Source organism: Zwartia lucis (assembly GCF_965234455.1).
GTDB classification, from domain to species: domain Bacteria; phylum Pseudomonadota; class Gammaproteobacteria; order Burkholderiales; family Burkholderiaceae_B; genus Zwartia; species Zwartia lucis.
The window spans coordinates 1-57,671 of the sequence record NZ_OZ248472.1 but is presented as its reverse complement, the minus strand read 5'-3'; the positions used below and the strand labels follow the sequence as shown (position 1 = coordinate 57,671).

48 protein-coding genes, 3 tRNA genes, 3 rRNA genes and 2 pseudogenes (1 of these 56 running past the window's edge) are annotated in these 57,671 nt (G+C 50.9%); 23 read left to right on the top strand and 33 right to left on the bottom strand.

Translation table 11 applies throughout. The features are described from left to right. From AC8GE9_RS00280 to acdA, 5 genes are all read left to right on the top strand, one after another. A protein-coding gene (locus AC8GE9_RS00280) for a TSUP family transporter (protein WP_506675128.1) crosses the window boundary here: on the top strand, positions 1-328 show its 3' portion. 434 nt of this gene lie to the left of the window's left edge; 328 of the gene's 762 nt are visible here — the last part of the coding sequence; its start codon lies beyond the left edge, outside the window; it ends in the stop codon at positions 326-328. 1 nt (position 329) lies between these two features. After that, a complete protein-coding gene (locus tag AC8GE9_RS00275) occupies positions 330-1,817 on the top strand; it encodes a M81 family metallopeptidase (protein ID WP_506675127.1) in 1,488 nt (495 codons plus the stop codon). A gap of 241 nt (positions 1,818-2,058) precedes the next feature. Beyond that, a complete protein-coding gene (locus tag AC8GE9_RS00270) occupies positions 2,059-2,580 on the top strand; it encodes an energy transducer TonB (protein WP_506676277.1) in 522 nt (173 codons plus the stop codon). Between the two features lie 103 nt (positions 2,581-2,683). Beyond that, entirely contained in the window at positions 2,684-3,865 is a 1,182-nt protein-coding gene (locus tag AC8GE9_RS00265) for a CaiB/BaiF CoA transferase family protein (protein WP_506675126.1), read from the top strand. A gap of 22 nt (positions 3,866-3,887) precedes the next feature. Next, positions 3,888-5,090: a 3-sulfinopropanoyl-CoA desulfinase gene (gene acdA / locus AC8GE9_RS00260; RefSeq protein ID WP_506675125.1), complete on the top strand. Its 1,203-nt coding sequence runs from the start codon at positions 3,888-3,890 to the stop codon at positions 5,088-5,090. Positions 5,091-5,150: 60 nt separating this feature from the next. Here the strand turns inward: acdA and AC8GE9_RS00255 are convergent, their stop codons facing one another. Next, entirely contained in the window at positions 5,151-5,573 is a 423-nt protein-coding gene (locus AC8GE9_RS00255; RefSeq protein WP_506675124.1) for a GNAT family N-acetyltransferase, read from the bottom strand. Between the two features lie 220 nt (positions 5,574-5,793). On the opposite strand from AC8GE9_RS00255, the gene AC8GE9_RS00250 reads away from it, so the two are divergent. Continuing rightward, positions 5,794-6,558, top strand: coding sequence for a bestrophin-like domain (locus AC8GE9_RS00250; protein ID WP_506675123.1), 765 nt, complete (start codon positions 5,794-5,796; stop codon positions 6,556-6,558). A 126-nt stretch (positions 6,559-6,684) separates the two neighbouring features. Here AC8GE9_RS00250 and AC8GE9_RS00245 read toward each other — a convergent pair whose 3' ends face one another. The 3 genes from AC8GE9_RS00245 to AC8GE9_RS00235 form a co-directional block, all read right to left on the bottom strand. Next, positions 6,685-7,140 (bottom strand): hypothetical protein, encoded by a 456-nt coding sequence (locus tag AC8GE9_RS00245; RefSeq protein WP_506675122.1) that lies wholly within the window; start codon positions 7,138-7,140, stop codon positions 6,685-6,687. Positions 7,141-7,157: 17 nt separating this feature from the next. Then, complete coding sequence (locus tag AC8GE9_RS00240) at positions 7,158-9,095, bottom strand: S8 family serine peptidase (RefSeq protein WP_506675121.1); 1,938 nt, start codon at positions 9,093-9,095, stop codon at positions 7,158-7,160. Between the two features lie 332 nt (positions 9,096-9,427). After that, positions 9,428-9,504, bottom strand: a tRNA-Met gene (locus tag AC8GE9_RS00235). A gap of 162 nt (positions 9,505-9,666) precedes the next feature. Between AC8GE9_RS00235 and AC8GE9_RS00230 the strand changes: the two genes are divergently transcribed. Then, complete coding sequence (locus tag AC8GE9_RS00230; RefSeq protein WP_506675120.1) at positions 9,667-10,533, top strand: amidohydrolase family protein; 867 nt, start codon at positions 9,667-9,669, stop codon at positions 10,531-10,533. Here the strand turns inward: AC8GE9_RS00230 and AC8GE9_RS00225 are convergent. The 11 genes and pseudogenes from AC8GE9_RS00225 to AC8GE9_RS00175 form a co-directional block, all read right to left on the bottom strand. Beyond that, positions 10,530-11,777 (bottom strand): ArgE/DapE family deacylase, encoded by a 1,248-nt coding sequence (locus tag AC8GE9_RS00225; RefSeq protein WP_506675119.1) that lies wholly within the window; start codon positions 11,775-11,777, stop codon positions 10,530-10,532. The genes AC8GE9_RS00230 and AC8GE9_RS00225 overlap by 4 nt on opposite strands. Before the next feature lie 15 nt (positions 11,778-11,792). Next, positions 11,793-13,028 (bottom strand): annotated as a pseudogene (locus AC8GE9_RS00220) (hydantoinase/carbamoylase family amidase); the annotation flags it as partial. Positions 13,029-13,130: 102 nt separating this feature from the next. Beyond that, positions 13,131-13,574 (bottom strand): cyanase, encoded by a 444-nt coding sequence (gene cynS, locus AC8GE9_RS00215; RefSeq protein WP_506676276.1) that lies wholly within the window; start codon positions 13,572-13,574, stop codon positions 13,131-13,133. 65 nt (positions 13,575-13,639) lie between these two features. After that, positions 13,640-14,440: an ABC transporter ATP-binding protein gene (locus AC8GE9_RS00210; RefSeq protein ID WP_506675118.1), complete on the bottom strand. Its 801-nt coding sequence runs from the start codon at positions 14,438-14,440 to the stop codon at positions 13,640-13,642. Positions 14,441-14,460: 20 nt separating this feature from the next. Continuing rightward, positions 14,461-15,303, bottom strand: a complete 843-nt coding sequence (gene ntrB, locus AC8GE9_RS00205; protein ID WP_506675117.1) for a nitrate ABC transporter permease — start codon at positions 15,301-15,303, stop codon at positions 14,461-14,463. Between the two features lie 2 nt (positions 15,304-15,305). Continuing rightward, on the bottom strand, positions 15,306-16,679 hold the full coding sequence (locus AC8GE9_RS00200) for a CmpA/NrtA family ABC transporter substrate-binding protein (RefSeq protein WP_506675116.1): 1,374 nt from the start codon (positions 16,677-16,679) through the stop codon (positions 15,306-15,308). 219 nt (positions 16,680-16,898) lie between these two features. After that, complete coding sequence (locus AC8GE9_RS00195; protein WP_506675115.1) at positions 16,899-17,753, bottom strand: endonuclease/exonuclease/phosphatase family protein; 855 nt, start codon at positions 17,751-17,753, stop codon at positions 16,899-16,901. Beyond that, positions 17,750-18,610 (bottom strand): carbohydrate ABC transporter permease, encoded by an 861-nt coding sequence (locus tag AC8GE9_RS00190; RefSeq protein ID WP_506675114.1) that lies wholly within the window; start codon positions 18,608-18,610, stop codon positions 17,750-17,752. Before AC8GE9_RS00190 ends, AC8GE9_RS00195 begins: the two co-directional genes overlap by 4 nt. Further along, positions 18,607-19,482: a carbohydrate ABC transporter permease gene (locus AC8GE9_RS00185; RefSeq protein ID WP_506676275.1), complete on the bottom strand. Its 876-nt coding sequence runs from the start codon at positions 19,480-19,482 to the stop codon at positions 18,607-18,609. The genes AC8GE9_RS00190 and AC8GE9_RS00185 overlap by 4 nt, the downstream gene beginning before the upstream one ends. Positions 19,483-19,544: 62 nt before the next feature. Beyond that, positions 19,545-20,825 (bottom strand): ABC transporter substrate-binding protein, encoded by a 1,281-nt coding sequence (locus AC8GE9_RS00180; RefSeq protein WP_506675113.1) that lies wholly within the window; start codon positions 20,823-20,825, stop codon positions 19,545-19,547. A gap of 18 nt (positions 20,826-20,843) precedes the next feature. Then, the gene (locus tag AC8GE9_RS00175; RefSeq protein WP_506675112.1) at positions 20,844-21,866 is read right to left on the bottom strand and encodes an ABC transporter ATP-binding protein; all 1,023 of its coding nucleotides are present in this window, start codon (positions 21,864-21,866) and stop codon (positions 20,844-20,846) included. Positions 21,867-22,064: 198 nt separating this feature from the next. Here AC8GE9_RS00175 and AC8GE9_RS00170 point away from each other — a divergent pair, with 198 nt between their 5' ends. Together AC8GE9_RS00170 and pcaD are read left to right on the top strand one after the other, a co-directional pair. After that, a complete protein-coding gene (locus AC8GE9_RS00170; RefSeq protein ID WP_506675111.1) occupies positions 22,065-22,784 on the top strand; it encodes a cytochrome b/b6 domain-containing protein in 720 nt (239 codons plus the stop codon). An 80-nt stretch (positions 22,785-22,864) separates the two neighbouring features. Continuing rightward, a complete protein-coding gene (gene pcaD / locus AC8GE9_RS00165; RefSeq protein ID WP_506675110.1) occupies positions 22,865-23,638 on the top strand; it encodes a 3-oxoadipate enol-lactonase in 774 nt (257 codons plus the stop codon). Here pcaD and AC8GE9_RS00160 read toward each other — a convergent pair. After that, positions 23,628-24,086: pseudogene (locus AC8GE9_RS00160) on the bottom strand (c-type cytochrome). The gene pcaD and the pseudogene AC8GE9_RS00160 overlap by 11 nt on opposite strands. 31 nt (positions 24,087-24,117) lie before the next feature. After that, on the bottom strand, positions 24,118-25,494 hold the full coding sequence (purB, locus tag AC8GE9_RS00155) for an adenylosuccinate lyase (protein ID WP_506675109.1): 1,377 nt from the start codon (positions 25,492-25,494) through the stop codon (positions 24,118-24,120). 176 nt (positions 25,495-25,670) lie between these two features. Here purB and AC8GE9_RS00150 point away from each other — a divergent pair, with 176 nt between their 5' ends. Next, positions 25,671-26,282 carry a glutathione S-transferase gene (locus AC8GE9_RS00150; RefSeq protein WP_506675108.1) on the top strand — a complete coding sequence of 204 codons (612 nt, stop codon included), beginning with the start codon at positions 25,671-25,673 and terminating at the stop codon, positions 26,280-26,282. 19 nt (positions 26,283-26,301) lie between these two features. Here AC8GE9_RS00150 and mnmA read toward each other — a convergent pair whose 3' ends face one another. After that, positions 26,302-27,399, bottom strand: coding sequence for a tRNA 2-thiouridine(34) synthase MnmA (mnmA, locus tag AC8GE9_RS00145; RefSeq protein ID WP_506676274.1), 1,098 nt, complete (start codon positions 27,397-27,399; stop codon positions 26,302-26,304). A gap of 142 nt (positions 27,400-27,541) precedes the next feature. Here mnmA and AC8GE9_RS00140 point away from each other — a divergent pair, with 142 nt between their 5' ends. Genes AC8GE9_RS00140 through AC8GE9_RS00130 form a run of 3 tightly spaced genes read left to right on the top strand, consistent with a single transcriptional unit; the run spans position 27,542 to position 30,446 of the window. Beyond that, entirely contained in the window at positions 27,542-28,660 is a 1,119-nt protein-coding gene (locus tag AC8GE9_RS00140; RefSeq protein ID WP_506675107.1) for a Re/Si-specific NAD(P)(+) transhydrogenase subunit alpha, read from the top strand. Next, positions 28,660-29,001: an NAD(P) transhydrogenase subunit alpha part 2 gene (locus AC8GE9_RS00135; RefSeq protein WP_506675106.1), complete on the top strand. Its 342-nt coding sequence runs from the start codon at positions 28,660-28,662 to the stop codon at positions 28,999-29,001. The genes AC8GE9_RS00140 and AC8GE9_RS00135 overlap by 1 nt, the downstream gene beginning before the upstream one ends. Further along, entirely contained in the window at positions 28,998-30,446 is a 1,449-nt protein-coding gene (locus tag AC8GE9_RS00130; RefSeq protein WP_506675105.1) for an NAD(P)(+) transhydrogenase (Re/Si-specific) subunit beta, read from the top strand. The genes AC8GE9_RS00135 and AC8GE9_RS00130 overlap by 4 nt, the downstream gene beginning before the upstream one ends. Here the strand turns inward: AC8GE9_RS00130 and glcF are convergent, their stop codons facing one another. The 7 genes from glcF to AC8GE9_RS00095 form a co-directional block, all read right to left on the bottom strand. Continuing rightward, positions 30,447-31,676 (bottom strand): glycolate oxidase subunit GlcF, encoded by a 1,230-nt coding sequence (glcF, locus tag AC8GE9_RS00125; protein ID WP_506675104.1) that lies wholly within the window; start codon positions 31,674-31,676, stop codon positions 30,447-30,449. It lies immediately after the preceding gene. Positions 31,677-31,686: 10 nt separating this feature from the next. Beyond that, the gene (gene glcE, locus AC8GE9_RS00120; protein ID WP_506675103.1) at positions 31,687-32,787 is read right to left on the bottom strand and encodes a glycolate oxidase subunit GlcE; all 1,101 of its coding nucleotides are present in this window, start codon (positions 32,785-32,787) and stop codon (positions 31,687-31,689) included. Positions 32,788-32,790: 3 nt separating this feature from the next. Continuing rightward, the gene (locus tag AC8GE9_RS00115) at positions 32,791-34,251 is read right to left on the bottom strand and encodes an FAD-linked oxidase C-terminal domain-containing protein (protein ID WP_506676273.1); all 1,461 of its coding nucleotides are present in this window, start codon (positions 34,249-34,251) and stop codon (positions 32,791-32,793) included. A gap of 97 nt (positions 34,252-34,348) precedes the next feature. Then, positions 34,349-35,764, bottom strand: a complete 1,416-nt coding sequence (locus AC8GE9_RS00110) for an FAD-binding oxidoreductase (RefSeq protein WP_506675102.1) — start codon at positions 35,762-35,764, stop codon at positions 34,349-34,351. Between the two features lie 48 nt (positions 35,765-35,812). After that, positions 35,813-36,886: a 3-deoxy-7-phosphoheptulonate synthase AroG gene (aroG, locus tag AC8GE9_RS00105; protein WP_506675101.1), complete on the bottom strand. Its 1,074-nt coding sequence runs from the start codon at positions 36,884-36,886 to the stop codon at positions 35,813-35,815. A gap of 47 nt (positions 36,887-36,933) precedes the next feature. Further along, positions 36,934-38,391: a metalloprotease TldD gene (gene tldD / locus AC8GE9_RS00100; protein WP_506675100.1), complete on the bottom strand. Its 1,458-nt coding sequence runs from the start codon at positions 38,389-38,391 to the stop codon at positions 36,934-36,936. Next, complete coding sequence (locus AC8GE9_RS00095) at positions 38,388-39,248, bottom strand: carbon-nitrogen hydrolase family protein (RefSeq protein WP_506675099.1); 861 nt, start codon at positions 39,246-39,248, stop codon at positions 38,388-38,390. The genes tldD and AC8GE9_RS00095 overlap by 4 nt, the downstream gene beginning before the upstream one ends. Positions 39,249-39,510: 262 nt before the next feature. Here AC8GE9_RS00095 and AC8GE9_RS00090 point away from each other — a divergent pair, with 262 nt between their 5' ends. Continuing rightward, positions 39,511-39,873: an H-NS histone family protein gene (locus AC8GE9_RS00090; protein ID WP_506675098.1), complete on the top strand. Its 363-nt coding sequence runs from the start codon at positions 39,511-39,513 to the stop codon at positions 39,871-39,873. A gap of 94 nt (positions 39,874-39,967) precedes the next feature. Here the strand turns inward: AC8GE9_RS00090 and AC8GE9_RS00085 are convergent, their stop codons facing one another. After that, the gene (locus tag AC8GE9_RS00085; RefSeq protein ID WP_506675097.1) at positions 39,968-40,966 is read right to left on the bottom strand and encodes a Bug family tripartite tricarboxylate transporter substrate binding protein; all 999 of its coding nucleotides are present in this window, start codon (positions 40,964-40,966) and stop codon (positions 39,968-39,970) included. Between the two features lie 60 nt (positions 40,967-41,026). Beyond that, positions 41,027-41,863 carry a TauD/TfdA dioxygenase family protein gene (locus AC8GE9_RS00080; protein WP_506675096.1) on the bottom strand — a complete coding sequence of 279 codons (837 nt, stop codon included), beginning with the start codon at positions 41,861-41,863 and terminating at the stop codon, positions 41,027-41,029. A gap of 126 nt (positions 41,864-41,989) precedes the next feature. On the opposite strand from AC8GE9_RS00080, the gene pepN reads away from it, so the two are divergent. Beyond that, positions 41,990-44,698 (top strand): aminopeptidase N, encoded by a 2,709-nt coding sequence (gene pepN / locus AC8GE9_RS00075; RefSeq protein WP_506675095.1) that lies wholly within the window; start codon positions 41,990-41,992, stop codon positions 44,696-44,698. Positions 44,699-44,765: 67 nt separating this feature from the next. Beyond that, positions 44,766-45,782 (top strand): class 1 fructose-bisphosphatase, encoded by a 1,017-nt coding sequence (locus tag AC8GE9_RS00070; RefSeq protein ID WP_506675094.1) that lies wholly within the window; start codon positions 44,766-44,768, stop codon positions 45,780-45,782. A gap of 16 nt (positions 45,783-45,798) precedes the next feature. Here AC8GE9_RS00070 and AC8GE9_RS00065 read toward each other — a convergent pair whose 3' ends face one another. Next, positions 45,799-46,785 carry a quinone oxidoreductase family protein gene (locus AC8GE9_RS00065; RefSeq protein WP_506675093.1) on the bottom strand — a complete coding sequence of 329 codons (987 nt, stop codon included), beginning with the start codon at positions 46,783-46,785 and terminating at the stop codon, positions 45,799-45,801. A gap of 114 nt (positions 46,786-46,899) precedes the next feature. Between AC8GE9_RS00065 and AC8GE9_RS00060 the strand changes: the two genes are divergently transcribed. Genes AC8GE9_RS00060 through AC8GE9_RS00030 form a run of 7 tightly spaced genes read left to right on the top strand, consistent with a single transcriptional unit; the run spans position 46,900 to position 52,124 of the window. Beyond that, positions 46,900-47,631 (top strand): YebC/PmpR family DNA-binding transcriptional regulator, encoded by a 732-nt coding sequence (locus AC8GE9_RS00060; protein ID WP_506675092.1) that lies wholly within the window; start codon positions 46,900-46,902, stop codon positions 47,629-47,631. Between the two features lie 6 nt (positions 47,632-47,637). Then, positions 47,638-48,918 (top strand): phosphoribosylamine--glycine ligase, encoded by a 1,281-nt coding sequence (purD, locus tag AC8GE9_RS00055; RefSeq protein WP_506675091.1) that lies wholly within the window; start codon positions 47,638-47,640, stop codon positions 48,916-48,918. Between the two features lie 3 nt (positions 48,919-48,921). After that, complete coding sequence (gene hemF / locus AC8GE9_RS00050; protein WP_506675090.1) at positions 48,922-49,863, top strand: oxygen-dependent coproporphyrinogen oxidase; 942 nt, start codon at positions 48,922-48,924, stop codon at positions 49,861-49,863. After that, positions 49,863-50,459, top strand: a complete 597-nt coding sequence (gene nadD / locus AC8GE9_RS00045; RefSeq protein ID WP_506675089.1) for a nicotinate (nicotinamide) nucleotide adenylyltransferase — start codon at positions 49,863-49,865, stop codon at positions 50,457-50,459. Before hemF ends, nadD begins: the two co-directional genes overlap by 1 nt. A gap of 10 nt (positions 50,460-50,469) precedes the next feature. Next, on the top strand, positions 50,470-50,940 hold the full coding sequence (gene rsfS, locus AC8GE9_RS00040) for a ribosome silencing factor (protein ID WP_506675088.1): 471 nt from the start codon (positions 50,470-50,472) through the stop codon (positions 50,938-50,940). A 42-nt stretch (positions 50,941-50,982) separates the two neighbouring features. Continuing rightward, positions 50,983-51,453, top strand: coding sequence for a 23S rRNA (pseudouridine(1915)-N(3))-methyltransferase RlmH (rlmH, locus tag AC8GE9_RS00035; RefSeq protein ID WP_506675087.1), 471 nt, complete (start codon positions 50,983-50,985; stop codon positions 51,451-51,453). Positions 51,454-51,458: 5 nt separating this feature from the next. Continuing rightward, complete coding sequence (locus tag AC8GE9_RS00030; protein WP_506675086.1) at positions 51,459-52,124, top strand: Maf family protein; 666 nt, start codon at positions 51,459-51,461, stop codon at positions 52,122-52,124. Positions 52,125-52,198: 74 nt separating this feature from the next. Here AC8GE9_RS00030 and rrf read toward each other — a convergent pair. From rrf to AC8GE9_RS00005, 5 genes are all read right to left on the bottom strand, one after another. Beyond that, positions 52,199-52,311 (bottom strand): 5S ribosomal RNA (rrf, locus tag AC8GE9_RS00025). Between the two features lie 269 nt (positions 52,312-52,580). Continuing rightward, positions 52,581-55,459: ribosomal RNA gene (locus AC8GE9_RS00020) — 23S ribosomal RNA — on the bottom strand. A 398-nt stretch (positions 55,460-55,857) separates the two neighbouring features. Then, positions 55,858-55,933: transfer RNA gene (locus tag AC8GE9_RS00015), tRNA-Ala, on the bottom strand. A gap of 8 nt (positions 55,934-55,941) precedes the next feature. After that, positions 55,942-56,018, bottom strand: a tRNA-Ile gene (locus AC8GE9_RS00010). Positions 56,019-56,144: 126 nt separating this feature from the next. Further along, positions 56,145-57,671: ribosomal RNA gene (locus AC8GE9_RS00005) — 16S ribosomal RNA — on the bottom strand. Together the 16S, 23S and 5S rRNA genes with 2 tRNA genes alongside form the textbook arrangement of a ribosomal RNA operon.

Genomic DNA, 57,671 nt, shown 5'->3' with positions numbered 1-57,671 from the left:
TGGGATGTTTGCTACGCCAGGTCCACCCCTGGTCTATCATCTCTATAGTCAACCTCTCGATACAGAGCTTGTTCGTCAATACCTTTTTATTATTTTTGGCCTGACCTCAGCGGCTAGACTTGTGATCGCTCTTTTCACAGGCGAACTCACACTGAATGCCATCATCCTTTCGGCCATCGCTTTTCCCGCAATTACTATCGCGACGCTGATACAACTCAAGTACCCGATCAATCTAAGCCGAAGAGTTGCACAACTCATCGTGACGGCTTTGCTGCTCGCAACAGGACTGGGACTGATTTACTCATCGCTTAAGACCATACTGGAATAATATGAAAATTCTTGTTGCACGACTCAATCACGAGACCAATACGTTTTCTCCTATTGCCACGCCTTTAAAATCCTTTGGCGATGATGGCCCTCTCTATGGCCAAGAAGCTTACCAAGCCTCTAAAAATACTCGAACGGGTATCGCGGCTTATATCGATGTGCTGGAGCAAGCGGGTCATGAAGTGGTCGTTGCCTGTAGCGCCACCGCAAACCCTAGCGGCACCGTCTGTGCCAAAGCGTATACCCACTTGTGCGACACCATTGTGTCCGCCGCACAGGGCTGTGATGCCGTCGCACTCGATTTACATGGCGCCATGGTCGCAGAAAACTCCGAAGACGGCGAAGGCGATTTGCTAGAACGTATCCGTGCTGTACTTCCTGATGCTCCGATTGCTGTCGCATTCGATCTACACGGAAAAATGACGGACAAGATTATTAACAACAGCGATATCGTCATTAGCTTTAAAACATACCCACATGTGGACATGTATGAGACCGGTGCGCATGCAGGCCGCTTGCTCGTTGATATGATCAATCAACGCATCAAACCCAGACTCGCCTGGCGACGCTTGCCGTTGACGCTCAATACACTCTGTAGCCGAACCGACATCGGGCCCATGCACGAAGCGGTCGAGCTCGCGCGTGCCGCCGAAGCCCAGGGCATGCTTGGCGTTTCCGTGCTTGCTGGCTTTCCACTCGCAGACATTGCAGCACCCTGTATTAGTGTTGTTGTGGTGAGCGACAATGACGCCCAAGCCGCTGATGAAGTTGCGCAACGCATTGCCGAGTTTATTTGGTCCAGACGTAGTGACTTCATTTATAAAAATGAACCTCTCGCAACTTCTATTACACGCGCCAAAGCAATTGCGAATGAACCTGGCACAGGTCCTGTACTGCTGCTCGATCATGGTGATAACTGCATGTCGGGAGGGACTTGCGACGACATGAATGTGCTACACGAAGCCCTCAAACAAGGGCTTGAGGATATTGTTGTAGGACCAATTTGCGATCCAGAGGCGGTCGATCAGCTTATCAAAGCAGGACTTCGTGCCACGGTGACACTACAGGTCGGCGACAAAGTTCCTCTGACGCAACTCGGTGTCACGCACCCGCTACGCCCTCTCACAGGAGTCGTTTCCGCAATCTCTGATGGGCAATATGTCGTCTCAGGCCCCACTTACACGGGGCAACGTATCCATATGGGACGTACCGTTTGTCTAGATTTGCCACAAGCCAAAGTCATGATTACTGAAACGCCACAAGAACACTGGGACCTGGGGATCTTTTCCCATATCGGGATCGATGCTCCAAGTCATCGATTTATTTTGCTCAAGTCACGCATGTACTGTAGACCTGTATTTGTCCCGATCGCCAAAGCACTGGTGGAATGCGATGGCGGTGGTGTCACAGGTGCTGACCATACCCGCTTCCCATATACAAAACTCACGCGCCCCGTATACCCGTTTGATGAGAATACGACGTGGTCTTAGTACACTAAAAAGTAAGCAAATGTAAGAATACATCAAGCTAAATAATAATCATTCTCATTTGTGATAGATTGCGTTGTTTGAATCAACAACAACGCATTCCATGCTCGTCTTAAACCGTAACAGGCAAACTTCCCGCAGTTTTAGTGCGGGAAGTTTTATTGCCGTTACATGTGTTCACATTGCAATCATAATCTCAATGGGTGGATACCCTTCCAAAAAGGGATCGAAAAGTGAGACTGTGATGCTGCTTGAATCATTTCTCATTGAAGTGCAGGACCCCACACCTACTTCCTCACAAAACTCAAACCAAACGATATCGGCACTGACATCAACATCAACATCAACTTCTACATCAGCCGAAGCGATCTCCGCTCCCATCGCCTCGATCGAGCAACAACCTACAACCTCAACATCTCGCAAAACTAACGTCATCACAAAAAGCTCAAGCACAAACAGTCTGGGCACTAAAAACCAAGATGCATTGACACTGCCCATTACCCATGCTGAGCACTTACACAATCCCCCACCGCCCTACCCGAAACTAAGTCGTCGTCGAGGCGAGCAGGGAAAAGTTGTTTTAGCAGTAGAAATCGATATTGAGGGCAGAAGCTCTCAAGCTGTTATTCACCAATCTAGTGGCCATCATCGCTTGGATCGGGCTGCGTTAGAAACCGTACTGAAATGGCGTTTTATCCCGGGGAAAAAAGGTCATCAACATCAAAAAATGTGGGTCAATATTCCTATTAACTTTGTTCTCGAGTAAATCATGCAGAGACTAGGCGGCATCAAGTCCGCGTTGCACGTCGTACTTGAAACCGCGATACTATCGAAATCATAAAAAACAAAATGTTTTAATGGAGTTGGCAATGACCCCCTCTTCACTTTCAGGCATACGCGTGTTGGATCTTTCTCGTATCCTTGCGGGCCCTTCAGCAGCCCAACTTCTGGGTGACCTGGGTGCTGACGTTGTTAAAGTTGAAAAGCCAGGCGAAGGTGATGACACTCGCAAGTGGGGTCCTCCGTTCGTTGAAGATGCTGACGGCAAGCCCACGTCAGAAAGCGCTTATTACTTGTGTGCAAACAGAAACAAACGATCAATCGAAATCGACATTGCAAGCGCTGAAGGCCAAATGCTCATCATGCGCTTGCTGGAAAATGCCGATATCTTGGTTGAAAACTATAAAGTAGGTGGACTGAGCAGCTATGGTCTTGCCTATGATCAAATCAAAGAAAGGTTTCCTCGATTGGTGTATTGCTCAATCACGGGATTTGGTCAAACCGGTCCTTACGCCACGCGCGCTGGTTACGACTTCCTGATTCAAGGCATGGGCGGGATCATGAGCTTGACTGGCGAACCTGAAGGTCAACCTATCAAGGTGGGTGTCGGGATTGCTGACGTCATGACCGGCATGTATGCAACCGTAGGCATCCTAGCAGCCTTGCGCCACCGAGACCAAACAGGAAAAGGCCAACAAATTGACGTATCGCTCCTCGATACACAAGTGTCATGGCTCATTAATGCCGGTACGAGTTATCTCAATTCCAACGAAAATCCGGTCAGACTTGGCAACGGACATCCAAATATCGTGCCTTATCAAGTCTTTCCGACCGCCGATGACCCCATCATTATCGCTGCAGGCAATGACAGCCAATTTAGAAAACTCTGTCAAATTGCGGACATTGCTTCCGTTGCCGAAGACCCTAAATACGCGACGAACGTTTCTCGCGTGATGAATCGACAGGCCGTGGTAGAGATCGTCACGGCTGCTCTTCAAAAGAAATCACGTGCTTTCTGGCTCGCTGCCTGCGAAAAAGTAGGTGTGCCATGCGGGCCCGTCAATAACCTTGAGCAAGTTTTCAATGACCCGCACCTTCAACATCGCGGTGCCGAGGTACGGATGCCCCACCCCCTTGCAGGTTCGGGGGAAGTGAGCCTGATCGCCAACCCCTTGAAACTCTCTGAAACACCTGTACAGTATCGGCATGCACCGCCCGTTCGCAACCAGCACGAACAAGAGATTTTGCATGACTGGCTCGGACAACATTGAACCCATAGACAAACGATCCAAAATGACTATTCTGACGCACGAACAACTCACCATCCAGGCCCAAGCACGTGAATTGGCGGAAACAGTTTTCAAACCTACCGCAGCTCAAACTGATGCCACCGAGGCGTACCCCTGGGACAACATTGCAAAGCTTAATGCAGCAGGCTTTATGGGAATGACTGTACCAAAAGCCTACGGCGGTCGGGGCCTTGGTTACCTTGAAACGACACTCGTGATCGAAGAGATGGCCAAAGCCTGTGCAACCATGGGTCGCATCACGGTTGAGGCCAACATGGGTGCAATCGGCGCCATCATGGCTTACGGCACCGAAGAACAAAAGAAGATTGCCGCAGAGTGTGTGCTGTCGGGCGACAAACCAGCCATCTGTATCTCTGAACCCAATGCCGGAAGTGCTGCGAGTGAAATGACCACACGCGCCGACAAAAAGGGCGATCGATACATTATCACTGGTCAAAAATACTGGATCACTGGTGGCGGCGTCTCACGCTTGCACCTGATTTTTGCGCGCGTATTTGAAGATGGTATTGAGCAAGGCATTGGTGGCTTTATCGTTGTACGTGATGGCAACGAACCCAAAGAGCTCGTGATCGCTAAACGTACCCCCGCAATGGGTGTGCGTGGCATCCCTGAAACCTACGTAGACTTTATCAACCTAGAAGTACATGAATCGATGGCGTTAAAGCCGCTCGGTGATTTACGCAAAGGCTTTGCTGCGCTCATGAACGCATACAACGCGCAACGCGTGGGTGCGGGGACTGTGGCGCTTGGTATCGCTGTGGGTGCATTTGAGGAAGCGGTGCAATACAGCAAAGAGCGCAAACAATTTGGCCGACCGATTGCTGAGTTTCAAGGATTGCAGTGGATGATTGCTGATATGTCTATTGCTCTTGATGCGGCACGGCTCATGCTTCATCGCGCAGCCAATGTGCCGGTGGGTAGCTTCCCAGATTTAAAATTAGCCGCCCAAGCCAAGATCATTGCCGCGGAGACCGCCATTAAAGTCACCAATGATTCACTGCAACTCTTTGGGTCTAGTGGTTACTCGCGTGAGTTCGCTGCTGAACGGCACGTGCGTGATGCGCGAATGTTTACGATTGCTGGTGGAACGGCTCAGATACTGCGAACACAAGTCGCCAGTGCCATCCTAGGTGCAAAACTTCCACAAACGCGTGATGGTTATGTGAAAAACCCCATCGGAAAATAAAACGGGGGGGTTAAAAATGATGTAATCGCGCATCCCTAACTCAAATAGGTGACCAGCAGATTATGATTCGAAACGTTTCATCATAAAGTAACGGGAATGGCCTGGCGGGATGTCGGGGATGGTGCCGAACAGGGTGAAGCCCAGCTTTTCGTAAAAGGGCCGCGCTTGGAAGCTAAACGTATCGAGGTAGATGCCGACGCAGCCACGCGCTCGAGCTTCATCTTCAGCCTGTTGCATCAGCTGCGAACCAAGGCCACCTCGACGCAAGTCCTCAGGCAGGTAAAATAATTTGATATAAAGCCAGGCGGCGAGGTAATGGCCGTGGATGCCGCCGACAGGGACATCCTCGCCGTCCCGAAAGACCATCAGCCGCAGCGGCTTGTAGACATGTGGGCCGATAAAAGGGCCGTTAAAACCCATTAACCCGGCGAACAGAACGGCCTCGAGCGGAGTTTGCTCTGCCTCAGAAAGTTCGATGCGCATCAGAACACCTCCTACTAGTGCAAAAGATAAGGTTCTGCATTCACAAACCCTCAACGACCCTAGATCACTTAAGGTAGCATAGTTTACTTAGAACGTCGGGAATTTCTCACGAGGTATCCCCGTCGTAGACCATCGAAATTTTCATAAAATAGTGGGGCATTGATGGTATTGTTGAATCAATCGGCGGGAATTACCAACTCAAATAAACGGTACTGTCAAAATGCCAAACATAAATGCTGACGACGAAATCACGTTAGTTCTGCTCATTATTTTTGTATTTATCGCTATTGCGGTCATCATTACTCGCATTTTTCTATCGCCAAAAACTCGGCCATTGATGCTGCAGTACGAGGGCGTTGTGGCTCCTTTCTTTGGCTTACCAGCTGTATTATTTTCCTTATCCACTGCCTTGATGGGCACCTCAATTTGGGAAAACTACAACATCGCTTCACAATCCATCAAGATTGAAAGTCAGGGACTTATTCAAATCATTAGCCTTGCCAGTACGATTCCGGAGCTAAAAGATAACAATCTAGTCAATGCGACTCGAATATACGCAAAATCTGTTGTTGATGAAGAGTGGCAAACACTAACGTCAGACAAAAAAGACGCCCCAGAGACGATAGAAAAATTTGTAGTGATGCGTTCTGATTTATTCAAGGCTGCTAATCAATTGAACAATAATGCCGAAGCGAAGGTGCTAATGAATGCCTTTCAGACCGTCAATAACGCTCGCAGTATCCGTTTGGCCTATGCATCGTTTGATGTTCATCCATTACGGATAAGCGGAATTTTATTACTCGCTTTACTTGTTCTACTCACAGTTGCATTTATTCACGCAGCAAAACCAAAGTCTTTAGTGGTGGCAATGTTCATTGCAACCGCTACAGTTCTTATTCCAACTTGCCTGGTTTTTTTAACATTTAGTAGCCCATATATTGGGGTGATTTCTATATCCAATAAAGCCTATCTTCTGATCCAATAATCAGCTTTCATTCATTGACTGGCACTGCTGACTTTTGAAGAACTAGCCTACCCATACCAACCTGGGAGTTCGCTGTAAAAACGACATTACTCTAGTTTTGAATACCCAAAGTTTTTTGGGACAAGGTCATCTCACTTTAGGTAGGTTAAAGGTAATAGGTAAGGTTACCGTAGCTCCAACTAGGGTCGTCGCTAATTCATTGCGGGCATTGGCAGCCTCCTGCAGACTACTAAATTTAGCTGACACCATTTTAAGGCTGTCGTAGACTGTTGTCGTAACAATCGAAGATTGATATGCGCTCAGTGCGTTCTTTGCCTGATCTGTAGATACTCCTGAAATGAGAACTTCTCCATTGCATATGCCTAGCTTTCCTTGATCGTTAATGACAAAGGTGCTTACCCCCTGTCCACCAGGTAGGATACGATAGGTCATCTTGCCAACAGTAAAAGATTTGAGTGTGCCTAACTCACTAATCTGCGCTGGCGTCAGCGTTGTACCCAATACATAATTGCTTTGTGCATGAGCCAACCCCGAAAGTCCTAATCCAATTGATGCCGCGATAACAATTAATTTTTTGTACATGATATGCAATCCTTTAATCATTCTGCGTTAAAGATGCGATAAGTCACATCGAGCTTGGGGTTTACCGTACATTCGGAGGTAATCAGTGGCGTCCCGCTCACAGCATAAACTGTCCATTCACCCTTAGAACTCTCTCCATAAAAGGCATACGAACCCAAGACATAAGTTGAATCTGGACCAATCTTGCCGCCATCGCGTGTATCTGCAGGATGTCTAGTTTTGCCGTAAAAAACATTGTAGGGTGTGCTTAATACAGAGACGCTGCCCTGTGGGGATTTTAGAAAAACACCGACACTGCCCATACAAACATTATTTTCAATATTGTTGACGCTTTGGCTGGCGGCAAGACTCAATTGAATCATGTCTACTGCCTTCTCGCTATCAACGCTAAACTTTCCAAGCTCTTTCACCTTGCCATACATAACCTCGCTACCTGAAATGCCTTCTGACCATGTTGGTACAACGAGCTGAGTGGGCTTATAGGCGGTATAGACTTTAGCCATACTCACTGCAGCTGTCGCATCAACCAAACCAAAACCGTACCACGTTGAATATTTATTCCCTGCTTTATTAGTTTGCCAACCGTAATCAATTCTTGCTGCCGAAGACCCATCAGATAATTCTGTGCTCGTGCTGTCTGATAGCGTAGGATTTAACGTGAGATTGACCTGGTAATTGCGGTAATCCTGGTTACCATAATCAGGGTTTATCTGGCGGGCTGTTCTGCGCAGAATGTCACGAATGTCACGCCAGCCAAGCTTGGGATTAGCGCTTAACATTAATGCTACAACTCCCGTCACAGTGGGCGCTGAAGATGAGGTGCCATTCATTTGGTTGAAATCACAGCTTGGATTTTTTTCTTTATTGATGGCTGTACCGCCGATCACAAATTGTGATTTGGAATCTGGAGATTCGTCATTCTTGCTATAACCACGATCACAACCCATTAAGTCGGTTGAGTAGATTTGCGGGCCTAGATCATCTATAGCACTACCCGCCTCACCATAATCACCAAGCGCGCCAAGTTGGCCTCCAAGACCCGTTAACCAGACGACAGAGCCCGCAGAAGAGTAGCTAGACTTGTATCCCATGGCATTTGCCGCCGCGGTGACAATAACCGGTAGTTCCAGATTTGCTGTATCAGATGATGGATTATCACAACTAACTAGACTATGCGAAGCACCCAGGTAATCGAATTTTGGACAAGAAGCAATGTAGGCACTACCGTTCTCCTCCTCCCTGACACCATTGTAATCATTGCCAGCGCTCTTGACCATCACGGCACCTTGACCATGACGCAGATTGGGAAAACTCTGAAGCGCCGCGTTTCCTGAAGAGGTCTGATTGTAATCAGGGGGTGTAGTTGGGGCTATGCCATATGACGCATTAAATACATCTGTATTTTTGGACCAAAGGGCGCCACCATAGGCCTCAACCACATTTGCTACTTTACCTTTTGAAAGTCCAATTAATTTCGCACCACCAAGCGTCACCCTAGGGGCGACGCCCATCACACCAATACCATTTTGAACGGCCGCAATCATCCCAGCAACATTAGTGCCATGAGCATCATCTGAATCGGTTGGCGTCGGATCAGGCGTATTGGTTTGAAAATTCCATGTCATTGCAGGATTGATATTGGCTTTAAGATCAATGTGATTGATCTCGAGACCATCGTCCAAGACCATCACATTAACGCCCTGCCCTTTAATACCTTGGGCATGAACAGCCTCCACATTTAAGTCTGTCGAGCCATTGGCAACCAGGGGATAGCCCGCAAAGAAACTTTGCGCAGCATTTAATGCCCATTGATAGGTATACAAAGGTTCAGTGGCACCCGTTTTACAAGCATAAGGCCCAGTTTCATTACAGGAAGAAGTGCTATCGCCTCCTCCACACGCACTTATCAGAGCAGCTGTCAAGATTGCAAGCGCTAAACCAGGAATGCTTCTCATTCTTTTATCCTTAAGAATTGTATTGTGTTCGAAATCTGAGGCAATAGGCTCAGCAAGATACTAAGACAGCTGGGAGATGTTGCAATTATTTGTCAAGACAGTAGAGTAAATCTATATTGAAAACAGTAGTGGTTTACCCTCGCAACAATAGTCACTTGTACTCTGATAATTTCGAACACCCTTTAGGTATGATTTGGTACGACATACCCATGAATACATAGAAGATGAAAGAGTCAGGCAAACAAAAACCCACAGAGAATTCTCATGTGGGTTTTGTCTATTTTTGATCCTGGGGTAGAGCCGGTAGAGCCGGGTAGAGCCCTTGATTTTACTGGTGGCGCATCCCTGATTCGAACAGGGGACCTGCGGATTATGATTCCGTCGCTCTAACCGGCTGAGCTAATGCGCCCCAAACAGTCAGAAATCTGATTGACTTCTAACTGAGAGGCGAAAGTCTAGCATTTTTTTAAAGACTCTGCTTTTTTTAGCCAATGCGCGAAACAATCTCGGGCTGTGTAAAAATAGCCTTGAAACATATCCCAAACAATCATTCTCATATCAGAGACACAAGATGTCAGAAATCATCAAGACTTACTTGGACAACCCCAGCCCCGCTACTTTTAAGCTACCTCGCGGCGCCACGGACTCGCACGTTCATGTCTTCGGTCCAAATGATAAGTTCCCCTATGCGGAGAGCCGTGGTTTTACCCCTGCAGATGCCCCCAAGGAAACCCTGTTTGACCTACATAAGAAACTAGGTATCGAACGCTGTGTCATCGTCAACACACTTTTGCATGGTTTTGACAATAGCGTTGTCGAGGATGCCATGCGGGCTGCCGAGGGGCGATATCTAGGCGTCGCCCTCACACCTGTCGATCCGAGTGACACAGAACTCAAGCGTCTGGCCTCTGTGGGCTTTCGCGGACTGAGATTTCACTTTATGCCAGGCTACAAGATTGACTACACGCCCGAACAAGTCATCGCCCTGACCCGCCGCCTTGAACCTTTGGGCATGCACCTCCAGCTCCAACTACACGCGATGCATGCCAAAGAAATGATGCCGTTGCTCAAGCAATCCGCCGTGCCTGTCGTCATGGATCACATGGGTCGCGTTGATGCCACGCTTGGCTTGGAGCATGCGCACTTTCAAGCATTTTGTCGACTCTTGGAACTACCCGGCTTTATGGTCAAGGTCAGCGGCATCGATCGCATCGATGCAACCCCCCCCTACAAACAAGGTATTCCCTTTGCCCGACACCTTGTGACGACCTACCCAGATCGTTGCGTGTGGGGCTCGGACTGGCCGCACCCCAACCATACGCATATTCCAGACGATGGTGTCTTGGTCAATGCGCTGGCACAGATCGCACCTGAGCCAGCGCTACTGCAGCAACTGATGGTGGATAACCCACAAAAGCTTTACCGCTTTTCAGCCTAAGTTGTCATCATATCGAGGCAGGTTCGGGCGATGACTTTCGTCGCCCGACGCAAATCCTCGAGCTCTAAACGCTCATCGGGCTGTTTAGCGCGACTTTCCTCGACAGTGCGTGGACCCGCACCATACAACACGACGGGAATACCCGCCTCGCAATACAAGCGCGCATCTGCGTAAAGCGGTGTACCGCAAGCAGGCACTTTTTCACCAAACTGTTGTTCCGCATGGGTTTGTAATGCCTCGACTAGTTCGGTGCTGCCTGGCAGAGGCTTGAGCGCACGCGCCAACAAAATACGCTTGGTTTCAGCAGTAATGCCCGGGATTTTCTTCCAAACTGCGTCGATCGTCGCGCGAATGCTTTCCTCGACTTGGGCGGGATCCTCTTCGGGAATCATCCGGCGATCAAGCTTGAGGACGACTTTTCCAGGAATCACATTGGTATTGGTACCACCCTGAATCAAACCGATGTTCAGATAGGGATGATTAATGCCTGGAACCTGACTCTTGACGGACTTGTAGGTTTCATTCAGGCCGTACAAAGCGTTCATGATCTTGACTGCAGCCTGCAAGGCATCGACCCCTGAGGTGGGGACGGCTGCGTGACCCATTTTTCCGTTGACGGTTACTTCGAACTGCAAACAGCCGTTATGCGCTGTAATGATCTGATAGCTAAAGCCCGCAGCAATCGCTAAATCGGGCTTGGTGAGATTGTTTTTAAGCAACCAGCCAGGGCCCAACTCGCCGCCAAATTCTTCGTCATACGTGAACTGAAGCTCAATGCGACCTTTTAAAGGAACACCGAGAGACTCTAGCGCACGCACAGCAAAGATGTATGTCGAAAAATCACACTTGCTTACAGCTGCGGCACGACCATAAATACGTCCCTCATGAATCTCGCCAGCATAGGGTGGATGTGTCCAACCATCGCCCGGAGGCACGACATCGCCATGTGCATTGAGTGCCAAGACTTTGCCACCGTCCGCATACTGCCTTTTGACGATCAGGTTGGTAATCGACTCTAATCCGGCCTCGCGAACCACAGCCTCCGGCACAACATGCTGTTCAGCCTGCATTCCAAAGGTCTCAATGAGCTTGGCAACATGCAACGCATGCGGCGTGTTATTGCCTGGCGGCGTATCGGTTGGGACTTGGATCACCGATTGCAAAAACTTCACTTGTTCGTCAAAGTGCGCATCGATCCATTGGTCGAGCTTGGCATAGAGTTCGGCGTGATTGTTGTTCTTCATGTTGTTGGATTGTGATTAGTTGATTTGATCTAATAAGGCTTCAAAAGCCTGCGTCGCGAGCGTTGCGTCTTCGGCCGTGATGATCTCAAGAGGATTGTGGCTGATGCCACGATTACCACCGCGCACAAACAACATCGCCTGAGGCATGATGGTGTGCATTTTCATAGCATCGTGACCGGCACCACTGTTCAGTTTGAACACAGGCTGACCGATGGAAGCGACCGCCCTCTCCCAGCGGGCCTGCCAAGCAGGGTCCGAAGGCGCAGCACTCGCGCGCATGACCTCAGAGTATTCGAACTGGACTTGTCTGCGCGCAGCAATCGCGTGCGCCTCCTTGACGATATCAGCCACCAACGCATCACGCTGAGGGTCTGTGGGCGCGCGCATATCCAAGGTAAAGACGCACTCACCCGGGATCACATTAATCGAACCACCAGGCACTTGAATCTGTCCGACAGTCGCCACTGAACCCTCGTCAGCACGCGCACGCTGCTCAGCCATCAGACTGATCTCAGCCGCCGCCAACATCGCATCCTGGCGCATCGACATCGGTGTTGTACCGGCATGTCCCGCCAGACCAATTGTTTTACAGCTTGCACGGACACCTGCATTAATCGAAGTCACCACACCCAGTGGGAGAGCTTTTTCGCAGAGCACCGGACCTTGCTCGATATGTACCTCGACAAAGCCGAGATATTTGTGCGGGTCACGTTTAATCGTCTGGATGGATGCCAGAGTACCAGGCAAGCCCGCCACCTTCATCGCCTCAGCCATTGAAATGCCGTCGGCGTCACGCTGAGTCAACCACTCGGGATCGAAACTCCCTGTTAACGCCCCAGCGGCTAAAAAGGTTGCGCGGAACCGCTGACCTTCTTCTTCGGAAAAGCCGACGACTTCGATCCCGTAGGGCAAGCGTCGCTTTTGGCTAGAAAGGGATTTCACAACTGCGATGGGTATCAGAATGCCCAGACGTCCATCATACTTGCCGCCATTACGCACAGTGTCGTAGTGTGAACCTGTCAGCAGCGACGCAGAGTTCTTCGTGTCTCCATGATAAACGCCTATAACATTACCGACGGCATCAACCGAAATCTCATCGAACCCGGCTTCTTGCATCAGCGCCTTGAGTTCTGATGCCACAGCCAGATGGGCTGGAGTCAGATACGTCACCGTCAACTGACCCTTTTCTGCCCAAGCTGGCTCACTGTGCTGAGCCAAGCGCTCAGACCACTGCATAATTTCCTGACCGACTTTTTGTAAAACCGCCATGTCCAGTTCCTGTAAGAAACACTGTGCCCGTTAGCTACAGGCAAGTTTTACAGTTTAATCTGGACTGGGTCGGTTTTTCAGCAGTTAGTAAGACTTATAGGGTAAAAACTTTCCCGATAAAACCACATTGACACGGTCGCCTTTGGGGTCAGGCTCGCGCTTGATATCCATGGAAAAGTCGATCGCGCTCATAATCCCATCACCGAACTCCTCATGGATCAATTCCTTGATTGTGGTGCCATAGACGCTCACGATTTCATACCAACGATAGATCAGCGGATCGGTCGGAACTGAGCTACGCAAGGAACCCTTATAAGGAACAACCTGCAACAAGGCAATGGCCTCAGTGGGTAGATCAAAGGTCTTGCCGATCACAAGTGCTTGGGCTTTTGTGAGGGTCATCTGACCCATGCAGGCGGCAGTCGTCCACTCTTTTGAAAGCTTGAGCTTCTTGGCAACATCCGCCCATTTGAGTCCCTTTTGCACCTTTGCCGAATAAATCAAATCCGTCACATCCTCGCGTGTCATCGGTTTTGCCATTGTTTTTGAAACCATTTATTTCTCCTAATGAATGAACAGAACGTTTAAATAAATCATGCGGCGGTTGCATAGGTCTTGGACCGATGCACCAGAAAGTCAATGAGATGGTTGCGCACTTCGTAAAACTTGGGATCATGGTGCATCGTTGCGCGCGTACGATCCTTAGGCAAAGGATTGGTGACTATCTCAGCCAAGACAGCACGAGGACCATTACTCATCAGGAAAATTTTGTCAGAAAGCAATATCGCTTCGTCAACATCGTGCGTAATCATGAATACTGTCTGTTGTGTTCCGCGAACGATCGTGACAAGCTCATCCTGAATATTTCCACGCGTCAACGCATCGAGCGCACCAAAGGGTTCGTCAAGCAACAACATTTTCGGTTGAATCGAAAATGCACGAGCAATACCGACACGCTGTTTCATCCCACCTGACAGTTGAGAGGGCTTTTTTTCCTCTGAGCCTGTCAAGTGAACCATATCGATATACTGCTGGACATGCGCATCGACTTTCTCACGCGACCAGTCCGGCCATTTAGAGCGCACCGCAAAAGCGATGTTGCCGCGCACTGTCATCCACGGCATCAAGGCATGAGACTGAAAGACCACCCCGCGATCTAAGCTCGGACCACTGATCTCACGACCATCGATAAAAGAGTGCCCATCAGAAGGTGACTCGAGCCCAGCCAGCACATTTAAAATCGTCGTTTTGCCACAACCTGAATGGCCAATAATACAAACAAACTCGCCACGATCAATCGTGAAGTTCACATCATCAAATACGACCAGCTCACCTGCCCCACTCACGTCAGGAAAAGCCTTACGTAGTCCTTGTACTTGCAGAAAATTTTGCATTGTGTTTACTCTCCTAATACTTAATCTTTGTACGTCACAGCGCGTTGTAATCGTGCAAAGCAGAGATCAAGCAACATGCCAATTAGGCCAATCATCAAGACCGCCACCAAAATATTCGCGATCGACAAGTTGTTCCATTCATTCCAGACGAAATATCCAATCCCGGTCCCGCCTACCAACATCTCGGCGGCCACGATCACAAGCCATGCAATGCCGATGGAAATTCGCATCCCTGTCATAATCGTGGGCGCCGCAGCTGGGAGAATCACAAAAAAAGCTTTCCGCAGCGGACTCACCTCAAGTGTGCGTGAGACTTCCATCCACTCCTTACGCACTGAGGCCACGCCGAAAGCAGTGTTGATCAACATCGGCCAAATTGAGCAAATGAAGATGACGAATACAGCTGAAACGTTAGAGTCTTTGAGCGTGAATAGGGCAAGTGGCATCCAGGCAAGCGGAGAGATCGGCTTGAGCACTTGGATAAACGGATCAAGCGCCTGAAAAAACAATCGAGACATCCCAATCAAAAATCCAAGTGGAATGGCAACGAGTGCGGCCAACCCAAAACCAAGCGCTACGCGCGAAACAGACCACGCTAACTGAATACCAATGCCTTTGTCGTTTGCTCCACGATCATAAAAAGGATCCGACAAGTGCTCTAACAGTTTGGCCCCGACATCAAGGGGGCCCGGAAAGGTAGATTTTTGACCAGTCGCCGCAGCTGCACCAACTAGCTTGGCGTACTCCTCATCGACCACTTGAACGCCTTGAGTCGGCATTGTCGCGATTTGCCAAAACATCACGAAAATCGCCAAGATTAATGCCGACAAGACAAAGGCTCTCGAACGCTCATGACCCATCATCGTCAAACCCTCTTGATCGCAAAGCTATTGAGGTACTCCCGGGGTTTGCTTGCGTCAAACACTTTGCCCATCACGATGATTTTCTTGCTGCCAGGAGCAGCTACAGCCAGACCAGCTTGCTCCATCGCTCGACGAGCATCAGTTGCTAAAAATACATCCTGTGCGATTTTTTGATAATCCACCTCGCCTTTGACCTGCCCCCAGCGTTGCATCTGCGTCATGATCCAGACTGCAAAAGACTCCCAAGGCATTGGGTCAAATCCAATACGATCTGGGACTTTTTTGACGTTACCCAAACCATCGGCGTACGTGCCGGTCAAGACTTGCTCGACTACCGTCAATGGTTGGTTTAGATAATTAGGAGTATGAATGGCAGCGGCAATTTCCTTTCTGTTTTCAGCTTTTTGTGCGTAAGCCGTTGCTTCGACAATCGCACGCAATAACGCACTATAGGTATTAGGATTCGCAGTCATAAATTCTTTACTGGCCGCAAACGCACAACATGGATGTCCGTCCCAAAGCTCTTTGGACAAAATATGGATAAAGCCCACACCATCAAAAACTGCGCGCTGATTCACAGGGTCCGGAGCTAAAAATCCATCAATGTTATCGGCACGCAAATTCGCGACCATCTCTGGCGGCGGCACCACACGAATTTGGACATCACGATCTGGATCGATGCCATTTTCAGCAAGGTAGTAACGAAGTAGATAGTTATGCATTGAATAGTCAAAGGGCACCGCAAACTTAAAGCCTTTCCAATCTTTAGGGTTGCGCTTGCCCTTATGTTTGACGGCCAGCGTAATCGCCTGTCCGTTGATATTTTCAATCGCAGGTACTGTGTAGGGTGTCGGAGATGCACCTGCTCCCATTGAAATGGCAAGTGGCATCGGCGAGAGCATGTGCGCAGCATCGTATTCTTTGTTGAGCGCCTTATCACGCACCACCGCCCAGCCTGCTGTTTTAACGACCTCGACATTGAGCCCCTGCTTTTTATAAAAGCCCATGGGATCGGCCATGATGATGGGAGTCGCGCACGTAATCGGAATAAAGCCAACTTTCAGATTGATCTTTTCTAACTTCCCACCTTGTGCAAAAGCTTCTTTAGCAAAAGCCATTGGAAAGACCGAAGAAATCGCCGCTATGGCTGTAGGAGCACCGACCGCCTGCAAAAATCTTCGGCGCATATCGTCTTGCGGAAACATTGCCCGCATCACAGCTTGTTCGACCACGCGATCACCCGGCCCCGCGGAGGATCGATCACGCATTTCAGTCAATGCTGAATGACTCGTCTCATGCTCTGCCTCAGAAGCATGCTGACCACACGAACAACGCAAACGAAGCTTGGAATCAAACGGATTGGAGAATATCGACATGATGAGCACCCCTGTGTAGAAACTCGTTACAGGGACTCAAGCAAAATACGTGCCAGCATCTAAGTCACGCGGATAAACGCTTATGGGTCATGTTATTCAATGCATGATGAGCTTAGGGGCACCATAGTAGTGCAGCCCATGCTAATGCTCAAAAATTAGGCACTGTGATGAAGCTCAAACACCATTGTTGTGCTCGAACGCACGAGAAAGATGCCCAAACTAGTTTTGCAGCGTTAATAACACTGGTTGATGATCGGACACCTGCGTCTGCTCATCAACAGACAAGGCTTGCACGCGAGGCGCGAGGGAGGGACTGACAAAGAAAAAATCACACCCCACCGGCTCAGGCCCGTAAGTGCGATCAAAAATACGGAAGGTGGCGGGATAGCTCTGACCTGGTGCCACGGCGCTCCATGCATTCATCAATGCCCCACTCTCGCCGGGGCTGATCATATTTGAATGCTCGACACTTTCAGTTTCAAAATTAAAGTCACCACACAGAAGAGCATCCATCGTATAAGGCTTGGCCTGATAAGGACTGTCAGGAAGTGCCTCTGGCGGACGGGAAGCCAGAGCGCATGACTGAAGGTGGATGTCGCGCAAGGCAGCCACTTGAGCCAATCGCGCTGTGGCGTTGTAATACTCTAGGTGAGAGGTCATTACACGCACAGGTCCCCAGGGGGCTTGCACTGTGCAAACTAGACACACGCGTCGCATACTTGGTGTATTTTTTTCACCTGAGGGACTGGGATCAGGCAATAACACTTGCTCTACTAAACGAACAGGCAGCCTGGAGGCAATGACATTACCAAATTGTTGGCGATAGGTTCCACAGGCAGATAACTCATCGATAGCGGGGCTAAAAACAACCTCATACTCAGGCATCAAGACGCGCAGGCGTGCCACTTGGTCGGCTGCCGTTTGACCCGTCAGGGCGTTGTAATTAACGCTAATTTCCTGCATACAAAGCACATCGAAGTCTGCGATTTCCCGGGCTTTATGTAAGACCCGCTCGATATCCACGACTCCGTCGAGCCCTTTGAACCACTGGACATTCCATGTCAGAATTTTCATTTGATACCCGCCCGCATAAAAGACTGCACGAACTGACGTTGAAAAATCAAAAATCCCAATAATAATGGCCCAGAGGTCAGCAATGTAGCCGCCGTAATAATGGACCAGTCAATGCCCTGATCGCTAGAGGAGAATACTTGCAAGCCTACTGTCAAGGGTCTTGATTTAACAGAGTTGGTCACGACCAGAGGCCAGAGGAAATTATTCCAGTGATAGCTGACCGAGACCAATGCAAAAGCGAGATAGGTTGGTTTAGCTAAAGGAATATAGACGTGGCGCAGGACCTGCAGAGCGGTCGCACCCTCCATCATCGCGGCTTCAACGAGTTCTTTTGGAATAGTCTTAAATGTCTGTCGCAATAAAAAAATCGCAAAGGCCGAGGCAAAATAAGGCAGACCAATACCAAATAACGTATCCACCAAGCCTAGCTGAGATAGGGTTTGATAGTTTCTGACAATTAAAATCTCAGGCATCACCATCAGCTGAACAAGCATCATTGAAAACAATATGTTTTTGCCACAAAATTCATAGCGCGCAAACGCATACGCTGCAAGTGTACATAACACGAGCTGGATCAGCAGAATCATCGTCACCAGCATGGTCGTATTGAGAAAATAACGTGCAAATGGTGCGGCCTCCCAAGCGGCGACAAAATTATCAAACGTGAGTGGAGCATTCCAAATGAGCTTGGTGGCAAACTCGGAGGGATGGATCGCGGCCCAAAATGCATATAGCAACGGCGAAATCCAACATAGGGCGAGAACCCAGGCGCCAAGCGTCGACAGCAGTCCGGCTGGCTGCCCCAAGGCAGTGGATGATCGACGCGTGAGTATCGGATTAATGGAGACTGCGCTCATCTGTAATGCGTCCTACGATCAAGCAAAAAGAACTGCAACAAGCCTACAACAGCCAAGATCAACAGCAAGACTGCCGTCAATGCAGAGGCATACCCACGATCCCAAAAACTAAAGCCTACTTCGTAAAGGTAGAACAACAATAAAGACGTCGCATTGTCAGGTCCGCCTTTTGTCATCACAATAATGTGATCGACCATTCTAAAAGCATTGATCAAGGCGTTGACCAGTACAAAAATCGTGGTGGGCATCAACAAGGGCCACTGTATACGACGAAAGAAATACCAGCGACTCGCCCCCTCGATTTGTGCCGCTTCCTGATAGCTCGGGCTCAGAGTCTGCAAAGCCGCAAGATAAAAAATCATAAAGAAACCTGCCTCTTTCCAGATCGCAACAACGATGACGGATCCGAGGGCTAACTGAGGATCACCGAGCCAATTCTGGCTGGCAAACCCGAACACACCAAGCACCTGGTTGATCAAACCATAGCCGGGTGTGTAGAAAAAGATCCAGATGTTGGCCACGGCGATCATGGGCAACACTGTTGGCAAAAAAAACGATAGTCGTAAAAACTGACGACCCGCAATTTTTTCATTCACCCAAAGCGCCATCGCAATCGACAGTCCAATTGAAATGGGAATGGTTGCGAGCGCGAACCATAGATTGTTTAACAAGGATTTCCAAAAATTGGGGTCCTCGTTCATCACTTGATAATTTTCAAGCCCTACAAAAACAGCCGAGCGACCGGCACGGGGCGTTGACATCAAACTATCGATCAAGGTACCCAGCGCCGGATAATGCGTAAAACCAACCAGAAACACAAAGGCTGGTAAGAGCAACAAATAGGCGTGGATGTGACGCGAAGAAACTGTCATATTTGAGGAAGCGGCCAACACAACCATGTCATGACATAGGTGATGGCCGCGCCCGATCCTAATTACTTATATTTACGTAAGAGACGATCTGCCTCGGCCTGGGCATCCTTAAGCGCCTGGGCAGGTGTTTTGGCACCCGTCAACGCCGCCTGCAGAGCATCGTTCAGAGCCTTGGTGACTCGTTGATTGTCGTGCGTCGACAGCTCGGCCACGGCAAAAGGCAACTGGTCCCGTGCGACCAAGGCTGGGGGAAACTCAGCTGCGTATTTTTTTAACGCCGGGGTATCGTATGACGCAGGAGAGACGGCAACATAACCTGTGTCAATGCTCCACTGCGCAGCACGCTCAGGCTGGGTCAACCATTTCGCGAACTTATAGGCACCCTCTTGCTCTGCAGCTGAAGCCTTATCGAAGATAAAGAAGTTACCGCCGCCAGTCGGTGAGCCACGACGCTTGCCCTCTGGCAACATCGCAACGCCGAAATCAAACTTGGCATTGCTACGAATGTTGGTCAAGTTGCCAGTGGTCGTCCAGATCATAGCGGCTTTCTTTTCCATGAAGTCGCGTGGCGTGGTGCCCCACTGCACGACACCTGGAGGATGGATGTTGTACTTTCTCGACAAATCGACCCAATACTGCAATGCTTCGACTACTTTGGGATCATCGTACCGAACCTGATTACCCGCTGCATTGGCAAGAATCGCGTCATTTTGAGTGGTAAAGCCTTGGAATAACCAGTAAGGGAAGCCACTTGAGGGTACCTGAATCCCCCACTGTGTTACGTTGTCACTGGCATCTTTTTTGGTGAGCTTTTGTCCCATACTGATAGTTTCAGCCCAATTTTTGGGTGGCGTATTGGGATCTAAGCCGGCTTCTTTAAACAACGCCTTGTTCCAATACAGCACAACTGTAGAGCGCTGAAAGGGAATACCCCAGGTTTTGTTATCAAACTGACCATTCAAGAGAAATGCTGGGAAAAAGCTCTTGAGCCAAGCACGGTCTTCATCCGTTTTTACAAACTTGTCGATCGGTGTAATGGCGCCCTCGTCGGCTAAGGTAAACGTATCCGTCGACAACAAAATTGCTGCAGTAGGAGGTTTACCTGCCTTGTGCGCAGTCAACGCTTTGACGATTGTTTCCTGATAAGTTCCTGAATAAACAGGTGTGATTTTGTACTCGGGATGTGCCTTGCTGAAATCAGTGGCGTACTGGTCAATGATCTTTGGAATCGGTCCGCCTACTGCGATCGGAAAATAAAAAGACACCTCTGTTTGACTAAACGCGGACGCGCTCAGACAAACACCCGCAGCAACGAGCGCCGCACGACTTAAGAGTTTATTCACAAACTTCTCCTTAACGGTTTATACGTTTATACGAAGACCACTTTCATCAAACCAATGCAAGCTTGATGACTCCCAACCTAAGGCAATCTCGCCTTGCACATCGCGCGCATGCTTACCATCCGCGCGAACGACCAACACCTGAGTACCCATCCCCACATGCAACATCAAATCCGCACCTGTGAAGTCCGTTCGCAGCAACGGCACGCGATACGGTCCACCCAGGCGCAGATCCTCTGGACGTATACCTACTTTTGTCGCACCAACCGGCGCTTGCAACACGATGTCGGTGCCTGCGATACGTGAGCCGTCCAACTCAAGCACATTCATTCTGGCGCTGCCGATAAACTGTGCCACAAACAAGGTGCGAGGTTGTTGGTAAATTTCGGTTGGTGTCGCAACCTGCTCAACGCGCCCACTCTTGAGCAAAATCACACGATCGGCCATGCTCATCGCCTCAGTCTGATCGTGTGTTACGTACACAACTGACAGACCAAGTTTGCGCTGCAAGGCACGCAACTCGTGACGCATTTCCTGACGCAACTGTGCATCCAAATTCGACAGTGGCTCATCCATCAAACACAACTGACTGTCAGCCACCAACGCACGCGCTAAAGCCACGCGCTGTTGTTGACCACCTGAGAGCTCGCCTGGCTTACGCGCGGCGAGCTGCGAGAGACTCAGGAGATCGAGTGTTTTACGTAGGCGTTCTGCAATTTCGACTTTCGGCACGCGCCTGACTTTCAAACCGAACACAACATTTTCAGCGACAGAAAGATGGGGAAATAAGGCATAGTTTTGAAACACCATCGATACGCCACGCTGCGCGGGCTGCACTTCAGTGACGTCTTGTCCAAAAATATGTATTCGACCCGATGTGGGCATCTCGAGCCCAGCAATTAATCGTAAAGTCGTCGTCTTGCCACAGCCCGAAGGACCGAGCAAGACCGAGAACTGTCCTTGTTCGAGTTGCAGATCCGTTGGATGAAGCGCTGCGGTCGCGCCCCAATTTTTTCCGGCTTGGTCGAATTGCACTGCAATCATGTTCAGCTTGATTCTCTTTGTTGAGTATTGTTATTTGTCTCTAACGTTAACTTTACTTTATTTAAATACGATGACAATAGGCCTCGCTTAAGTATTTGCGAAACAAAATTATAAAAATATTACCTATTGGTCAATCTTTACTGATGTCATAATTAAACAATGATAAATTTCATCATGGATAACCCTAGGCCACACGACATGCCTCCTACACAAGCACAGCGCACGCCCAAATCAATACCTCGACTACGCATCTGGGATCTTCCAACACGTCTGTTTCACTGGCTACTCGCGATAAGCATCACGGGTGCTCTGATTACCACCAATATAGGCGGCGCCTGGATGGACTGGCATGTCAGATTTGGGATTGCGAGTTTTGTGTTGCTGCTCTTTCGTGTGATTTGGGGGCTGATTGGGCCGCGCTATGCACGCTTTAGTCAGTTTCTGTGCTCTCCTGCCAAGACGCTGGCCTATTTGCGAGACAGCAAAGGTACTCGTCAAGCAGGTCACAACCCCTTAGGCGCATGGTCCGTCATTGCGATGCTGGGTCTATTTTTGTATCAGAGTTCAACGGGACTTTTCGCCAATGATGATGTCATGACACAAGGTCCCCTGGCCCAGTTTGTCAGCAACGATACCGTCGCCTTATTGACTCGCTTGCATGGTCTGAGCGAGTATGCGCTGTATGCCCTCATTGCCCTCCACCTCGGGGCCATTGCGCTCTACAGCTTTAGAGGCGAGGGACTGGTCAAACCCATGGTCACGGGTGATGTACCAAAACACACCCTAGCCGAGGGTACGCAAAGCGCTCGGGACGATTGGCGCGTGAGGCTCGGTGCATTCATTCTTTCTGCACTGCTTGTGGCACTTGCTTGGTGGCTGATCAAGCTGGCATTTAATGCCCCTGCAAGCTTCACCTGAGAAAAACTCGTTCATTTCCCGCTTTTAGGGAATAATGTTGGGTCAATCAATTAAATATAAAAACGACCCGGGAAACAAACATGCCGATTTTAAATAACGGTGACTGCAAGATTTATTGGCGAGGAGATGGGGATACTCAGCTTCCTGGCCTTGTGCTGGGCAATTCACTCGGGACCGACCTCACCCTTTGGGATCCAATGCTAGAGGCGCTCATGCGCCATTTCTACGTTGTGCGCTTCGATACCCGTGGACACGGCGGCTCTGATATCCCTACGGGTCCATACTCGATCGAACAACTCGCCGACGATGCGCAAGCCGTAATCGCTGCGGCACGTTTGAGTCACTATTCTTACTGGGGCATTTCTTTAGGCGGCATGATCGGGATGGAAGTCGCAGCGCGTAGACCCACAGGTCTGAAAAAACTTGTGCTCAGTCATACTGCAGCAGAGTTTGATGCGGGCATCTGGGATCAACGGATCACGTCGTTGAAAACGGGCGGAATGGCGGCAATTATCGATGGCGTGATCAGCCGTTTCTTTACACCAGACTTTGTGACAAAAAATACGGTCAATCTAAAACGAATACGTAATATTGCGCTATTGCAAGCGCCAAGTGGCTATGCAGCTTGTTGTGGTGCCATTCGTGACATGAATCTATATCCGCGTCTTGAGCGCATCCAAGTCCCGACACTCGTGGTCGTAGGTGAGATGGACTTGTCGACACCCGAGGCCCGTGGACAAGCCTTGGTGGAACGCATCAATGGCTCTCACATGATCAAAGTGAAAAGCGCGCACATCGCGCCACCAGAAATTCCAAATGAATATCTGGCAGCGGTGCTACCTTTTATCTCTTGACGCGATAAGCGTCGTGACAGGCTTTGCAACTGGCGCCTACATCGCCAAATGCTGCGCGTAGCTTGTCTAAATCGCCGGAGTCAGCCGCAGCGGAAAGTTTGACAACCGCGCCTTCGAATTTAGTTTGAGCCGCTTTGAAACCTGCGGCATCAGACCAAACCTCTGGCTTAGCGGCGCTCTTACCCTAAGTGCCTGGACCAAAAGCGCCCCACGGCAAGGTTGACAGGGTTTTTACTAGAGCGACATTTGCTTTGATCGCAGCAGCGTCATAAGGGACTTGCCCTTTAACAGTGGACTGCATGCGGCCAAACTGAGACGCCATCACGACAAAAGCCGATTGACGATATTTGATTGCATCCTCAGGTTTAGCAAACTGGGCGCTGGCCGAGGACATCCACAGCGGGGACAACAATGCACCAGAAACCAACAAAATCGATAGCTTTTTCATGGGTGTAATCCTTTGGGTTGTCATGATTCCACTATACCGTCTTTGCAAGGGATTGGGCTAGGCCAATATAGCTGCGCGGCGTCATTGCCAACATCCGCGCACGGACTGCGGAGGGCAAAGCCAAACCGCCAATAAATTCGCGTAACACTTGCTCAGTGATGCCTTTGCCACGCGTCAACGCTTTGAGTTGCTCGTAAGGCTGTGGCAAACCATAGCGGCGCATCACCGTCTGGATGGGCTCGGCAAGCACCTCCCAGCAATTGTCAATATCAGCGTCGATCGCAGCGGCATTCACCTCGAGCTTGCCCAGACCACGCAAACAAGCATCGTAGGCCACCAAACAATAACCAAGCGCTACACCCAAATTACGTAGCACGGTCGAATCCGTGAGGTCGCGTTGCCAACGTGAAATCGGTAATTTCTCTGACAAATGCCGCAAAACGGCATTAGCGAGTCCGAGATTTCCCTCCGCATTTTCAAAGTCGATGGGGTTGACCTTGTGGGGCATGGTTGAGGACCCAACCTCACCGTCCTTGAGGTGTTGTTTGAAATAACCCAAAGCGATGTAGCCCCAAATGTCACGGTTCAAGTCGATCAAAATGGTGTTGGCACGTGCAATCGCATCAAATAAACCGGCCATCCAATCATGCGGCTCAATCTGAATGGTGTGAGGATTTTGCTTAAGGCCAAGTTCCTGAAGCACACCGGCACTAAAGGTAGGCCAATCCAACTCGGGGTATGCGGACAGATGTGCGTTGTAATTACCTGTCGCACCATTCATTTTCGCCAAAGGAACGACAGACTGAATATGCCCAATGGCATCACGCAAGCGTGCCGCCACGTTGGCGAACTCTTTGCCAAGCGTCGTTGGTGTTGCGGGCTGGCCATGCGTGCGCGCAAGCATGGGCTGTGCGGCCTGAGAATGCGCCATATGCTGAAGCGAAGCCAGCACTTTTTTCAACTGAGGCACCACAACCTGCTCACGTGCACGGCCCAACATCAGTGCATGCGAAGTGTTGTTGATATCCTCAGAGGTACAGGCAAAGTGAATAAACTCACCCGCCTTTTCCAACTCGGGGTGACCTGCGACTTTTTCCTTAAGCCAATATTCCACTGCCTTAACATCGTGGTTGGTGGTGCGCTCAATCTGCTTGATCCGGTCTGCATCCGCTTCTGAAAAATCGGCGACTAAACTTCGCAAGACCTGAGTGGCCGTCTCAGAAAAAGGAGGTAGCTCAGGCAGGCCCGCCTGGGACAAACCGATCAACCAAGCAATTTCAACCTCAACTCGGTGCGCCATAAAACCCGCTTCGGACAGTAACGGCCTCAACGCATCACAACGGGAGGCATACCGACCATCAAGGGGTGAAACCGCATTTAAAACAGTTAAAGCAGGATTTGTTTGCATAGGTGAGAAAGCTGACAAAAAAACGACAAAAAGGGTTGGTTTTAGTTTATCACCCCTACTTGCAAGACAATATCTACCTTTTAGAGGCTACTCAGGGTAAGGTATGGACGTACAAAAAATACGCTATTTAGCTCGTATCTTCTAAATAGATCTTAATTAGTAAACTCGAACAGCTTATGAAACTTATCGCATCACTCACCAGCCCTTACGTCCGTAAAGTGCGTATCGTCATGGCAGAGAAAAAACTCGATTACCAGATGCAAATCGAGAATGTCTGGGCGCCAGACACGTTGATGCATGAATTTAATCCCTTAGGTAAGGTACCCTGCCTCATCACAGAGGACGACAATCGACTTTTTGATTCGCGTGTGATTGCGGAATATCTTGATACCCTTTCCCCGGTCAGCCAACTTATTCCCAAAACCGGTCGCGACCGTGCCGCTGCAAAGTGCTGGGAAGCCTTAGCGGATGGCACTCTCGACGCTGCGATTATGATTGTCAAGGAACAGCAACGTCCTGCTGTTCAGCAAAGTCCAGAATGGATTGAGCGTCAGTACGGCAAAATCCACGCCACGATCAAAGCCATGGAAGCCGATCTTGGGACTAAGAGCTTCTGCATGGGTGTCAATTTTAGTTTGGCAGATGTTGCCGTAGGATGTGTCTTGGGATATCTGGATTTCCGATTTCCACACATCGATTGGCGTGCAGAGTCCCCGAATCTTGAGCGACTGTACGCAAAGCTGAGTCAGCGTCAGAGTTTTCTCGACACTGCGCCTCCGAAGCAATAGTGCGCTCAGCAACAGTGCGCTAAGCAATCATTCCGCCACCCAAGCAGACTTCACCATCGTATAAAACAGCGGACTGGCCTGGTGTCACAGCCCACTGCGGCTGATCAAATGTCAAACCAAACGCATTTTCTTGGGGGCTATCAACGAGCTCGCATAGGGCGTCGTTTTGGCGGTATCTTGTCTTCGCTGTATATCGACCCGCAATGGGCACAACACCACTCACCCAACTCTGCTGATCTGCGACGAGTGTCTGAGCCAACAGCCAAGGGTGCTCATGTCCTTCGACTACATAGAGCGTATTTCGGGCCATATCTTTGCGTGCCACATACCAGACAGGTCCCGTCCCATCTGCGTGCTGATGCCCCTTGACACCCCCGATCCCCAAGCCCTTGCGCTGCCCAAGTGTATAAAACGAAAGCCCTTGGTGCACACCAATCTGCAGACCCTTTTCTGTCAAAATCGGACCTGGTTGAGTCGGCAAATAGCGGTTGAGAAACTCTCTGAAAGGTCTTTCACCGATAAAGCAAATCCCCGTCGAGTCCTTTTTCGTTGCATTAGGCAAGCCAAGCTCAAGTGCGATGCGCCTGACCTCAGTTTTATTGATTTCACCTAGGGGGAAAAGCGTGCGGGCGAGCTGTACTTGATTTAGCCTGTGTAAAAAATAACTCTGGTCCTTGGTATGGTCGACCGCTTTGAGTAACTCGAAGCGCTCACCCCTCTGCCGAACGCGAGCATAATGGCCGGTCGCAATATGATCGGCGCCGAGGGTCATCGCATGATCAAGAAATGCTTTAAATTTGATTTCAGCATTGCACAGCACATCAGGATTGGGGGTGCGGCCCGCAGAGTACTCTCTCAAAAAATCGGCAAAAACACGATCTTTGTATTCGGCAGCAAAATTCACTGCCTCGATATCGACGCCCACCACATCGGCCACGCTCGCAGCGTCAAGCCAGTCTTGTCTGGTCGAACAGTACTCGGAATCGTCATCGTCCTCCCAGTTCTTCATGAACAAACCAATGACCTCATAGCCCTGCTGTTTCAAGAGCCAAGCGGTCACAGAAGAATCAACTCCGCCGGACATTCCGACGACGACACGTTTTTTTGAGGTTTGCATATTGTTTAAATTGTAGTCGCTCTTAAAGTAGAGCCACACCCAGACCCGAATACACAGCAGGTAAATAAGCTTTAAACCAGGGGTAAACAGCCCTTGCTTGGTGTATAAAGCAAGGCTAATCATCTTTTTAATGGAGATCTCGATGCGCATCGGAATCCCGCGCGAGACCCGCGATAGCGAAACACGTGTGGCGGCCACACCGGAAACGGTTAAAAAGTATGTTGCCGCAGGACACGAAGTCTTGGTTGAACAGGCCGCAGGCTTGGCTGCACACTTTACAGATCAGGCTTATGAACAGGCTGGAGCAAAAATCGTTGATGCTTCGCAAGCATTGACCGCAGCGCTTATCCTAAAAGTACGTGCACCGAGTGAATCAGAACTCACTACCATTTCCGCTGGAAGCACCTTGGTCGGCATGCTCGATCCCTTTGACGAAGCAGGACTCGATGCCATGGCGCAAGCAGGTATCACCGCGTTTGCGCTTGAGGCCGCGCCTCGTACGACGCGCGCGCAGAGCCTGGACGTTTTGTCCTCTCAGGCTAACCTAGCCGGTTACAAAGCCGTCTTGCTAGGCGCACACTACTACGGTCGCATGTTCCCCATGATGATGACAGCAGCAGGCACCATCAAAGCTGCACGCGTTGTCATTTTGGGCACAGGCGTCGCAGGCTTGCAAGCAATCGCGACAGCCAAGAGGCTGGGCGCTGTGGTGGAGGCGTCCGACGTGCGTCCTGCCGCCAAGGAACAAGTCGAATCTCTCGGTGCCAAATTCATTGATGTCCCGTTCGAAACAGACGAGGAGCGTGAAATCGCCAAAGGCGTAGGTGGCTATGCACGCCCCATGCCCGCTAGTTGGATGCAACGCCAGGCCGTCCTGGTCTCTGAACGATGCAAACAAGCCGACATCGTGATTTCTACGGCACTCATTCCAGGACGTCCGGCCCCGACGTTGATCTCAGCAGATACCGTGCGGGCAATGAAGCCCGGTTCCGTGATCGTCGACCTTGCAGTTGAACGTGGCGGCAACTGCCCTCTTTCACAAAAGGGTCTTGTCGTCTATGAAAACGGTGTCGCACTTGTTGGCCTGACCAACCTGCCTGGCATGCTCCCCACCGATGCCTCTGCACTCTACGCACGCAACGTGCTGGACTTCCTCAAACTCATCATCGACAAAGAGGCCAATCTTGCCATCGCGCGTGATGACGATATCGTTGCAGCTTGCCTCGTCTGCGAAGGCGGCAAAAACTTAAGGAAGAAATAATGGAAGCCATTAGCCCCACCCTTGTGAATCTCATCATTTTTGTGTTGGCGATCTACGTCGGCTACCACGTCGTCTGGAACGTCACACCCGCACTGCATACGCCCTTGATGGCCGTCACGAATGCGATCTCGGCCATCGTCATTGTTGGTGCGATGTTAGCCGCAGCACTCACCGAGGGTGGACTGGCTCGCGGCATGGGTGTTTTTGCGGTTGCACTCGCTGCGGTCAACGTCTTTGGTGGTTTTCTGGTCACACGACGCATGCTCGAGATGTTTAAAAAGAAAGCCCCTAAAGACAAAACAGCCAAAGACAAGGCGTCAGATCATGGGAGCCACGCATGATTTCCATTAACGTCGTCACCCTTTTCTATCTGATTGCGTCGGTTTGCTTCATTCAGGCGCTCAAAGGTTTGTCTCACCCCACGACGTCGCGTCTGGGTAACGCCTTTGGCATGGCAGGCATGGTCATCGCAGTGTTGACTACTGCAGCACTGATTGTCAGCCTCTCTCGCGAGGCACAGGCGGGTATTGGTTTGGCTTGGGTACTTGTGGGGCTGCTCATCGGTGGCACGGTTGGCACGCTCATGGCCAAGCGCGTGGAAATGACCAAAATGCCTGAGCTAGTCGCGTTTATGCACAGCATGATTGGTTTGGCTGCCGTCGCGATCGCCATCGCCATTGTGGCCGAACCGCATGCCTTTAGCATTGTTGCGGCCAAAGGCGTGCCCATCCCTTTTGGTAACCGCCTTGAACTGTTTATTGGCACTTTTGTGGGTGCCATTACCTTCTCCGGGTCAGTGATCGCGTTTGGCAAGCTCTCTGGCAAATACAAGTTTCGTCTTTTCCAGGGTGCACCTGTCGTTTTTGCCGGGCAGCACATGGTCAATCTGGCCTTAGCACTGATCATGCTTGGCTGCGGCATCTGGTTCATGCTGACGCAAGACTGGACACCCTTTGTCATCATGACGGTCATCGCTTTTATCCTGGGTGTGCTGATCATCATCCCGATTGGTGGCGCGGATATGCCCGTGGTGGTGTCGATGCTCAACAGTTACTCTGGCTGGGCCGCTGCAGGGATTGGCTTTTCGCTCAACAACCCGATGCTGATTATCGCGGGCTCCTTGGTAGGCTCCTCTGGCGCGATTTTGTCCTACATCATGTGCAAGGCCATGAACCGGTCCTTCTTTAACGTGATCTTGGGTGGCTTTGGTGGCGCAACAGATGCTGGCCCCGCCGCCGGAGATGGCGTCCAACGCACCGTGCGTTCAGGTAGCTCCGATGACGTCGCATTTTTGTTGACGAATGCAGAAACCGTCACCATCGTGCCAGGCTATGGTTTGGCTGTCGCGCGCGCACAGCATGCACTCAAAGAGCTGGCTGAAAAACTCACCGAGCGAGGCGTGACCGTCAAATATGCTATCCACCCTGTCGCCGGACGTATGCCAGGCCACATGAACGTTTTGCTCGCTGAGGCCGAAGTCCCTTACGATCAGGTGTTCGAAATGGAAGACATCAACAGCGAATTTGCGCAAACGGATGTTGTGTTGGTGTTGGGCGCCAATGATGTGGTGAACCCCGCCGCTAAAACAGACCCTAAGTCACCCATCGCAGGTATGCCGATCCTCGAAGCCTACAAAGCAAAAACGATTATCGTGAACAAGCGCTCCATGGCCTCTGGCTACGCAGGTCTGGATAACGAACTGTTCTATATGGACAAAACCATGATGGTCTTTGGCGATGCAAAAAAGGTCATTGAAGACCTAGTCAAAGCGGTCGGTCACTCTTAATTATTTCAACGCGGCATCGACCGCTTCAATCCAGTGACGGACCGGGGTGTCCGTCCCGCTCTGCAAATGACCAATGCAGCCAATATTAGATGACAACATCATGTCTGGTTTGGCTGCATTCAGGTGGCCCAGCTTACGATCGCGCAGCTCGGTCGAAATCTCAGGTTGCAACACAGAATAAGCACCCGCAGAGCCGCAACAGAGATGCGTTTCTGTAAACGGTTGCAAAGTCAGTCCGAGTGCGGCGAGAAGCTGCTCACTCGCGGGACGCAAGCCTTGCCAGTGCTGCAGGGTGCATGGCGGATGAAAGACAGGTCTCTGCGGGAGTTTCGAGGTATCAATGTGTTGAGCAAGCGCCTGCGCATGGGGTCCGACGACCTGTGCAATATCTCGCACAAAAGAAACAATTTTTTCAGCCTTGGGTAAATAAACAGGATCATCCCTCAGGTGATGCGCATACTCAACCACCATCGCGCCACAGCCCGAGGCATTCATGACGATCGCCTCGATCTTGCCAGACTCGACGTAAGGTAACCACGCATCAATGTTTTGACGCATCTGCGCACGCGCGCGCTCCTGATCGTCCAGATGAAAACTCAGTGCACCGCAACAGCCCGCTCCCGCCACGACTTGCGATCCAATCCCCAGACGGTTGAGCACACGAATTGTTGCGGCATCAATCGAGGGCATCATCGTTGGTTGAACACAACCCGATAGCAAAAGAATCTGACGGGCAAGGCCAGAGGTCACAGGACGATCGCCAACCGGCCTAGGCGCAATGATCTTACGTTGCAAGGATTCTGGTAGCCAATCGCGAAGTGACTGCCCTAGCTTATAAGCAGGTGCAAAGAACCGCGACGTCAGCCCCTCGCGCAATAGCGTACGTTGAAGTCGTTGACCTAAAGGTCGTTTCACTTTTTCTTCGACAATCTGACGTCCAATATCGACAAGATGGCCGTACTCGACTCCAGAGGGACACGTTGTTTCGCAATTACGGCAAGTCAGACAACGATCCAAATGCTGTTGCGTGGCCTGTGTGGGCTCTTTTCCCTCCAGAACCTCTTTAATCAGATAGATACGCCCCCTCGGGCTGTCCAGCTCATCGCCAAGCACCTGGTAGGTTGGACATGTCGCGGTACAGAAACCACAATGCACGCAACGACGCAAAATGTCGTCGGCTTCTTGTCCGAGCTTGGAGTCACGTGCCCACTGCGCCAAATTGGTCTGCATGATTGTCTCGTTATAGACCTGCGATCAAACGACCGGGGTTGAAAACCGACTTAGGATCAAACTCTTCCTTTAGTCTTCGCACAATGGTGGCTGCACCTTGGCTTAATGGATGGAATACACCCTGAGGTGGTAACGCTCTACCTTGAGCAGGTCTGAACAGCGTCGCATGCCCACCCGCCTGCTCAGCCAAACTGCGAAATGACTGGGGATCCGCATCGGCAGCAATCCAACGTTGACCGCCACCCCATTCAATTAAAGTCGGCCCAGCATTCAACGCTGCCATACCAGGCGCGCAGGCGATACGCCACAAAACGGATGTGGAGAAAAACGCAAGAGTCTGTTCTCTCAACGCAATCCAATACCGAGCAGCATCTTCCGAATCCATGATATCCCCGCCTAGCACTTGCCTCGCAGAAAACAGCGCTGCGGCAGCACCTGCTAAACGGACTCGCAAACGCCCTGACCCACCGATTGACTCCCATGACGTTGCCGAAATAGGGAGGGGTTTGGCACGCCAGCTCAGACATTTCGCCAAAGCGGCGGATTCGTCCATATCCCACTCAAGCGTACAAACCTCGAAGGGCTTAGGCGCCACCTTGATGGAAACCTGCGTCAAAGCACCAAACATCCCCAAGGCACCTGTCAGCAAACGCGAGACGTCATAGCCTGCCACGTTTTTCATGACCTCGCCGCCAAACTTTAATACTCGCCCTTGCGCATCCAACAAGTGCGCACCCAACACATAATCCTTGACCGGACCTGCCGCATAGCGTCCAGGCCCAGCAAGGCCCGCGGATACGCAGCCACCAATCGTCGCACCTGCGCCGAAGGCGGGTGGTTCAAAGGCCAGCATCTGACCTGAAGCATCCAATGTATCGACAATCTCCTGCAGTGGCGTACCCGCTAAGGCTGTGATCACCAACTCCGAGGGATGGTAGTTGACGATCCCGCGCGCGCTTCGCATATCCAAGATCACTGGAGCTTCTCCAGCACGATCAAAGGTATTTCCATAAAAAGATTTAGTCCCACCACCACGAATCTGGATAGGTTTAAAGCTCGCGCGCGCAGACAATACTTGCTCGATCAACTGAGAAATTTGGTAGTTTGTCATACGTCAAAATCTCGGCAAATCTGGAAAAGCAAGTGCTCCACCATGCACGTGCATCTTGCCGTACTCAGCGCAACGCGCCAACGTCGGGATCACCTTTTCAGGATTAAGCAAACAAGCTGGATCAAAAGCACGTTTGACGGCCATGAACATATCGAGCTCATCGCGACTGAACTGCACGCACATCTGATTGATCTTTTCCATGCCGACGCCATGCTCACCGGTGATGGTACCCCCGACTTCAACACAAAGCTCCAGAATCGCAGCCCCGAAATCCTCGGCACGCTGCACTTCGTCTGCGATGTTTGAATTAAACAAAATCAGGGGATGTAGATTGCCGTCCCCAGCATGAAACACATTGGCGCAACGCAGTCCAAACTGCGTCTCCATGCCTTGAATTGCCTTTAAAACATCGCCCAAACGGCGTCGTGGAATCGTGCCATCCATACAGTAGTAATCAGGAGAAACGCGCCCTGCGGCCGGAAAGGCATTTTTACGACCTGCCCAAAACCTTAATCTCTCGGCTTCGCTGGTTGAAACCTGAAGCCGAGTGGCCCCAGCACGCTGAAACACCTGCTCCATGCGCTGCAATTCTTCGGCGACTTCTTCGACTGTGCCGTCCGATTCGCACAACAAAATCGCTTCGGCATCCATGTCATAGCCGGCTTTCACAAAAGGCTCCACCATCTGCGTAGCCTGTTTGTCCATCATTTCGAGCCCAGCAGGAATGATGCCAGCGCCGATGATCTTGCCCACAGCGTCACTGGCCTTTTCCACGTCATCAAAACTTGCCATGATGACGCTTGCCAAAGCAGGCTTTGGCGTCAAGCGCAAGGTGACCTCGGTCACTACACCCAGCATGCCCTCTGAACCAACGAAGACAGACAATAAATCTGGGCCGGGACTATCTGGAGCCAGAGAGCCGAGTTCGACAATCTCTCCCTCCATCGTCACCATGCGGACTTTGAGAACATTATGAATCGTCAGACCATACTTCAGGCAATGTACGCCCCCAGAGTTTTCTGCGACATTACCTCCAATCGTGCAAGCGATCTGACTAGAGGGATCCGGCGCATAATACAAACCATAAGGTGCAGCTGCCTCTGAAACAGCCAAATTACGCACCCCTGGCTGGACCACAGCGAGGGCAGCTTCAGCATCGATATGTTTAATCTTGTTGAATTTAGCGAGCCCCAGCAAGACGCCTTGGGCATGCGGCATCGCGCCACCCGACAGACCAGTGCCAGCGCCTCGCGCCACGACAGGCACATTCAGACGCTTACAGACTTTTAAGACATTTTGAACTTGCGCCTCGGTCTCAGGCAACACCACAGCCATCGGAAGCGACCGGTACAAAGACAAGCCATCACATTCGTAAGGACGCGTTTCCTCCTCGCGACTCAGCACACAATGCGGGGGAACCGCAGCGCGCAGTGCAAGGACCACCTCTTCTTTGGGTGGCACCATTAAGGGGGATAAACCAGTATCGATGATCGCATTCATAGGACTCAACAATAGCGCGTAAGACAAGTTTACGCAGGACAGGACTTACCCGATGTATGCCTTAAATGCGGGGGTCAATGACCTTTCCAGGATTGAGGATATTATTGGGATCAAAGGATTGTTTGAGCGTGCGCATTAGATCAAGGGCGTCCTCACCATGCTCACGCGCCATGAACTGTTTTTTATGTAAGCCAATGCCGTGCTCACCCGTACACGTACCATCCGCATCAATCGCCTGCGTCACCAACTGATAATTCAAGCGCTCGGACTCCTGCCACTCGCTCTCGTTGTTGGGATCCAACAACATCAGTACATGAAAATTTCCATCACCGACGTGTCCCACAATCGTGCTTGGGAAACTGACCTTTGACAAGGCCTCTGTGGCGGCATCAATACACTCCGCAAGTCTGGAAATAGGCACACAGACATCGGTCGTACTAGCCTTACAACCCGGACGTAACTGCAAGCCTGCAAAATACGCATTGTGGCGCGCAGTCCAAAGTCGATTGCGATCCTCGGGACGCTCAGCCCACTCAAAGTCCATGCCACCACAATCCTTGGCCAACTCTTGCACAGTCTGAGCCTGCTCTTTAACACTGGCGTCGCTACCGTGAAACTCAAATAGTAAAAGTGGTGTTTCGCGCAAGGTCAGTTTGCTGTAGAGATTGCTCGCGCGCACGGCATCCGCATTCATCAACTCAACACGTGCAACAGGGACGCCAAGCTGAATCGTCTGGATTACGCAGGCAACGGCCTCATGCACGCTAGGAAAATTACATACCGCTGCGCTGACAGCCTCGGGCTGAGGATACAGTTTCACGGTGACTTCTGTGATCACACCGAGCGTACCCTCGCTGCCTACAAACAGGCGCGTCAAATCGTAGCCTGCCGATGATTTTCTCGCTCGGCGCGCAGTCCGAATCACATTGCCTTGAGCCGTCACAACCGTAAGATTCACAACGTTTTCACGCATCGTGCCATAACGCACAGCATTCGTTCCCGACGCACGCGTGGCCGACATTCCACCCAGCGAAGCATCGGCTCCCGGGTCAATGGGGAAAAACAAACCTGTATCTCGAATCTGTTCATTGAGCTGTTTGCGCGTCAAGCCTGCCTGCACGGTGACCGTTTGATCCTCCGCATGCAGGGCGACAATCCTGTTCATCCTGGTCAGATCCAAGCTGATGCCACCTTGTACCGCCAAGATATGGCCTTCTAGGGATGAGCCAGAACCATAGGGAATCAGCGGCACACCATGTTTATCACACAGCTTTACAACCGCAACTACCTCCTCGGTACTCTCAGCAAAGACCACCCCATCGGGCAACATCGAAGGATACGGTGACTCATCGCGGCCATGATGATCCCTGACAGCATTAGCCATAGAAAAACGATCACCAAACCGAGCTTTCAACTCGGTGATCATTTCCTCAGGAAGCGGACAGCGCAAAGATTGAATATCGTGAGGTGCGTTCATATCAAAAAAACCCTTTAGTTCACTCAGTCGATTGGTTAAACAACCGCTCTACTGCTCGTTTTTAAGCAAGGTGCGACGACGCTCACGAACGGATTCGGCCAGCGCCTCAAGTACCTTGACCGAGCTATCCCAGTCGATGCAACCGTCCGTCACACTCTGCCCGTAAACAAGAGGCTGGCCTGAGATCAAGTCTTGACGACCCGCCACGAGATGACTCTCGATCATCAGACCCATCACTCTCGTCTCACCTTGTGCAATCTGTGAACCCACATCTGCACACACCGCAGGTTGATTTTCTGGTTTTTTATTACTGTTAGCGTGGCTGGCATCAATCATGACGCGTTGCGCCAGTCCAGACTTAGCCATTTCGTCGCACGCGGCCTGCACACTCGCCGCATCAAAGTTAGGTGCTTTGCCACCTCTCAAAATGACGTGACAGTCTTCATTACCGAGCGTCGACACAATGGCCGAGTGACCTGCTTTTGTGACAGACAAAAAGTGATGTGGCTGCGAGGCAGCCTTCATGGCATCGACCGCGATGCGGACATTTCCATCTGTACCATTTTTAAAACCCACGGGACAAGACAAACCGGATGCTAGCTCGCGATGCACTTGACTCTCAGTTGTGCGAGCACCAATAGCGCCCCAAGACACAAGATCAGCGATGTATTGAGGCGTAATCATGTCTAAAAACTCGCAACCCGCGGGCAAACCCATCGCATTGATCTCGAGCAACAAGCTTCGCGCCGTACGAAGACCTTTGTTGATGTTGAAACTGCCATCGAGTTCAGGGTCATTAATGAGCCCTTTCCAGCCAACTGTTGTGCGGGGTTTTTCAAAATACACACGCATCACAATTTCAAGCTCACCGCTTAAGCGCTCACGCTGGGCTTTGAGTTTATTGGCATACTCGATGGCTGCTTTGGTGTCATGAATCGAACACGGCCCGATCACGACAACCAAACGGTCATCCATGCCATGCAAAATACGATGTAACGACTGACGCGTCTCGAACACGAGCGAGGAGACTTCGGTCGTGCAGGGATTTTCACTCATTGCATGCGAAGGTGGAGCAAGCTCTTTAATCTCGCGGATACGCAGGTCATCGGTATTGTGTGGCACAACTGACTCCTAAAACAGATAACAAATCGATTAAAAAAAAAGAATAATCAGGCGGTACCGCCAACGGTCAAGCCTTCCATTTTGATCGTGGGCATACCGACACCTACGGGCACACTTTGACCCTCTTTACCGCATGTCCCTACACCGCTATCAAGCTTCATATTGTTGCCGATCATGCTCACGCGATTCATCGACTCTGGGCCACTACCAATCAATGTGGCACCTTTGATTGGATAAGTGATACGCCCATTTTCGATCATATAGGCTTCGGATGCTGAAAAGACAAATTTGCCGCTTGTGATGTCCACCTGCCCGCCACCAAAGTTAGCCGCGTAAATACCCTTTTTGACCGAGCTGATCATTTCCTCTGGCTCTTCTCGGCCAGACAACATAAAAGTATTGGTCATGCGTGGCATGGGCAAATGCGCAAACGATTCGCGGCGTCCATTGCCTGTTACACCTGTTTTCATCAGACGCGCATTCAAGGTGTCTTGTAGATAGCCGCGCAAAATACCGTCTTCGATCAACACATTGCGCTGCGTGGCGTTGCCTTCGTCATCAACGTTTAAAGAGCCTCGTCGGCCTTCGATCGTGCCATCATCAACGACGGTCACCCCTTTGGATGCAACGCGTTGGCCCACTTTGCCAGAAAAAACACTCGAACCTTTACGGTTGAAATCGCCCTCTAAACCATGGCCGACAGCCTCGTGCAGCAAGATACCGGGCCAACCCGCCGCAAGCACCACGGTCATCTCTCCTGCGGGAGCGGGACGCGCATCTAGATTGATCATCGCCTCGTTTACCGCTGAATCAACGTACTGGCGTAAAGTCTCGTCGGAAAAGTACTCAAGTCCAGAACGACCGCCTCCACCCGCATTGCCGGTTTCTCTGCGGCCCTCACGCTCGACTACGACAGAAAGCGACAAACGCACTAAAGGACGAACATCCGCGGTCAAACGGCCATCGCTACCCGCAATCATGACAACGTCATACTCCATCCCAAGACTCGCCATCACTTGCTTGACATGAGGATCCTTGGCCCGAGCCATTTTCTCTACGCGCTCGAGCAAGCCCACTTTGTCCGGAGCCGTCATTGTGACCAAGGGATCCACAGGCGGATAAAGGCTTACGCCACGATCACTTTTAGCGCCAGGTACGCGCGCCTTGCCAGCACCTTGGCGAGCGATGCTGCGCACAGCATGGGCAGAAGACATCAGTGCATCAGCAGACAAAGTATCAGAGTAAGCAAATGCCGTTTTTTCACCCGCCACAGCACGCACACCCACGCCTTGGCTAATCGAAAAACTTCCGGTCTTGACGATGCCTTCTTCGAGGCTCCAACCTTCGCTGCGTGTGTATTGAAAATACAAATCTGCGTAATCGACCTTGTGCGTAAAAATATCCCCTAGCGCGCGGTTTAAATCCGACTCACTTAAACCCCAAGGGTCTAGTAGCAGTGATTTGGCGGTGGAGAGTGAAGCGATGGCGGGATCAATCAGTTTCATTTATCAGCAAATAATGTTCGATGCGAAAGTGCCGGCAGGGATTGTCGGACTTCTATTAAACGATTAGGCTCTATCGTACCGCTTACGATACCCTCTTGCTCGGGTAACACCTCTAGGATATCTCCCCAAGGGTCAATCAACATAGAATGACCCCAGGTGCGACGTCCATTCTCGTGCTGCCCACCTTGAGCAGGCGCTAAAACGTAACACTGGTTTTCGATGGCGCGGGCACGAAGCAAAATCTCCCAATGGGCTTTTCCCGTCGTATAGGTAAACGCCGAGGGCACCACAATCAAGTCCACTTGCCCCATGGCTCGGTATAGCTCAGGAAATCTGAGGTCATAGCAAATAGATAAGCCTAAAGTAATGTCCGGCGTCTGTAGTCGAGAAACTTTCCCCCCCGCCAAAATAGCCCGAGATTCATCGTAGCTCTCCTCTCCCCGGGAAAAACTAAATAAATGTATTTTGTCGTATCGTGCGATTTGTTCGCCAATTGGGTTATAGACAAGCTGCGTATTAAATACCCGACCCGCATCGGGTGAGACCAACGGTAAACTACCTGCAGACAAATATATATGATATTTTTTTGCAGTATTTGATAAAAAATCTTGAATCGGACCTGCACCTTCAGTTTCAGCCACAGAAAGTTTATCGGTCTCTTTTCGACCCATTAAACAAAAATATTCTGGCAAAACGACGAACTGCGCCCCTTGCTCGGCCGCTTTTGCAATCCACCGCCCAGCAATCTCTATATTGCGATCGACGCTGGAAGCAGACACCATTTGAATCGCAGCCACCTTGAAAGGGGCACGTAGACAGACAGAGGGCAAATCAATTGAAGGCGTACTCAATGGCATAGTAGTTCCCAAATTTATAATTGACTCAATTAAATTCAACTCAATTAAACCATTGCCTTAATCATCATAAATTTGACGATCAACTTTCAAAGAGCTTTGCAAAAATCTTTGCAAAAATACAACTTATTCAATGTTTTATATGCGTATTTACCTTGATGATATTTCCCATTTTTTTTATTAAGGCGTATATTGTGTAATATATGGACCCATTTGAATAAGTTTAATCATTGGTATTTTATATTTTTCTTTAAAAGGCAGGGACATGACAGATCAAAACTACGCTAGTCAGCAAGCAAAAATTAATAAAGAAATTGAACGCCTGCGCAAACAGTCCGAACTCTTGCAAACTAAACAACGCAAGCCGGTTCTTTCAAGCATTGTGCGCTCCATGAAAGAGTATGGCATCACTCCTGATGAAATCGCAGCTGCTTTTGGCAAAACAGGCACTAAAGTAAAGAAAATAGTGGCTAAAAAGACTGTAAAAGCCTCCGGAACCAAAAAGCCTGTGGCACCTAAATACCGCCATCCTGCAACCTCAGCAACCTGGACAGGTCGAGGCAAAGCCCCTCTTTGGATCGTCGAAGCAGAAAAAAATGGTCAGCCACGTCAACAGTTTCTAATCTAAACCATTCTCTTCGATGTACTAAAGAATGTATTGTAAAAAAGGCCGAGAGATCTCGGCTTTTTTATTAGGACAACTGTCAAGCTACTGCGAATGATTAGTCAATCGTCGCGCCAGAGGCACGTACCGCTTTACCCCACTGCTCTAAATCATTGTTAATAATTTTTTGAAATTCTGGCAACGTTGTGACCAAGGTTTCAGCGCCACGTTTACGCAATTGCTCAACCACTTTTGGATCAGCCAAGACCTTATTGAGTTCCGCGTGTATCTTTTCACGCAAAGCAAGTGGCGTCGAGCTATTTACAAAAAACGCAAACCAAGAGTCCAGGGCTAATGCAGGATAGCCAGCCTCGCCAAAGGTTGGCAGATCAGGCAATGCCGCGGATCTACGGGATGCAGAGGCCGCCAAAGGACGCACCGCACCGCTGGTAATCTGTCCCATCACAGAGGGAGCACTCGCATACACGCCTTGCACTTGACCACCAATCACGTCCGTCAGCGCTGGCGCCACTCCTTTATAAGGCACATGGGTGGTTTTAATATCCGCTGCTAAACCAAGCATTTCATTGAGCAAATGATTCACTGAGCCATTGCCCGAGGAGGCGATATTAATTTTGCCAGGGTTGGCCTTGGCATAAGCGACATATTCAGCAATATTTTTCACTGGCAGGGCCGGATTCACGACCAAGACAAAAGGTAGCGTCGCGAGCGACCCAATCGGTGCTAAATCCTTCACCATATCAAAAGACATCTTTTTGTACAAAGAAGGATTAATGGCGTGAGTACCAGAGTAGCTCATTAACCATGTCGTTCCATCTGCAGGGGACTTGGCGACAGCTTCACTGCCAATATTGCCACCTGCCCCAGGACGATTTTCTACCACAACCGTGGTGTTCCAACGCTGACTCAGCTCTGCCGCCATCAAACGAGAAATCGCATCCGAAGCCCCTCCAGCGGCCTGAGGAACAATAATCTTGATGGACTTGCCCGTTAATTCCGAAGGTATTTGAGCTGAAGCATTTAAAGACAAAGAGGCGGAAACCAGACCAAAGACAGCCGCCATCGACATTGCGATATTGCGTAATGTTATTTTCATTATTTTCTCAGTGGGTGGTGATAATCAATTAAAAACTGACCGGATTGAACAAAATTGCGTTTATTGAGGTTTGTCGCCTTTCAGCGTGATGCGATGCAACAAACGTTTATGTCCGTGATAATCATTGATGGGGTTATGTAATACACAGCGGTTATCCCATAAGGCGATCGAGCCGACTTGCCAAGCAAAACGACACGTAAATTCAGGCCTCACCTGATGCGCGAACAAATATTTCAGTAAAGGCTCGCTTTCCTCTTCGGTCCAGCCCACAAAACGGGTGGTATGTCCCGGATTAATGTAGAGCGCCCGACGGCCTGTTTCAGGATGTACACGTACGACAGGATGCTCGGCACTCAGGTCTTCCCGCTCTGAGGCTTTGGCAGAGTCAGCCAGACGATCCTCGCGCGTTTTCGTCACCGCGGCTTTTGCCGAGGAATTGACAGCGTACATACCTGTCAGGGTCTCTTGCAGAGCCGGCGAAAGAGACTCAAAGGCGGCATAATTACTCGAAAACAAAGTGTCTCCACCGTAGGGCGGAATCTCTCGCGCGATCAACATCGTCGCCATGGGAGGCTCTTTCAAATACGTTGTATCCGTATGCCAGACACCACCAAAATTGTGCTTTTCGTGAGGTAGTTTTAAAACGGGAATAATCATGGGGAAATCGGGCAACCCCTTTACAAAGGGGTATTCGACAACTTCTCCAAAGCGCATCGCGAACTGCTGAAACGTCGCAAGCTCTAGCGGCTGATTGCGAAAGAAGATCACGCCGTACTTAAGCCAAACCTCACGAATCTGGGCGATTTGACTATCGCTCAGCGCACCCTGCAAATCAATACCATGTATTTCTGCGCCTACGGAACCTGAAAGTGGACGGACTTCTAGTGTTGAGTTCATAGCAATGTCATGGTTAGAAAGAAACGAATCCCAATCATAGGACAGATTTGGGCTTCAAAAGAAGTGATTTAACCAGTTTTAGGCGGCTGACTTATACAATAAAGCAGAATCTCTTTGGATGAACGCATGCGCACAGAAACTGGTACAACTATAAGACGCGAGGACTACCGCCCCTTCGCTTTTCGTATACCTAGTGTCAAACTCGAGTTTGAACTAGAGGCTGAACTCACTTGGGTTCGGACTCAGCTCAGCGTTGCGCGTCGTCATGATTTACCCAGAGTCTCAAACCTTGTCTTGGACGGGGAGGATCTCGCGCTGATTTCTGTTCATATCAATGGCCATTTGCTCACCAGTCCACAATACTTGATATCAGAAACCACGCTGACGCTCATGGATGTCCCCGATGAGGCTGACATTATCATTGTCAGTACGTGTCAACCCGCTCAAAATACCAGCCTCTCCGGTCTGTATGTTTCTGGCAAAAGTCTCTTTACACAATGCGAAGCACAGGGTTTTAGAAAAATCACCTGGTTTGCTGACCGACCAGACGTCATGTCCGTCTATCACGTGACGTTGCGCGCAGACCGTACCCTATACCCGCTCCTTTTATCAAACGGTAATCTGACTGGAAAAAGAGACCTCGAAGACCATCGTCACGAAGTTCAATGGCATGATCCGTTTGCAAAACCCAGCTATTTGTTTGCCTTAGTCGCCGGAGACTTTGCCTGTCGAGAGCACCAAAGCATGACGGCAAGCGGTCGCAATGTTTTGTTGCAGGTTTACAGCGATCCCGGTTCAGAAAGCCAAACAGAATGGGCAATGGAGTCCTTAGAGCGCTCGCTTCGGTGGGATGAACAACGCTTCGGACTCGAACTGGATCTTGATCGTTTCATGATCGTGGCCGCGCGTGACTTCAACATGGGAGCCATGGAAAACAAAGGCCTCAATATTTTTAATGCCGCCTACGTGCTTGCCGATCCCAATACGGCTACCGATGCCAATTATCAAGCGATTGAAGCCGTGATCGGACACGAGTACTTTCACAACTGGACGGGCAACCGTGTCACGTGCCGTGACTGGTTTGAGTTAAGCCTCAAAGAAGGCCTCACTGTATTTAGAGACCAAGAATTTACCGCCGATATGATGGCGCAAGGCCTTGATCAAACCGGGGCGGCGAGTGCACGTGCCATCAAGCGCATCGATGATGTCATCACCTTGCGTGCGGCGCAGTTTCCCGAGGATAGCGGACCGATGGCTCACCCGATTCGTCCCGAAAGTTACCAAGAAATCGGTAACTTTTACACGGCCACCGTTTACGAAAAAGGCGCAGAAGTCATCCGCATGATGCACACACTCTTGGGCGAACGCGTGTTTCGCTCTGGGATGGATGAGTATTTCAGACGACATGATGGTCAAGCGGTCACCTGCGATGATTTTGTTGAGGCAATGCGTTGGGCCCTACAACGCGTAAACCCCGGTAAAAACCTAGAACAATTCAAACGTTGGTACAGCCAGGCTGGGACACCTCGGGTCACCGCGTCGCTAGCCTATGACGATCAAGCGCAACGTTGTTCGCTCACGCTCACCCAACAGTGCCCACCTGTCGGTGTTGAAAAACAAGCGAACGCGCCCAAGCTCCCTTTTCATATCCCCATCATCATCGGACTGCTTGACGCCGAGGGCGCACCCTTTTTGCTGGGCAAAGATCCAAAAACCGGTGCTCCTCTGACTGAACTGATGCTCGAACTGACCCAAGAAACACAAACCTGGGTCTTCGAACATCTCTCAAGCAAACCAACTCCCTCGTTACTGCGACATTTTTCTGCCCCCGTCAATCTCATCTATCCCTACTCCAACCAAGAGCTCGCCCTACTCTCGTCGCACGACCAGGATGCCTTCGCGCGTTGGGAATCAGGCCAAGAGCTCGCGAGCCAACAAATTCTCAGCATGGCAGCGGCCTGGAGACAAACCGGTCAAACGTGCGATCCCGATCCCGTGATGCTCAAAGCATGGGGCGCCATGCTGGCAAACAAAGCACTCGATGCGGGATATTTGACACGCGCGTTGAGCCTCCCTCTGGAAAAAACTGTGCTCGAGCGCATGGAGGAGATGGACCCGGTTGCAGTTTCTCAGGCGCGTTCGTCACTCAAGCGCCTGTTGGGCAAGCACTTTCGCGCTGAACTCATCGAAGCCTATCATTCAAACGCAACACCTGGCAGTTACTCGCCAGCACCTATTGCGTCCGGCAGGCGGGCACTTAAAAATCTGGCACTGTCTTATCTCGTTTCTGCGCAAGACGGCGAGTCCATTGATTTCGCGTTTCAACAATTCAACCATGCCACCAATATGACAGATAGGATGGCTGCATTGGGTGCTCTCGTACACGAAACGCATGAAGCACGAACCAGCGACGCCCTCTTTGCTTTTTATGAAAACTGGCAGCACGAACCGCTTGTCATCGACAAGTGGTTTGCGGTGCAGGCCTCCTCTCCACAAACAACAGTCGAGGACATGCTCGGCCTCATGGCTCACCCTGCCTTTACACTGCGCAATCCCAACCGCGCGCGCTCAGTGATTTTCCAATTTTGTGTCGCGAATGTGCGCGGACTTCACGCTTCCGACGGCGGTGGCTACCGGTATTGGGCTGACCAAGTGCTTGCACTCGATGCGCTCAACCCTGAAATCGCCGCGCGACTCGCACGCGCTTTTGATCATTGGGCAAGATTTATCCCAGCCGTGCGTGATCCGATGCAGCGAGAACTCAAGCGCGTCGCCGCTCAACCCAATCTTTCACGCAACACCTTAGAAATCATCTCCAAGGCACTTGCACTTTGAGCACGTTGAGTTTACTGACTGAATCAACCTAGCCTACACTCTCATCTTCACACTTTGACATCTCATTATGAAACGCAAAACACTCACGCAGTACCTCGTTGAGCAACAGCGTGCTGCGCACGCCCTGAGCTCAGAAGTCCGCTTGTTGATTGAAATCGTCTCAAGAGCCTGTAAAACCATCAGCCATGCGGTCAGCAAAGGTGCCCTAGGCGGTGTGCTGGGTAGTCTAGAGAGTGAAAATGTCCAGGGTGAAGTTCAAAAAAAGCTCGATGTCATCTCCAATGAGGTTCTGCTCGAGGCTAATGAATGGGGTGGACACCTCGCGGCAATGGCCTCTGAGGAAATGGAAACCATCCATCTGATTCCTAATCGCTACCCCAAAGGCGAGTTTCTCTTGCTCTTTGATCCTTTGGATGGCTCCTCAAACATCGATGTGAACGTGTCGATCGGCACCATTTTCTCAGTGCTGCGCGCACCCGCGAATGCCTCCGGTCGCGAAGTCACCGAGGAGGACTTTCTCCAGCCAGGTAGCACTCAGATCGTAGCCGGCTATGCCATCTATGGCCCACAGACGATGCTGGTACTGACCATTGGACAGGGCGTTGTTGGCTTTACCCTTGACCGTGAAATGGGCTCGTGGATTCTGACCCACGAAAACATGACGATTCCGGCCGACACCAAAGAGTTTTCGATCAATATGTCCAACATGCGCCACTGGGCACCGCCAGTGCGACGCTACATTGATGAGTGCCTGGCCGGTAAAGCAGGCATCCGCGGCAAAGACTTTAATATGCGCTGGATCGCAGCGATGGTGGCCGATGTGCATCGCCTGATTACCCGCGGCGGTATCTTTATGTACCCTTGGGACGCGCGCGAACCCGGCAAACCAGGCAAATTGCGCTTGATGTACGAAGCCAACCCAATGAGTATGTTGGTCGAACAAGCTGGAGGCGCCTCAACGGACGGCAACCAGCGCATTCTCGACATTCAGCCTACTAGCCTGCACCAACGCGTTGGCGTGGTGCTAGGCTCAAAAAATGAGGTTGAACTCGTGACGCGTTACCATCACGAGGCCAACAAGTAACAACCAAAACCCGAGCTTATTTCAGGGTAAAGATCGTCGCGCCTGTTGTTTTACGGGCAGCCAAGGCTGTTTGAGCCTCGCCTGCCTGCTCCAGCGGGTAACGCTGGTCGATACGGATTTTAATCTTCTTGGCCAACACCATTTCAAACAGCTCATCCGCTGCGGCTTGCATTTTTTCTGGTGTGTTGACGTGAATGGCCAGGGTTGGACGCGTCACATACAACGAGCCCTTAGCAGCCAAAACCCCCAACGCCACGCCTTCGACAGGACCTGAAGCGTTGCCGTAGCTGACCATCAAACCACGTGGCTGCAAGCAGTCCAGCGAAGTCATCCAGGTGTCCTTGCCCACGCCGTCATACACCACGGGCACTTTCTTACCACCGGTCAACTCAAGCACGCGCTCAGCAACATTTTCCTTTGAATAGTCAATGACTTCCCAAGCGCCATGGGCTTTGGCAAGGGCCGCTTTTTCAGGGCTGGATGCGGTACCAATGACATTTACGCCAAGAGCCTTAGCCCACTGGCAAGCGATTAGGCCGACACCACCTGCAGCGGCGTGAAACAAAATAGTTTCGCCTTCTTTAATACGGTATGTCTGGCGCAACAGATATTGAACAGTTAGGCCTTTGAGCATCATCGCGGCGGCTTCTTCGAAGCTAATGCCTTCTGGCAACATGACAACCTGAGCGGCGGGCACGTTGCGTGCTTGTGCATAGGCGCCAATCGGGCTCTGACCATAGGCGACTCGGTCACCTTCTTTGAAGCGCGTCACGGCCTTGCCGACCGCAGTCACAATACCTGCGCCCTCGAAACCCAGACCGTGAGGGAGCGGACTCTTGTAAAGACCGTCACGGAAATAGATGTCGATAAAGTTCAAGCCAGCGGCATGCTGCTGAATCGTGATTTCGTTATCAGCCGGAGCTGGCACCTCTACCTGAACAAGTTGCAAGACCTCAGGTCCGCCGTTTTTTTCAATACGAATGGCTTTAACTAGATTGCTCATACATGCTCCAGGCAAAAATAGGGAAATGCAAAAAATTGAAGATTTCACAACGCATGAGTTTATATCGTGCGCAAGGTAAAATGCGGTTTTACCTCGATAAATTGCAGGAAAACTATGGCCGGACACAGCAAATGGGCCAATATCCAGCACCGTAAAGGTCGCCAGGATGCCAAACGCGGAAAACTTTGGACCAAAATTATTCGTGAAGTCACCGTCGCCGCCCGTGCGGGTGGTGCCGACCCTGATGCCAACCCCAGGTTGCGCCTGGCTTGGGACAAGGCCACCGCGGCCAACATGCCCAAAGACAACATTCAGCGCGCCATCACGCGCGGTGCCGGTGGAGCCGATGGCGCCAACTACGACGAGATTCGTTACGAAGGTTATGGCGTGGGCGGTGCAGCGGTCGTGGTCGACTGCATGACGGATAACCGCACCAGAACAGTCGCCGACGTGCGTCATGCTCTTTCCAAAAATGGAGGCAACCTCGGTCAGGAGGGTTCGGTCGCCTTTATGTTCACGCACTGTGGACAGTTTGTCTTTGCGCCAGGCACTTCAGAAGACGTTGTGATGGAGGCCGCACTTGATGCCGGCGCAGACGATGTCGTCACCGACGAAGAAGGCGTGATCGAAGTCACCTGTGCCACGACAGCCTTTGCTGCGGTTCGTGATGCCTTTCAAGCTAAAGGCCTGGTGCCAGAGATGGCTGATATCGTAATGAAACCCAACAACGAAGTCGAGCTCACGGGTGATGACACCATCAAAATGCAAAAACTACTCGATGCGCTGGAGTCACTCGATGACGTCCAAGAGGTCTATACCAACGCCGTGATGGATGAGCAGGATTAAATTCGCATGAAACTACTTGTTATTGGCTCAGGTGGCCGTGAGCACGCATTGGCCTGGCGTTTATTGCAATCCAAGCGTGTCGAGCACGTATATGTTGCCCCCGGTAACGGCGGTACCGCGCTGATGAAAGGCGCCTCCAATGTCGCCTTGTCCGACCCTCTGGCGTTAGCTGACTTTGTGCGTGCGCAAGATATCGCTATGACGGTGGTGGGGCCCGAAGCACCTTTGGCACAAGGCGTCGTTGATACATTTCGTGCTCAAGGGCTCAAAATTTTTGGGCCCACGCGCGCCGCTGCGCAGCTCGAAAGCTCCAAAGATTTTGCCAAGGCCTTCATGGTGCGTCACCGCATTCCAACCGCCGCCTACCAAACCTTTACTGACCCTGCTGCCGCCCATGCTTATATAGACGCGCAGGGCGCACCTATCGTCATCAAAGCCGATGGTTTAGCCGCGGGCAAAGGGGTAGTAGTCGCGACAACCTTGGACGAAGCACACGCAGCGGTCGACGCAATGCTGGGTGACGGCTCTCTCGGTGCCGCCGGTGCACGCGTTGTGATTGAGGAGTGCCTGCTCGGCGAAGAAGCCAGCTTTATCGTTTTGTGTGATGGTAAAAATATTTTCCCACTCGCAACCAGCCAGGATCACAAACGCCTCAAAGATGCCGACCAGGGACCCAACACGGGCGGCATGGGTGCCTACTCCCCCGCTCCGGTTGTTACCCCCGTCATTTTTGATCGCGTCATGAAAGAGGTCATCCAACCGACAATCGCAGGCATGGACGCAGACGGCATTCCTTTTACGGGTTTTTTATATGCGGGCTTGATGATCGGCGAGGGCAATGCAGCGAGCTGCCCAATTAAAGTACTTGAATTCAACTGCAGAATGGGTGACCCGGAAACCCAACCCATCATGATGCGTATCCGCAGCGATCTCTTGTCAGTTTTTGAGCATGCCGTCAATGGCACGCTCGATCAGGCAACAATCGACTGGGACCCAAGAACGGCTCTTGGTGTTGTGATGGCAAGTGACAACTACCCTGGCACACCTCGTCTCGGCGATACGATCACAGGTATTCCTCCCGAAGCCTCAGATTGCATGGTGTTTCATGCGGGCACGACACTCAACAATAAAATTCTCCAGACAAGCGGAGGTCGTGTGCTGTGTGTCACCGCGCTTGATGATACGGTACGCGCCACACAAAAAAGAGCCTACGACGTCGTCCATCAAATCCAGTTCAATGGGGCGCAATACAGAAACGATATTGGCTGGCGAGCTCTGGAGCCCTGACACATGCGTCATCATGCATTGGAGCCAAACATCGACTCAATCGTAGATTTGCCAGCCGTTCGCCACTATCTTCTTGGACTGCAGCAATCCATCGTGACCGCCCTTGAAAAAGCGGGCGACGAATCGTTTCAACGCGATGAATGGACGCGTGCCGAAGGAGGCGGGGGCATCTCCCGTCTCATCGAAGGCGGTTCGCTGTTTGAGCGTGCCGGCGTGTTGTTTAGCCATGTCAAAGGGATGACCTTGCCACCTTCTGCCACACTCCATCGCCCCGAAGTCGCGGGCCGACCATGGGAAGCGATGGGTGTTTCGATGGTGTTACATCCACGCAACCCCTACATTCCAACATCGCACATGAACGTGCGTATGTTTGTAGCAAAGGCGGCAGAGGACTCGAATCAACAAGATATCTTTTGGTTTGGTGGCGGCATGGACTTGACGCCCTATTATCCCTTTGAGGAGGATGCTGAACATTTCCATCGCGTGAATCGTGATGCACTCGCTCCACACAGCGACACTGCCTATACTGAATATAAAAAATGGTGTGATGAGTATTTCTATTTGAAACACCGTAATGAAACACGCGGCGTGGGTGGTATTTTTTTTGATGATCTTAGCGCTAAAGGCTTCGATGCATCTTTCGCCCTGCTTCGCTCTGTTGGGGATGCATTTTTATCGGCCTATATGCCGATCGTGGAAAAACGTCGCGGCCTTGAGTATGGTGAACGCGAAAGAGATTTCCAAGCATATCGCAGAGGTCGCTACGTAGAGTTCAATCTCGTTTTTGACCGAGGCACGCTCTTTGGGTTGCAATCTGGTGGTCGAACCGAATCGATTTTGCTATCAATGCCCCCAATGGCAGCCTGGCGTTATAACTGGCAACCTCAGCCTGGAACACCCGAAGCGCGACTCGCTGACTTTCTCAAACCAAGGCAGTGGGTCTAATGCGCATCGGACTTCTTGGCGGAAGCTTCGACCCCGTTCACAATGCGCACCTGTCGTTGGCGCACGCAGCCCTCGCCGCGCTCAAGCTGGACCAAGTACAACTCATCCCCGCAGGCCAACCCTGGCAAAGAGCTCCTCTTGGTGCAGGTCCTGAGCAGCGGCTCGAGATGCTCAAGCTCGCCACACGCGATATCAATGCCTTTGAAGTCAACCCTATTGAAATACACAGAATTGGCCCAACCTATACAATTGAAACATTACAAGCACTTGACCCTGCACATGAATATTTCTGGATCTTGGGTGCTGACCAATTAACAAATTTTTGTACTTGGCACCGATGGAAGGACATTATTGAGCGCGTGCATCTCGCTGTGGCACAACGACCTGGGTCAACGCTCGTGACGCCAGATGCGCTGCAGCAATGGCTCAGCACACATCAACGCAAGCTTTTAGATATTCCCTTTCCACCACTGGATGTTTCAGCCACAGCAATCCGTCAGCGGATTGCACTCAAGCAGTCCGCACAGGACCTCCTTCCTGAGGTTGTTGAGCAATACATTCACGAGCACGGACTCTACCGTCCGCTCAAAGCCTAATAGGATATTTATGGACATCACTAAACTACAACGTACCGTTGTCGACGCCCTCGAGGATGTCAAAGCGCAAGATATTCGTGTGTTTAGCACAACACATATGACGAGTCTTTTTGATCGCGTCATCATTGCTTCGGCGACATCCAATCGACAAACACGTGCCTTGGCTTCAAGCGTGGCGGAAAAAGTCAAAGCCAGCGGCGGTGAAGTCATTGCGACCGAAGGCGAAGAAACAGGCGAATGGGTACTCGTGGATGTGGGCGACATCATCGTTCACATTATGCAACCTGCAATTCGCGCCTACTACAATCTCGAAGAGGTATGGGGCGAAAAACCTGTCAGAATGAAACTGGCACCCGAATCCACACGCCCGGCCGTCGCAGCAAGCGATGTCGCCTTTGACCCCATGATCACAACAGACGAACCAACTGGACGTCGTGCCGCAAGCCGGGCCTCGTCTCGACCAACACGCTCTAACCGCTAAGCTCCATAAAAGGCCTGTAGCAAAGTTGCACGCCATCTAAACATGAAAATACTTATTCTCGCCGTGGGACACCGTATGCCAGAATGGGTGGATGCGGGGTGGGATGAATACGCTAAACGCATGCCCGCAGACTGGGCCATTACGCTCAAAGAAATTAAGCCCGAGTCCAGAACTAGCGGAAAAACGCCTCAGCAAATGATGTCTGCAGAAAGCAAGCGTATTGAGGCCGCTATTCCAGAGCATACTTTACGTGTTGCGCTCGATGAGCATGGCAAAGATCTGACGACAAAAGCCTTCGCAACAAAAATGCAAGCCTGGCATCAAAGCCATCAACATATCACCATCATTATTGGCGGACCTGACGGCTTAGATGCTGAACTCAAGGCCTCATGCGACGGTTTGCTCAGGTTGTCATCCATGACCATGCCCCACCCCATGGTACGTGTCGTCTTAATCGAACAACTCTATCGTGCCTGGTCGATTCTAAATAATCATCCCTACCATCGAGTCTGATTTCTATGAAGTCAACGCTATATCTAGCCTCAGCAAGTCCACGGCGGCATGCGCTTTTAAACCAAATCGGTATCAAACACGAAGTGCTCCACGTGCCTTCTCCGTCTGGCGAAGATGAACCGAAACTGGCGACAGAAAGTCCATTGGCGTACGTGCAGCGGACTGCATTAGATAAAGCAATACGCGCCCAACAGTGGCTCGTTCAAAATAACCGAACTATTTTTAGTGCAGAAGACTCTGTTTCGATCTTGACAGCGGACACCACAGTTGCGCTAGATACACTTGTACTTGGAAAGCCAAATGATGATCAAGAGGCCGCACAAATACTACGTCTACTTTCAGGTCAGACACATACCGTATTGACTGCCCTCGTCTTATCCCGAGCGACATCACACACAATGCCAGATGAACCTTCATCAATGTCTGCTGAAGCAATCCATTGGGAACGCTCAACAGCACTCTCGATCACCAAAGTCAGCTTCGGTGTACTCACAGATGACGTGATCAATGAGTACATCGCAACAAAAGAGCCTTTTGGAAAAGCTGGCGCTTATGGAATTCAAGGTTATGCGGCGAAATTCATACTGCGAATAGAAGGCAGCTATTCAGGTGTGATGGGATTACCACTCTACGAAACAAGTGCGCTGATCCAAGAAATAAACAAATCATAGAAAGACGCCCAAAATGTCTATCGCCCAAAGACAAAACCCCTCAAGGCAAGGCCTGAGGGGTTTTGAGGGTAAGAGCTTGACGATGACCTACTTTCACAGACGTACGTCCACTATCATCGGCGCTAAGGTGTTTCACGGTCCTGTTCGGGATGGGAAGGCGTGGGACCACCTCGCTATGGTCGTCAAGCGTAGCTTGTTGAATGCACTGGGTCACCGCGCGAGACACTTCTGTCAGGCACGCGCCACCAAGGCATTCCAATCTGGGAAGAAGCGCAACGACGAATCTGGTGTGTGTGAACGACTTGCGTTCGAACTTTTAAACTACGTTGGGATTGTTACTTGTGTAGCGACCCTCGCGTGGTGTTGACAACACCACAGATCAACTACGCCTTAATGACTTAATTTATTTGAACGACACTTAAACGCTATAACAAACAGAATAACCTGTAGGGTTATAGGATCAAGCCGCACGGGCAATTAGTATCAGTTAGCTTAACGCATTACTGCGCTTCCACACCTGACCTATCAACGTCCTGGTCTTGAACGACCCTTCAGGGGGCTCTAGGCCCCGGGATACCTAATCTTCAGACGAGTTTCCCGCTTAGATGCCTTCAGCGGTTATCTCTTCCGTACATAGCTACCCGGCAATGCCATTGGCATGACAACCGGTACACCAGAGGTACGTCCACTCCGGTCCTCTCGTACTAGGAGCAGGCTCCGTCAAGTATCCAACGCCCACGGCAGATAGGGACCAAACTGTCTCACGACGTTTTAAACCCAGCTCACGTACCTCTTTAAATGGCGAACAGCCATACCCTTGGGACCGGCTACAGCCCCAGGATGAGATGAGCCGACATCGAGGTGCCAAACACCGCCGTCGATATGAACTCTTGGGCGGTATCAGCCTGTTATCCCCAGAGTACCTTTTATCCGTTGAGCGATGGCCCTTCCATACAGAACCACCGGATCACTATGTCCTGCTTTCGCACCTGTTCGACTTGTCAGTCTCACAGTCAAGCACGCTTATGCCATTGCACTATCAGCACGATTTCCGACCGTACCTAGCGTACCTTCGAACTCCTCCGTTACACTTTGGGAGGAGACCGCCCCAGTCAAACTGCCCACCATGCACTGTCCCCGACCCGGATAACGGGCCAAGGTTAGAACCGCAAACAAACCAGGGTGGTATTTCAAGGTTGACTCCACGCGATCTAGCGACCACGCTTCAACGTCTCCCACCTATCCTACACAGGCCGGTTCACAGTCCAATGCAAAGCTACAGTAAAGGTTCATGGGGTCTTTCCGTCTAGCCGCGGGTAGATTGCATCATCACAAACACTTCAACTTCGCTGAGTCTCAGGAGGAGACAGTGTGGCCATCGTTACGCCATTCGTGCAGGTCGGAACTTACCCGACAAGGAATTTCGCTACCTTAGGACCGTTATAGTTACGGCCGCCGTTTACCGGGGCTTCGATCAAGAGCTTGCACCCCATCAATTAACCTTCCGGCACCGGGCAGGCGTCACACCCTATACGTCGACTTTCGTCTTAGCAGAGTGCTGTGTTTTTAATAAACAGTCGCAGCCACCGATTCTCTGCGGCCTCATCATGCTCCGAGCGCGAGCTCTTCACACTACCGAGGCATACCTTCTCCCGAAGTTACGGTATCAATTTGCCGAGTTCCTTCTCCTGAGTTCTCTCAAGCGCCTTGGAATATTCATCCCGTCCACCTGTGTCGGTTTGCGGTACGGTCTTGTATGACTGAAGCTTAGAGGCTTTTCTTGGAACCACTTCCAGTTACTTCGCGAACAAGTTCGCTCGTGCCACACCCTTGAATCCCGCGCCCGGATTTACCTAAGCGCCTTCTCCAATGCAGCAACAGGGACATCCAACACCCTGATAACCTTTCGCAATCCGTCCCCCCATCGCATCATACAATGGTGCAGGAATATTAACCTGCTTCCCATCAGCTACGCATCTCTGCCTCACCTTAGGGGCCGACTCACCCTGCGCCGATGAACGTTGCGCAGGAAACCTTGGACTTACGGCGAGGGGGCTTTTCACCCCCTTTATCGCTACTCATGTCAGCATTCGCACTTCCGATACCTCCAGCAGCCTTTACAAGCTACCTTCGCAGGCTTACGGAACGCTCTCCTACCGCTTGTCATAAATGACAAACCCGCAGCTTCGGTCTATCGCTTAGCCCCGTTACATCTTCCGCGCAGGACGACTCGATCAGTGAGCTATTACGCTTTCTTTAAAGGATGGCTGCTTCTAAGCCAACCTCCTGACTGTCTATGCCTTCCCACTTCGTTTCCCACTTAGCGATAGTTTGGGACCTTAGCTGGCGGTCTGGGTTGTTTCCCTCTTGAGTCCGGACGTTAGCACCCGGTGCTCTGTCTCCCTCGCTGTACTTGCCGGTATTCGGAGTTTGCCATAGTTTGGTAAGTCGCCATGACCCCCTAGCTATAACAGTGCTCTACCCCCGGCAGTAATACGAGAGGCACTACCTAAATAGTTTTCGGAGAGAACCAGCTATTTCCAGGTTTGTTTAGCCTTTCACCCCTATCCACAGCTCATCCCCTAATTTTTCAACATTAGTGGGTTCGGTCCTCCAGCACGTGTTACCGTGCCTTCAACCTGGCCATGGATAGATCACCTGGTTTCGGGTCTACACCCAGCGACTAGACGCCCTATTCGGACTCGCTTTCGCTACGCCTTCCCTATTCGGTTAAGCTTGCCACTGAATGTAAGTCGCTGACCCATTATACAAAAGGTACGCAGTCACCCCTCTCGAGGCTCCTACTGTTTGTATGCACACGGTTTCAGGATCTATTTCACTCCCCTTCCGGGGTTCTTTTCGCCTTTCCCTCACGGTACTTGTTCACTATCGGTCGATCACGAGTATTTAGCCTTGGAGGATGGTCCCCCCATCTTCAGACAGGATTACACGTGTCCCGCCCTACTTATCGTACGCTTAGTTCCACAATCAGAATTTCGTCTACAGGGCTATCACCTGCTACGGCGGGGCTTTCCATCCCCTTCAACTATCCCAACTGCTAAAACGTACAGGCTCTTCCGATTTCGCTCGCCACTACTTTCGGAATCTCGGTTGATTTCTTTTCCTCGAGCTACTGAGATGTTTCAGTTCGCCCGGTTCGCCTCCTCAGACCTATGTATTCAGTCTGGGATACCGCTTGCGCGGTGGGTTTCCCCATTCGGACATCTACGGATCAATGCTTGTTTGCCAGCTCCCCGTAGCTTTTCGCAGGCTACCACGCCCTTCTTCGCCTGTGATCGCCAAGGCATCCACCATGTGCACTTAGTCGCTTGATCCTATAACCATACAGGCTATAAGTCTCGCTTGGTCTAGCGTTTGTGTCGCTCTTCTTTACTCTTTGGCGCCGTATCGCAGTGTAAACACCGTAGTGTCAACACGCCATACTGCTTGAGAATTGAACAAATTAATAATGCAATCACAACCCATTTATTAGCTCCTCGCCACAACCACACCAACACTCTCGTATCAATATGCTTGCGCCAAGACAACCAAAAACTTTCGTTGTGCTTCTTCCAGATTGTTAAAGAACAAGGTATTGCATCAGACACATGCATTAAACAAAATGCTTAAAATAAATGCCTAACTCTTAGAACTCTCAGTCTCGATTGATTCGATAGACTCAGAACGCTAAGAGTTAAACACTACCAACCGCTTATTTTGATCACCAGTCAAATGGTGGAGGATGACGGGATCGAACCGACGACCCCCTGCTTGCAAAGCAGGTGCTCTCCCAGCTGAGCTAATCCCCCATAAACCCTGGTGGGTCTGGATGGACTCGAACCATCGACCCCCGCCTTATCAAGACGGTGCTCTAACCAGCTGAGCTACAGACCCGGCCGACTGGCATAAAACCCTCTCGCGCGCACCACCATCTCTGGCAACCCGCACAATACTTCTACCTTGTTTCCTAAATAAACAACCGATAAGTGTGGACGCTTTCGCTTCGTGTACGCTGCTCTGAAAGGAGGTGATCCAGCCGCACCTTCCGATACGGCTACCTTGTTACGACTTCACCCCAGTCATGAACCCCACCGTGGTAATCGCCCCCCTTGCGGTTAGGCTAACTACTTCTGGTGAAACCCACTCCCATGGTGTGACGGGCGGTGTGTACAAGACCCGGGAACGTATTCACCGCGACATTCTGATCCGCGATTACTAGCGATTCCGACTTCATGTAGTCGAGTTGCAGACTACAATCCGGACTACGATCGGGTTTCTGGGATTGGCTCCCCCTCGCGGGTTGGCGACCCTCTGTCCCGACCATTGTATGACGTGTGAAGCCCTACCCATAAGGGCCATGAGGACTTGACGTCATCCCCACCTTCCTCCGGTTTGTCACCGGCAGTCTCATTAGAGTGCCCTTTCGTAGCAACTAATGACAAGGGTTGCGCTCGTTGCGGGACTTAACCCAACATCTCACGACACGAGCTGACGACAGCCATGCAGCACCTGTGTTCCGGTTCTCTTGCGAGCACTCCCAAATCTCTTCGGGATTCCAGACATGTCAAGGGTAGGTAAGGTTTTTCGCGTTGCATCGAATTAATCCACATCATCCACCGCTTGTGCGGGTCCCCGTCAATTCCTTTGAGTTTTAATCTTGCGACCGTACTCCCCAGGCGGTCAACTTCACGCGTTAGCTGCGCTACTAAGGCCCGAAGGCCCCAACAGCTAGTTGACATCGTTTAGGGCGTGGACTACCAGGGTATCTAATCCTGTTTGCTCCCCACGCTTTCGTGCATGAGCGTCAGTATTATCCCAGGGGGCTGCCTTCGCCATCGGTGTTCCTCCGCATATCTACGCATTTCACTGCTACACGCGGAATTCCACCCCCCTCTGACATACTCTAGCTCGGTAGTTAAAAGTGCAGTTCCAAGGTTGAGCCCTGGGATTTCACACCTCTCTTTCCGAACCGCCTGCGCACGCTTTACGCCCAGTAATTCCGATTAACGCTTGCACCCTACGTATTACCGCGGCTGCTGGCACGTAGTTAGCCGGTGCTTATTCTGCAGGTACCGTCATCCACACCAAGTATTAATTGGTGCGATTTCTTTCCTGCCAAAAGTGCTTTACAACCCGAAGGCCTTCATCGCACACGCGGAATGGCTGGATCAGGGTTTCCCCCATTGTCCAAAATTCCCCACTGCTGCCTCCCGTAGGAGTCTGGGCCGTGTCTCAGTCCCAGTGTGGCTGGTCGTCCTCTCAAACCAGCTACGGATCGTCGCCTTGGTGAGCCTTTACCTCACCAACTAGCTAATCCGATATCGGCCGCTCTAATAGTGAGAGGTCTTGCGATCCCCCCCTTTCCCCCGTAGGGCGTATGCGGTATTAGCCACTCTTTCGAGTAGTTATCCCCCGCTACTAGGCACGTTCCGATACATTACTCACCCGTTCGCCACTCGCCGCCAGACCGAAGTCCGCGCTGCCGTTCGACTTGCATGTGTAAGGCATCCCGCTAGCGTTCAATCTGAGCCAGGATCAAACTCTCCG

Excerpts from the sequence above, each read along its gene's own strand:
- AC8GE9_RS00275 (WP_506675127.1), top strand. The coding sequence starts at position 330 with ATGAAAATTCTTGTTGCACGACTCAATCACGAGACCAATACGTTTTCT.
- AC8GE9_RS00270 (WP_506676277.1), top strand. The coding sequence starts at position 2,059 with ATGCTGCTTGAATCATTTCTCATTGAAGTGCAGGACCCCACACCTACT.
- AC8GE9_RS00265 (WP_506675126.1), top strand. The coding sequence starts at position 2,684 with ATGACCCCCTCTTCACTTTCAGGCATACGCGTGTTGGATCTTTCTCGT.
- acdA (WP_506675125.1), top strand. The coding sequence starts at position 3,888 with ATGACTATTCTGACGCACGAACAACTCACCATCCAGGCCCAAGCACGT.
- AC8GE9_RS00255 (WP_506675124.1), bottom strand. The coding sequence starts at position 5,573 with ATGCGCATCGAACTTTCTGAGGCAGAGCAAACTCCGCTCGAGGCCGTT.
- AC8GE9_RS00250 (WP_506675123.1), top strand. The coding sequence starts at position 5,794 with ATGCCAAACATAAATGCTGACGACGAAATCACGTTAGTTCTGCTCATT.
- AC8GE9_RS00245 (WP_506675122.1), bottom strand. The coding sequence starts at position 7,140 with ATGTACAAAAAATTAATTGTTATCGCGGCATCAATTGGATTAGGACTT.
- AC8GE9_RS00240 (WP_506675121.1), bottom strand. The coding sequence starts at position 9,095 with ATGAGAAGCATTCCTGGTTTAGCGCTTGCAATCTTGACAGCTGCTCTG.
- AC8GE9_RS00230 (WP_506675120.1), top strand. The coding sequence starts at position 9,667 with ATGTCAGAAATCATCAAGACTTACTTGGACAACCCCAGCCCCGCTACT.
- AC8GE9_RS00225 (WP_506675119.1), bottom strand. The coding sequence starts at position 11,777 with ATGAAGAACAACAATCACGCCGAACTCTATGCCAAGCTCGACCAATGG.
- cynS (WP_506676276.1), bottom strand. The coding sequence starts at position 13,574 with ATGACACGCGAGGATGTGACGGATTTGATTTATTCGGCAAAGGTGCAA.
- AC8GE9_RS00210 (WP_506675118.1), bottom strand. The coding sequence starts at position 14,440 with ATGCAAAATTTTCTGCAAGTACAAGGACTACGTAAGGCTTTTCCTGAC.
- ntrB (WP_506675117.1), bottom strand. The coding sequence starts at position 15,303 with ATGATGGGTCATGAGCGTTCGAGAGCCTTTGTCTTGTCGGCATTAATC.
- AC8GE9_RS00200 (WP_506675116.1), bottom strand. The coding sequence starts at position 16,679 with ATGTCGATATTCTCCAATCCGTTTGATTCCAAGCTTCGTTTGCGTTGT.
- AC8GE9_RS00195 (WP_506675115.1), bottom strand. The coding sequence starts at position 17,753 with ATGAAAATTCTGACATGGAATGTCCAGTGGTTCAAAGGGCTCGACGGA.
- AC8GE9_RS00190 (WP_506675114.1), bottom strand. The coding sequence starts at position 18,610 with ATGAGCGCAGTCTCCATTAATCCGATACTCACGCGTCGATCATCCACT.
- AC8GE9_RS00185 (WP_506676275.1), bottom strand. The coding sequence starts at position 19,482 with ATGACAGTTTCTTCGCGTCACATCCACGCCTATTTGTTGCTCTTACCA.
- AC8GE9_RS00175 (WP_506675112.1), bottom strand. The coding sequence starts at position 21,866 with ATGATTGCAGTGCAATTCGACCAAGCCGGAAAAAATTGGGGCGCGACC.
- AC8GE9_RS00170 (WP_506675111.1), top strand. The coding sequence starts at position 22,065 with ATGCCTCCTACACAAGCACAGCGCACGCCCAAATCAATACCTCGACTA.
- pcaD (WP_506675110.1), top strand. The coding sequence starts at position 22,865 with ATGCCGATTTTAAATAACGGTGACTGCAAGATTTATTGGCGAGGAGAT.
- purB (WP_506675109.1), bottom strand. The coding sequence starts at position 25,494 with ATGCAAACAAATCCTGCTTTAACTGTTTTAAATGCGGTTTCACCCCTT.
- AC8GE9_RS00150 (WP_506675108.1), top strand. The coding sequence starts at position 25,671 with ATGAAACTTATCGCATCACTCACCAGCCCTTACGTCCGTAAAGTGCGT.
- mnmA (WP_506676274.1), bottom strand. The coding sequence starts at position 27,399 with ATGCAAACCTCAAAAAAACGTGTCGTCGTCGGAATGTCCGGCGGAGTT.
- AC8GE9_RS00140 (WP_506675107.1), top strand. The coding sequence starts at position 27,542 with ATGCGCATCGGAATCCCGCGCGAGACCCGCGATAGCGAAACACGTGTG.
- AC8GE9_RS00135 (WP_506675106.1), top strand. The coding sequence starts at position 28,660 with ATGGAAGCCATTAGCCCCACCCTTGTGAATCTCATCATTTTTGTGTTG.
- AC8GE9_RS00130 (WP_506675105.1), top strand. The coding sequence starts at position 28,998 with ATGATTTCCATTAACGTCGTCACCCTTTTCTATCTGATTGCGTCGGTT.
- glcF (WP_506675104.1), bottom strand. The coding sequence starts at position 31,676 with ATGCAGACCAATTTGGCGCAGTGGGCACGTGACTCCAAGCTCGGACAA.
- glcE (WP_506675103.1), bottom strand. The coding sequence starts at position 32,787 with ATGACAAACTACCAAATTTCTCAGTTGATCGAGCAAGTATTGTCTGCG.
- AC8GE9_RS00115 (WP_506676273.1), bottom strand. The coding sequence starts at position 34,251 with ATGGTGCCACCCAAAGAAGAGGTGGTCCTTGCACTGCGCGCTGCGGTT.
- AC8GE9_RS00110 (WP_506675102.1), bottom strand. The coding sequence starts at position 35,764 with ATGAACGCACCTCACGATATTCAATCTTTGCGCTGTCCGCTTCCTGAG.
- tldD (WP_506675100.1), bottom strand. The coding sequence starts at position 38,391 with ATGAAACTGATTGATCCCGCCATCGCTTCACTCTCCACCGCCAAATCA.
- AC8GE9_RS00095 (WP_506675099.1), bottom strand. The coding sequence starts at position 39,248 with ATGCCATTGAGTACGCCTTCAATTGATTTGCCCTCTGTCTGTCTACGT.
- AC8GE9_RS00090 (WP_506675098.1), top strand. The coding sequence starts at position 39,511 with ATGACAGATCAAAACTACGCTAGTCAGCAAGCAAAAATTAATAAAGAA.
- AC8GE9_RS00085 (WP_506675097.1), bottom strand. The coding sequence starts at position 40,966 with ATGAAAATAACATTACGCAATATCGCAATGTCGATGGCGGCTGTCTTT.
- AC8GE9_RS00080 (WP_506675096.1), bottom strand. The coding sequence starts at position 41,863 with ATGAACTCAACACTAGAAGTCCGTCCACTTTCAGGTTCCGTAGGCGCA.
- pepN (WP_506675095.1), top strand. The coding sequence starts at position 41,990 with ATGCGCACAGAAACTGGTACAACTATAAGACGCGAGGACTACCGCCCC.
- AC8GE9_RS00070 (WP_506675094.1), top strand. The coding sequence starts at position 44,766 with ATGAAACGCAAAACACTCACGCAGTACCTCGTTGAGCAACAGCGTGCT.
- AC8GE9_RS00065 (WP_506675093.1), bottom strand. The coding sequence starts at position 46,785 with ATGAGCAATCTAGTTAAAGCCATTCGTATTGAAAAAAACGGCGGACCT.
- AC8GE9_RS00060 (WP_506675092.1), top strand. The coding sequence starts at position 46,900 with ATGGCCGGACACAGCAAATGGGCCAATATCCAGCACCGTAAAGGTCGC.
- purD (WP_506675091.1), top strand. The coding sequence starts at position 47,638 with ATGAAACTACTTGTTATTGGCTCAGGTGGCCGTGAGCACGCATTGGCC.
- hemF (WP_506675090.1), top strand. The coding sequence starts at position 48,922 with ATGCGTCATCATGCATTGGAGCCAAACATCGACTCAATCGTAGATTTG.
- nadD (WP_506675089.1), top strand. The coding sequence starts at position 49,863 with ATGCGCATCGGACTTCTTGGCGGAAGCTTCGACCCCGTTCACAATGCG.
- rsfS (WP_506675088.1), top strand. The coding sequence starts at position 50,470 with ATGGACATCACTAAACTACAACGTACCGTTGTCGACGCCCTCGAGGAT.
- rlmH (WP_506675087.1), top strand. The coding sequence starts at position 50,983 with ATGAAAATACTTATTCTCGCCGTGGGACACCGTATGCCAGAATGGGTG.
- AC8GE9_RS00030 (WP_506675086.1), top strand. The coding sequence starts at position 51,459 with ATGAAGTCAACGCTATATCTAGCCTCAGCAAGTCCACGGCGGCATGCG.